The sequence below is a fragment of the Microcoleus sp. N9_A2 genome, assembly GCF_036701775.1.
GTDB lineage: Bacteria > Cyanobacteriota > Cyanobacteriia > Cyanobacteriales > Microcoleaceae > Microcoleus.
In genome coordinates this window covers 1-57,671 of the sequence record NZ_JAUBRH010000002.1, presented here as the reverse complement: position 1 = coordinate 57,671, position 57,671 = coordinate 1, and the positions used below count along the sequence as shown (strand labels likewise).

The following is a 57,671-nucleotide window of genomic DNA, read 5'->3' as shown; positions in this document are numbered from 1 at the left end:
GCTAATTTTACCTCTTAAGGGCAAACTGCGGTCTTCTTGTCGGTACCAAGAGCTAATTCTACAGTTGACTCCTGCTTTGGGCAAGTAGTCTGAGAGTTCTAATCCGTAGACAAAGAAGTCTGTTTCTACGTTGTGCAGTCGGGGGGCAATTCCTAAGCTGGATGTGTAGATGAAGGGGCGGATGTAAAAGGATTTTGTGGGCTGGTTTTTCTGGACAAAATCAATGATTATTTGTTGGATTTTGCTGGCTGGCAAATCGCAGTGGAGGAAGCTGGCACTTTGGCTTAATCTTTGACAGTGGCGGTCTAATCTAAATAGTAAGATGCGATCGGCATTTTGGGGGTCTGGAATTCCCCGCAACCCGCCTAAAACTCCGGTTCCGTAGTGCAGTGCGTGGGTGGCTATGGAAATTTTGGCGTCGGTAAATGGGAGAAATTGGTTTTGAAAGTAGGCAATTGGTAGAAAACTATCCATGATTCAAGCTGGCGATGAGTTTTGCAGTCCGCGAGGAAAGCTGAATTTGGTTATATTACCATAAGTTATACCATTTTAGATTTTATCTTTTATATTTTATATTTTAGATTTACAATGACTGATTTGATATCAGTTTGGAGGTTGTCAAAAGTTACCCTTTTTTTTATTAAATGAGATGATTATTGTGTTATTCGAGGGAGCGATAAAATAATATAAAATGCGGTCATTTGGGTTGATAATTGTTTTGGGAAAAAGTGCGATCCTCTTCTGCAAGCTTCGCTAACGACTACAAACAAAAATCAACCAAGGGGCAACTATGGCACGTAAATGTTTCATCATTGAAATGGGGATGGGTATAGACCAGCACGGGCAGGAACCGACTGTAGCCTGTGCAAGGGCTGTACGAAATGCGATCGCCCACAATGCTTTGCTGGGGGTCTGGGAAGTGGCGGGTTTGACTGACCCGAATCAGATGATTGTTGAGGTTAAGGTGGCGGTTCCTTACCCGGAACAAGTGCGGGAACAAGAGGTGTTAGCGGTGCTGCCTTTTGGTAGCAAAACTCTGATTGTGGAGCAAGGAGGCATGATTGTCCCAGGAAGGGCGATCGCCTCTCTGAATGATAAAAATGATGAAATGCTAATCGCTGTGGCGGCTGTGACTGTTTTTGTGGACACTGAGGACTAATTAATTGGGTGTTGTTTGAATAAATCTGCGGTGAAATTACGATCGCCCGATCGCACTTGCCTGTTTCCGCGATCGGGCGCCTGTCTGTTAAAAAATGATTAATTTAGGCTAAGTCTCAGATCGCCAAAGGTAGAGTGCGATCGTCTCAAACCCGATCGCACTCTACCTCATCTACCTAATATTACGGCTGGCTGGTATCTGCCAACATTTGGTTAACCATTTGCAAGTGTGCCTGAAGGTTCGGCAACTTCTGGGTAGCCCAAGCCTTCAACTCGGGATCTTGTCCCTGTTGAGATTGAGCCTGAAACAAAGCAATAGCCTGATTGTGGCTCTCGATCATAGCCTGCTTGTAAGCGCTGTCAAAACTTGTACCAGAGAGTCCCGAAAGTCGCTCCATCAAAGCTGTGTTCTGGCTGCTCATCTCGGTTGGCAGTTTTACCTCTTTTTGCATTGCTAACTGCATCAGTTCTTCATTAGCCCGAGTGTGTTCCTCAACCATTTCTTGCCCGTATTGTTTCACACTAGGGCTCGAACCCCGCTCCACGGCCAACTTACCTAGCTGCACTTCCAGCATACCAATTTGACCTGCTTGCATGACAAAGTTTTTGTCTTGGCTGCTGAGAGAATTAGGCGAAGTTTCGCCACCTGTTGGAGTGTTGGGAGAACGGCTGGGATTGTTGTTGATGGGGGTATTTGGAGAACTGCCGGGAGTGTTATTGGTGGGGGTATTTGGAGTGTTGGGAGTAGTAGCATCGTCGGTAGCGTTATCAGCAAGCTGAAAAACCCGATCGCCCGACTGGTTGAAGCCGTGAGTCTGGCGGTTTAATTCTGCGAATCCGGGCACAGCTATCAAGGAACTAACGCCCGCAATTCCGGCAACTGTTACCAATTTTTTGAACAAACTTTTGCGATTGAGTGAAGTCATGAATTTCTAAGCCTCTAAGTTGTTTTCAAAAGTATGTGAAGCGAAGCTATCCCGTAGGGAATCGCCAGAAACTACCGATGGGAGGGTGTGCTGCCTTTCCTAAACAAGTTGATCAAACCAAACGCGCCCAAGGCCCCCAGCCACCCCAAATTGTTGGGGCGATCGCGCCGAGCACTCAAAACTCCAGAATTAGTATCAGCCGGCGTCGATGTGGTACCGGTTGTATCGGTTGTACCCGTTGTGCCCGTCGTATCGGTTGTACCCGTTGTACCCGTTGTACCCGTGCCCGTCGTATCGGTTGTACCCGTTGTACCTGTCCCTGTTGTATCGGTTGTACCCGTTGTACCCGTGCCTGTTGTACCGGTTGTACCAGTTGTACCTGTCCCTGTTGTATCCGTGCCCGTCGTATCGGTTGTACCAGTTGTGCCGGTTGTACCCGTGCCCGTCGTATCGGTTGTACCAGTTGTACCAGTTGTGCCGGTTGTACCCGTGCCCGTCGTATCGGTTGTACCACTTGTGCCGGTGCCGGTTGTACCAGTGCTGGTTGTCCCCGTTGTACCCGTGCCGGTTGTACCAGTGCTGGTTGTATCGGTTGTACCAGTTGTACCAGTTGTACCGGTTGTACCTGTGCCCGTCGTATCGGTTGTACCAGTTGTACCGGTTGTACCCGTGCCCGTCGTATCGGTTGTACCGGTTGTGCCGGTTGTACCCGTGCCCGTCGTATCGGTTGTACCACTTGTGCCGGTGCCAGTCGTATCGGTTGTACCCGTGCCCGTCGTGCCGTCTGTCGTACCCGTTGTGCCAGTCGTGCCTGTACCGGTTGTGCCCGTGCCGCTTCCAGTACCGTCGCCTGACTGGGCAGAAGCAGGCACTGCGAAGGAAACCGTTGCTAAACCTAAAGTACAAGCGCTTGCTAAAACAACTTTCAACAATTTAGAAGATTTCATGGTAATGCTTGCTTTTGCGTAGAATCCTGAGATCGCTTGTGATGCCAAAACCCCAGGGCCAAATTGACAGCGTAACGTGCAACTTTTCTAACCTTTGCTGCGGAATAATAATGAAGGTAAAGGAGCATATTTAGTCCCGTTTCCTCGATTATTTCCCCCGGATAAATTAGACTGCCACGTTAACAGTTTATAAGCTATTAGGTATCGTTCAAGTTCGCCATTCATCTTTAGGAATATTTGGCAAAATGGCGTTTTATTTCAGGTGGTGGATGATATTTGATGGGGCGGCAGACTAGCTAAATCAAAATTTGTGTACGGGGGATAAAAAGCGGGTTGAACTGAAAAATTTTGGGTTGAGTAACGAAACATATACGCATCAACCGGGTTTCTGAAACAAGCGTGCGGTTCTTCCTGTAAATTTTCTCCGGCGCCTGGTGCTTTGAGACAGAAATTCTTGATTTTCTCACCGTCAATTTTGGGTTAGCCCTACGCCCTAGGAGTTAGTTTCAAATTTTTTGAGCGTGATTTTTCCTTAACTTGCTGCTGGCTATTTGGACACTGGCAGAATACCGCTCAAACTTTCCCAGAAACTAAATTATCTCAAAACGCCCGATCGACCGTTTTGAGTCGCCAGAGCGCCTGTAAGCCCGAAAAAGCAAGGCTTTTGACTGGATTTTGACTTGCCTAAAACAGAAAGGCGAACTGAGGGCTATCCGAGTCGGGCCCGCACGACATTAAATTAACCAGCGGCGGCGCAGTCGTCAGAATTGCTTGTGAGTGCGATCGGGCAAAACCTTGATATAGTAAAGCCAAAGGTATGCCAGAGAGCGGTTCTTCTCTCACAAATTTCCCCAGCGGATATCAACTATGCTGCATCGAATTCTTGCCAAAAGTCGCTATCTAATGATAATTGCTGTACTCGGTTCTTTTGTAGCCTCTGGGACGCTTTTGATCTACGGTGCCCTGGAAACGATCGCTACCATCGGCTACATTATCACTACAGGGCCAATTTCCAGCGAAAACTCTAAAACACTGATTCTGTCCTTTTGTCGAAGTTGTAGATTTGTTTCTGCTAGCCACAGTATTTTACATTACGGCACTCGGACTTTACGAACTGTTTATTGACGATCGCATCAAAGTACCAGACTGGCTAGAAATTCACACCATAGACGACCTCAAAAGCAAACTCACCAGCGTGATCGTCGTCGTATTGAGCGTATTATATCTCGGTCAGGTAGTTAAGTGGAACGGCGCGGATAACATCCTTCCCTTGGGAGCAAGTATCGCTTTAGTAATCGCTTCACTGACGTATTTTTTGAATTCGCAGGTAAAAAAGTCCAAGTCAGAGTAAGGCCTGTTTGAGCAGCGAAACGACCCAAATTTTGCTAATTGAGCAACGGTAACAAAATGGGACTCTCGGCTCACAATAAATTTTAGATAAAACCTGTTAATCACTATAGCAATCCTCGCAGGATTTGTAGGAATGCTCGTTACCAGTTCAAGGGAAAGCAGGGTTCACAGGCGAGGAAGAGCCGATCTAATTCTGTGCTGAGGCTCTTCCTCGCTGACACGGTTTTCTTTCGAGCGAACTGGGAACCACTTATTTAAATTTATCAACCGATTGCTATATAATTGTCATCTATCAATAGGATGAATATTATTAATTTTACGTTCGCTCGGAAGTGATAATTTGACAATCGCATCAAGTCAAACAGAAAGAGATTTTTCATTTTTAGATTTGAGATTGAAGGATTGAGGAATTGAGAACTAGAGCGCTCAATCCCTCATTTTTGGCTGAAAATGCTATAGATCTTCCATGTTTTGAGTAGAAATTTTAAATTGGGGAATCGAAGGAAACATGAGGGAGAGATATATTCCTCATATTTTCCTCTAATTGCTATAAAATTGATTAAATAGCTCTTGGGACAGATGGCTGCACTATTACTTATTCGATATTTTAAAAATAGTAAACTTTGTTACAGAATTTATGCTCACTTCATCCAATCCTCTGAAACAAGTATTCCACTGCCCGGAAGAATCTGATTTTTACTCGCACTGCTTGGAAAGTTTAGTGTTAAATGCCAGCGACAATTCTAGAATTATCGTAGAGTTTGGTTCGGGAGAGGGAAGTCCAGTTATTAAGTCTTTGCTGAGAACAGATTTTGACGGGGAAATACAGGGATTTGAGCTAAATAATGTAGCTTGGAAAATTGCTCAGTCTCAAATTAAGCAATATCAACTCAGCAAACAATACACGGTCAACAATTGTTCTTTTTTTGATTCGCCTTTATACCAGTCGGCGGATTGTGTGATCTCCAATCCGCCTTACTTGCCGGCGGTGGATAACAAGATTTATCAGCCGCTGTTGCACGGCGGGAGTGATGGTTCTACAATTGCTAAGAAACTTTTATCTTTGGGCTGCGACCAAGTTTTGCTGATGGTTTCTAGCTATTCTAATCCTGTGGGTTTGATCGATTATGCCTTGGATCGAGGTTACTCGGTTGCGAATTTTGAGATTGCACCTTTAAATTTTGGCTATTACAGTTCGGAACCCAAGGTGAAAAACGCGATCGCCAATCTCCGAAAACAGGGCATGGCTTTTTATTCGGAAAATATCTATCTGCTGGCTGGAGTTTTGTTTAAGAAGCAGCAAAAGTCGCAAAGAGATTTGTCGATCGAACTAATTCAATTAATGACAGCTTTTTAAAATACAGCGTGCATCTGAGATGTTGCACCATTGTCAGCAACAGGCAAGATGCCTGTTCCACAAGAAATACACTCTTTGTGGAACAGGCATCTTGCCTGTTCCTCAAAGGCTTATTGAGAACGGTGCAATATCTAGGGTGCGCCAGTCTCTGACGCACCCTGCGAGATAGCTGTTAATTCCGTTCTGCAGCTTGGATCGATCGCACCACAGCAGCACCAGCCCGATCGCCGATCGACTTCTCCTGATCGTACCCCAACACCAACTCCCACGCCTCCTGCGGGTATCTGTCGGCCAGTGGAATCGCCACTTCATCCAACATCCAGCGCCCGTGACGTTCGTCTTCTCTGATGTGCAGTTCCCAATAACCCATTGCAGCTTGCGAGAGGTTCAGGCGCTGGGCGGCGGCTAGATAATTGCGGTAAGCCACGGGCCCGGCTACTTCAAAATAGGTGAGTCCGCCGTTGTAGCGCAGAAAATGGCGCTTGCGTTCGGTGAGGAGAAAGTTGTGATTGATGCTGGCGAGCACTTGCCAAGGCACCAAATCGAAATACGCCTCCGGTTCCGTGCTCATCCCGAATTCTGCCAGCATTTGGGCAAAATAGGTCGAGTGTTTGCGGGCTAAGCGACCGCCGCCGTATTCTTCGATCAGCACTCGGGTAAGGGTGCACTGAATTTCGTTGCCGGCACCGCCGATGATGCGAGAAACGCGGCTGGCTTCCACTAAACCGTCGAAGGAGGCGATCGCCAGCAAGTGCTTGTATCCCGCTTCAGTCATCTGTTCTCGCAGGTAGCGATCGATCTCAGTGAGCTCTGGATCGACATCGGCGGCGGCGCGATCGCGCAGGGCTTGCTTGACATCCTCGATGTTTTGCAGCGCTGCAACGTCGATTTGGGCGATTTCCCATTGCTGCCAGGGTGCTTCGATGCGATCGCGTACTGACCGCAAATAGTGCGATCGCTCGTTGTTGTAGCGGCGCAAATCGTCGTACCAAAACAAGTTGAGGCGGTTGATGCGGTACAGTACCCGCTGCAAGAAGCGGTGAGCGGCCTCGTCGGCGGCATCTTCCTGATAAGCCGATCCCAGGGCAAAGGCGATCGCGCTTTCAAAATCGCTGACGAGTAAAGGTTTTGCCGCCACCGTCTTGTCTAAATCATCTACCTCTAATAAGTTGACAAATTGGCGATCGGCTGCTTCATAATTTGGAAGTGCGGGTTGCTTTTTAGGAAGACTCGGCGAGTCTATTTTTGGGAGTAAGTCTGCGGTATTTTGCATGGGATAGAATTCTTCTGGATCTGATTATTGTGCTGTCTGCCAAAACAGCCAACCGTTGCAGATTGCTGGGAATAATGGCTACTTTTCTTGAAGATAGCTAATCTCTCAGCACGATACACCTTTCTATTGATAGATATTTTTTAGTTTTCCTTGTTCTCTGCTCTTGCTTTAACTCACTAATTACTTCTGACTGCCTCTGGGAGCGATCGAGTAATTGGCGCTAATATTTCAGCGTCTTGTTTAGCAGGCACTGCTTCCCGCCACGCTGTGATACCGCCTGAGAGGAAAGCTAAATTAAAACCTATTTTTTGCAATTTTTGGTAGGCTTTAACCGATCGCCCTCCCCGCGCACAATAAAGTACAACAGTTGGTTGAGTTTGATTAGATTTGACAATCGATCGAGCCATAGCTTGCACTTGCTTGACACCGAATCCAGCTTCAATGTCAGTTATCGGAACCAGCGGACTTTCACCGATGCGATCTTCCGCGTATTCTTCGGGCGATCGCACGTCAATCAAAATCACCGGTTTCAACTTACCCTGCTGCAATTCGGCAACAGTTACTTTTTCTGAATTTAAACTGGCAATAAAAGTAGGGATATCCATGCGATTAATTAACGAAACTGCACTCAGAGAACTAACAGCAACTAATATCGCACCAAGCGTTACAGGGAAAGGGCGAAAATAGCGACTCATGCCTTGTTTGAATTTGTCATTGAGCATTTTAATATTTCCGAAAAACGGATAGAGTAATTGTCCGAGATAGCCAACAGGTATGCGATCGGAGACACCATATTTTCGGGGTCTTTTCCCTGCTGGCATATACAGAGTGCCAAACAGTAAATCTAACAGTGGTAACTGAACAGCAAAGTTTTTGTTATTTATTTTGGGAATTTTACTATGATGCCATTGATGAAATTGTGGGGTAGCCACAAACCATTTTAGCACGCCAAATTTGAGAGTAATATTAGCATGAATCAAAAACGCGACCGCCGCAGAATAAAGAGCATAAACTACGAAAGTTTCTTTGCTAAATCCCAACCAGACAAGAGGCATAATTTTGCAAATCTGAGTAAAAAGTTGCTCGCAGGGATGCACCCGCACTGCTGCCAACCAATCCATGTGTTCGATACTGTGATGGACTGCATGAAATTGCCAAAGCCAGGGTATTTCATGCAGCATTCGGTGAGCGATATAATATGCCAGATCGGAAATTACAATTGCTTCTAAAAACTGCAACCAGATAGGTTGAGAGGCTATTTTGCTTTGCAATTCCGGCTTGAGTAAATCAGTCATCAGCGACAAGGTTACAGCCACAACAATAGCGCCTGCCCTGCCAATAAAGTGGCCTGTAAAAAAATAGGTAGCATCGGTTGCCCATCCGAGACGGAATATCTTTTGCTTGTGCAAGGAAAAGATTCTTTCTAGGGGAATGAAAATGCAAGCTAAGATGATGAAACCTTTGAGAATTTCAAGTGACATGAGATTCTGATTAATGTCGATATTTACTTAGACACTTCACTACTACCAGCAGCGCAGACAGGAACATTATTTTGAAGGATCGGGTTGGCTGGTTTTATCTTGCCAGGGGAATCTGCTTCACACAGAATCGATATTGTGGTCATTGCATCACCTTGATGTACGAATAATATAGCCCCGACATAGCTGCGAAGATTATTGTTGCGGGCTACCCCATAACTAAACGCAGCATTTTTGGTAGCTATGGCTGAATAGTTATAGTTGGTTGTCTGAGTTTTAATGCCAAGTCCTAAAGCAGAAATAGAATTGCCAAAAGCACTATTTTCCGCAAAATAAGCTTGCTGACCTTTGTTCATTGAGGAAACATATTGCTTAGCTTCTGACTGCATGGCTTTATACGGCTTACAACGGGCAAATTCAGGGAGGGCGATCGCACTAAGTATCCCAATAATTATCACAACCACAAAAAAGTCAATAATCCGTGAAGTTCCTCCACGAGATTTATATTCATTTATGGAACGCAAATCTGGCTGATAAGTTTTTGCCACAGATTTAAGCTTTTTTATCGGCCACAAATTTTGCCGATCGACTCTTGCGACAGATTTAGGTTCTTTGATGGGTTGCAAGTTTGTGCGATCGACTCTTGCGACAGATTTAGGTTCTTTGATGGGCCGATCGGGTTGATAAGTTTTTGCCAAAAATTTCGATTGTTCGTTGATTTGATTGAGTTCAGGCTTTTCTTTGGGCTGTATATCGACTCTGGCGACAGATTTAGGTTCTTTGATGGGCCGATCGGGTTGATAAGTTTTTACCGAAGCTTCGGATTTTTGGTTGATTTGGTTTAGTTCAGGCTTTTCTTTAAGCTGCATACTTGTTCTCCAAATGTTTTACACGAGAGGTTTTTAGACGATTGTTCGTTTGAGGAGATGTGCGATATTCGGCTTTGAGGTAGCGCCTCTTTGACCTTCGATCGAGGATTTGCTAACCTGGGCGATCGCACTTTCTACCATATTTCTATTAAATCACGTCACTATTTGAGAACATGAGTGAGTTCTCATCGACTTCTCATCGACTTTAGACATTAGTGGTATTTAATAGCGCGACTGACTATAATTGAATAAATGATTAGAGGAACGGTAAGTTATGGCTGTGCAGTTGCTCAAAAGACTTTTCACCGTAGAAGAATACCATCATATGAGTAAAGCTGGGATTCTTTCCGAGGGCGATCGCGTAGAATTGATAGAAGGAGAACTTGTTGAAATGGCTGCTATTGGAACTCGTCATGCTTCATCTGTGAGGCGCTTAGCCAGACTGTGCAGCCAAATTCCCGAAAATTTGGCTACTTTTGACGTGCAGAACCCCGTCCAGTTGAGCGATCGCACGGAGCCACAACCTGATATAGTATTGCTGCAACCTCGCGCCGATTACTATTCAACCGCCCATCCCCTCCCATTGGAAGTTTTACTGTTAATAGAAGTAGCTGACAGTTCCATAGATTATGATAGAGATGTGAAACTTCCTATTTATGCCCGATCGCAAATTCAGGAAGTATGGATTGTCAATTTACAGGAAAACTGCTTGGAGGTTTACCGCCAGCCGACTGTTAACGGTTACAGTTTAATGCTCAGGTTTTGGCGGGGCGACGAAGTTTCGCCGCTGGCTTTTCCCGAATTTGTAGTTAGTGTGGATTTGGCGATCGGCTAAATTGGGATTATTTGCATTGTAGGCGATCGCAAAAATACTCCTCATACAAACTGCATCTCGCACTGCAATAATTGCCCTCCAGTTTCACCAACCCCATACTATTTAATTTAAACCCTAATTCTAACTTCAATCTAACCGGATTTGAGACACTCACAACCTCTCTCATCGCCTCGATTAATTCTGGATATTTTTCTAAATTCCACAAATGCCGGCGCAAATGATCGCTGTAAATTCCTGCCTCCGTTGTCGCCGATTTCACCAAATTATTTAAAGTCACATCTTGACAGACAATGCGATACATAGCCAGCCGCACTAAATAGGGATGTCCTCCTACTAACGCCATCAATTCTGCAACTTCTGTCGCACTCCAATTCAGTTTGTGTCGCGCTGCTAACTCTTGCACTTGCTGCGAGCTAAACTCCGACAATTCGATCGGCAATCCGACATTAAACGGCGACTTATTGACATCCAGCGGGATATAAACTTCCGTGGAATGTACTACAATTAAACGAAACTTTTTCCAAATATCTCGCCGTTTTGCTTCTTCGTGCAAAGCGCGCAACAACCCAAAAAAGTCATCGGCAATTTCCGGCGATTCAAAAAGGCGATCGCACTCATCCAAACCTAATGTCAGAGGTGGTGACGATTCCGACAGCAAATACTGTTCAAAAAAAGCTTTACAGCACTGATTGCTGCCAATTAAATCTGCTAATTCCCAGCATTTAGGTAACTGATCCAGCATTCCCAACTCTTGACCGACGCTAGCACAAAACCACTGCAAAAATGTATCTGAATTCGCGAAAACTCTCCTATTTGCTAGCTGGAAACTCAGCGCTACCGTGCGAGAACCTTGCTCTTCTGCATGATGCAAAATCCGCGCCATTAAAGAAGTTTTCCCCATCTGTCTGGGTGCTTTGATGCGGATCAGGGCTCCCGGTTGGGCGATCGCCTCGTAACAGCGGGATTCTATCGGAGGGCGATCGATATAAAAGCGAGAAGCTAAATCTACCTGTCCTCCCGGCAATTCTGGCGCGGCTGCTGGTATGGGTTGAATTATCGAATTTTTTGTGCTAGGAATTTCGCTCAAATTGACAGCTAATTCATGGTCTGCATTTAAGGATGTGCGACCTTCTTTAACTACGGTTAAAATTTCTGAAATTAACTTTGATGAGTCGGCCGCAGACCGCCAATGCCAAGACTGGACTCCTGCTAAATAATGCAATAAATCAAAAGAAAATGGTGCATTTAATTCAATGCAAATTGGTAATATCGCTGGTTTTTTATTAGTTAAACTGTGCAATTCTTGGGCTAGCTGTACTTGTTCTAAGATCATTTCGCTAGCGGCATATTCTGCGGAGATCGGTAATAGCAAATAATCGCAAAGCTTTAAATATGAGTTGTCTTGGCTGCTGTTGTTAACTAAAAAGACTTCGTGGCTAGCAAAAGTCAAAGCTTGGTGCAATTGTTGAATCAGGGTGTGGTTTGGGTTCGATCGCGCGTTAGCGTTAGCGAAGCGATCCGAAGGAAAGCCCGCCCCTACGGGAGACTCATCAACGAAGAGGATCGCAATTTTGGCTATTTTGGCTGCTATCGACTGTGTTTCTACCGATTCGCACTGGGTCTCAAAATCGGCTATATCGCGCCATTCCTGGCCCAAGCCGCGACAAATTTCGATGAAATTGGCATAATCCACAGGTTTGCCATTCAGGAAATGACTGACAGTAGATTGGGCTATCCCTAAATCCTCAGCCAAGATTTTCTGACTGGGAAAGCCATTTCTCAGCAGAGACGATTTAACTGCGGGAATGTACTGGAGATGCAGCCTGAGCGATCGAGGCATTGCTTATAACGATCGAAACACTAAAACCATGATAAATGCCTATTGTCCCTAAAGTCGATAAAAAGTCGATGAAAAGTCGATGAATTCTCAAATAACTCACTCGTCAACTCAAATAGCGGCCTGATTAGATGAGAAACAACAAGGTTGAATCCCATCAAAACGAGGTAAAAGCATTGTGTATTCTCTCCTAATTTTGTCGCTGGCGTCAGCTACCGATCAACCAGGTTTCGCCTTCACACCGCCGATATTGTTGCTGGGAGTTGTGCTAAGTGCGATCGATCTATTAATTCAAAAAACTCAGCCACAAAAATACAGGTTTTATTTGCCAATAATGGGAGCTTCTGCTTTTATTGAATCATGGATTTTGTGGGGAAATTATGATGAATGGAGGATAATAAATGAAGAAGATTTGAACGGGCATTTTAACTCGTGGAATTTTGACATATTATTATGGATGGGGATATTTCTCGCCCTGAGTATCTGCTTTCGACCAATTTTTATGAGAGTCAGAGGACGCAATTTCAATGATTGCTTAGTATTTTTGATAGTTTTTTGGATACTTGTCACGATCGCTCTTCCATCATTTCTTCTTAAGGTAAATAAGGCTAAGCAATCGGAAGCTAAACAGTATATTAGTTCAATGAACAAAGGTCAGCAAGCTTATTATGCAGGAAACAGTGCTTTAACCAATTCTTTTGATGCTTTAGAACTTGGGTTTAAAACAGAAACAAACAACTACAAATATTCAATTTGTGCAACTAAAACAGCATCAATTCATTACGCAGTAGCCAAAGAATCGATGCTTAAAAATTATGTCGGCGGTGTCTTTATAGTTCCTGTATATTCAAATTCTGCCAAAGATGAAATGATGACTGAGACCATACTCTGCGAAGCTGAAGATAACCGTTTAATTAAATTTAAACCAGCAGATGAACCAGCGGAACCAACTTATCAAAATGGCGAGGTTATTTGCGGTAAAGGCACAACAGAATTGACCAGATAATCTAACTAAGCAACTCTCACAATATTTCAGCTTGATAACTAATACCAGATCCGAGTTTTTTACCCCCTTTATTCTTTAATCGGCGCAGGCCGATTTTGTTTGTGTAGTAGCGGTTTAAACCGCCGAGTGTTATGGGCTTTAAATGCTGTACCGATATCGTTTGTAAGTTCGACAGTCCGACAGGGAATGAATTCCCTGTCTCATAGCGAAAGTCCTCTCAAAGAGGACTGAAAAGCCAATTAAATAAACCTCTTAATCCTCAATTTTAAATCTAAAAACTCCAATCTCAAATCAATAATTACCAATCTAAAATCTCAAATCTAAAATTGATAGTCGGTTAAAACCGACTTTCGCATTGAGGCAGGGGTTTAAACCCCTGCCGGACTGCGGGTTTGACCTTAAATTGACTGCTAACCGCCCCAAGTCGATGCAAAGTCGATGAAAAGTCGATGAATTCTCAAATAACTCACTCACCAACTCAAATAGCCACCTGATTAGATGAGAAATAACAAGGTTGAATCATATCAAAACGAGGTAAAAGCATTGTGCATTCTATCCTAATTTGGTCGCTGGCATCAGCCACTAATCAACCAGGTTTCGCCTTCACACCGCCGATGTTTTGGTTGCTACTGGGAGTTGCGCTGAGTGCGATCGATCTCTTTATCCAAAAAACTCAGCCCCAAAAATACAGATTTTACCTGCTGATGATGGGAACTGCTGCTCTAATTTCATCCTTTGTTTTGTGGAGAGGATCGATCGCATTTCAGTTTAATTGGGCAAATGTAATGTATGAAGATTTTGATTGGCAGATATTCTACTGGATGGGGATATCTCTCGCCCTGAGTATCTGGATTAGACCAATTTTCATTGTTCGTAAAAAGTTTGTGATTCCCGAAGCAACCGAAGCAACAACAATCTCCGAAATTTTCCCAGGAGAAACCGGAATGGTGATTTATGAAGGTGCTTCTTGGAAAGCCCGCAATGAAGATTCCCAAGGAATCGCACCCAGACAAAAAGTTTACGTTTTGCGCCGCGAAGGAAACACGCTGATTGTTGTACCTGACAAATTAATTCACATCAACAGCTAAACCTTTGCACTAACCTCAATTCATTCAGGAATTACGCACGGTGTGTTGAGAAACCGGGTTTTTTACCTAATCTGCAGGCTATAACGAAATATTTTCGTAAAAAACCCGGTTTCTAGGCCCCGATGTGCAAATCCTATCATCTTTAGTTCACAGCTTAAAATTACCAGGAATTTCACTATGTATCAGTATTTTTTGATGGTGTTGTTTGCAATCACCGGAGTATCTTTAGTCAGCAGCGTGAAAATCGTCCGTCAAGGAGATGAAGCCTTAGTTGAAATTTTCGGAAAATACGATCGCAAAAAACTCGAACCTGGCTTGACATTTCTGATTCCGTTTGTCGAAACAGTCGCTTATAAACAAACTCTGCGGGAGCAAATGTTAAAACTGCCACCGCAACAATGCACCACTGGCGATCGCGTTTCCGTCACCCTTGAATTTATTGTCTACTGGCGAATCATTGACTTAGAAAAAGCTTCCTACAAAGTGCAGAATCTCAAAGAAGCCATGTTTAATATGCTGATTCTTTCAATTCGGACTCACATTGCTAAATTAAATGTAGAGGAACTTTACACGGCTAGAAATCAACTCAATAATGCTTTAGTGGAGGAGTTGGATACAACCACCGATCCTTGGGGTGTAAAGTTTACGAGGGTGGAATTGCGCGATTTTGCGATCGGCAGTAAAGTGATTCAGCCCACATCCATTGACCGGAAAGAAGTACAAAAGCTGCGAGCTTAGAGATTAGTATTTCCTCGTTTTTCTCGTTACCAGGCTCTTCCTGGTAACGCAGATCCAAAGGCTCTGCCTCGCCGACTTTAATTCGCATTGTATATACCATTTAAGGAGACAACACCATGACGAACAATCAAGAATCAATAGTTCGCAATGCAGCTTCTCGCGGTTGCGGATGCTTATTGCTTTTAATGGGCATTGGAGTCATTAGCGCGATCGCTCTGCCATTATTTATGGGTGGTGGCCAGGGATGTAAGGATCAGACAATGGAAGCGAGACAGTATGTTAGCTCAATGAACAAAGCCCAGGAAGCCGTATTTATAGAAAAAAGTGCTTTTGCCACTTCTTTTGATGCTTTAGGAACTGGTCTTAAAACAGAGACAACAACTTTCAAGTATTCAGTTCGCGCCACTAAAAAAGCAGCATTTAATTATGCAGTAGCAAAGGGAAACAACTGCAAAAATTATGTCGGTGGTGTTTTTCTGGTTCCTGCTAAAAAGTTTGAGCCAAATGCTGCTAAAGAGGAAAGAACTACAACGTCCATCTTGTGCGAAACTGATTCTCCCGGTACAATTAAACCAGCGGAACCCACCTATGAAAATGGTAAAATTGCTTGTGGGAAAGGCACAAAAGAATGGCCAAACTAATCTAACTATACGCAATATAATGACCGTCGATTACAATATCAAATCGGCATTCACTTGAGGTTTACCGGACTAAAGTTCTTACAACAAACAGAGAGGATACAAAACTATGAGTCAACAAAGTTCTAAATCAGCTAGCCTTGCATCGAATGTTGGTGGATGTTTAGTGGTGATTGGAGTATTAGCTTCGGTAGCTGTGCCATCCTTTCAGGCTAAGCTTAGGAACAACAAGCAATGGGAAGCCAGAGATTATATTAGCTTAATCAACAAACGTCAGCAAGCCTATTTTGCCGAAAAAAGTGTTTTTAGCACTTCTGTTAAGGCTTTAAAAATTCGCATTATTAAAACCGAGACAGAAAATTACAAATATTCCCACCATACAACAAAAAAAGCAACATTTAATTATCGAGTCTCAAAGCATAAAAATCTTAAAAGCTGTGTCGGTGGAGTTTTTGTAATTCCTGCTCCCAAAGGTGAGTCAAATGCTTCTAAAAATAAAAAAACGACCACATCTATATTGTGCGGAGCTGATTCTGCTGGTACAATTAAACCACCAGAACCAACTTATCAAAATGGTAAAATTGCTTGTGCTACAGGCACCAGAGAACTGAGACAAAGTTATCAATAGAGGCAATATAATGACAGTCGATTACCAATATCAAATCGGCGGCAGTCTCCCGCAAAATGCACCTACCTATGTGGTGCGACAAGCTGACTCGGAACTTTATCAAGCCCTGAAAGCGGGAGAGTTTTGTTACGTGCTCAATTCCCGACAAATGGGCAAATCTAGTTTGCTGGTGCGAACTGTACAAAAGCTTTCGGCTGATGGCATTGCTTGTGCTACGATCGACCTTTCGGACATTGGCAACCAGCAAGTCTCTCTAGACAAGTGGTACGGCGGCGTTGCTTACAAACTTTTGTGCAATTTCAACCTGTTTAACGCAGTCGAGTTTATGACTTGGTGGCGGGAGAGAGAATTGATGTCCCCAGTCCAACGTTTAGGAGAGTTAATTGAAGAGTTATTGCTGGTAAAGATTTCTCAAAACATTGTCATTTTTATTGATGAAATTGATAGCATTCTCAGTTTCAAAGAATCCCTAGATGATTTTTTTGCCTTGATTAGATCCTGCTACAATAAACGCGCTCACAAATCAGAATATCAGCGGTTGACATTTGTTTTGCTGGGAGTAGCTACGCCGTCGGATTTAATTAGCGATGCCACTCGCACGCCGTTTAATATTGGTCGCGCGATCGAACTTCAGGGTTTTAAGTTACACGAATCTTTGCCTTTGGTTAAGGGGTTTGAGGGTAAAGTTGACAATTATCAAGAAGTTTTACAAGAGATTTTGGAGTGGACGGGCGGTCAACCGTTTCTGACTCAAAAGCTTTGTAAATTGATTGTTCAAGGGCAGGAATTAGGAAGAAGGACTGAAGTCCTTACTACGAACCGATTGTCGATTGGGGAGATAGTGCAATCTCAGATTATTGAGAATTGGGAAGCTGCTGATGAGCCAGTGCATTTGAAGACAATTCGCGATCGCCTTTTCAGAAGTCAGCACCGCGCCAGTAGGTTATTGGGATTGTATCAAAAAATCTTGAACCCCCCCCAACCCCCCCTTACTAAGGGGGGGCAATTTCAAACCTTATCTCTCCCCAACCAATCTCAAACCTCTTTCTCTCCCCCTTACCAAGGGGGGGCAGGGGGGGGTACAGCCGATGATACTCCCGAACAAACAGAATTGCGACTGAGCGGCTTAGTAGTAAAACGAGCCGGAAAATTAACCGTATCCAACCGCATTTATGCAGCTATATTCAATCAAAACTGGGTAGAAAAAGCACTCTGTGACTTGCGCCCCTATGCCGAATCGCTAACAGCATGGATAGCATCAGATTGTCAAGATGAATCTCGCTTGTTGCGCGGTCAAGCACTGGAAGAGGCTAGAGAGTGGTCGGCAAATAAGAGCTTGAGCGCGCAAGATTATCAATTTTTAGGTGCTAGTCAAGAAGCGGAATTTGCCCGATTTCGCGATCGCGAAAAACAAACTAAAGCTGAAATGGAGCAACTGCGCCGCGAAAAAAAGTTACTAGAGGAACTAGCAGAAGCACAAAAACAGAAAAGAATTACTCAATATAAGTTATGGCGCGAGTACAACCTCAGATTAGCAACTATTACAGGGGCCGCAGCAATATTAATATCAATCCTGATTGTAGCATTTTGGGTGAAACCGTCAATCGAAGAAAGAAATAACAAAATTCTGACTCTCAGCGTACTATCAGAAACGCTATTTGCTGCTGGCAAAAAACATGAAGCTTTGCTAGAAAGCATCAAGGCGGCTACTGAAATTAAGCGATCGCTCGGAGTGAGTTCAGAAATTCAGACGCGAGTGGCGATCGCCCTAGAACACGCAGTTTTCAGCTTCACCGCACGCCGCACTTTCCAGAGTCAAGCCAGCAATCTTGCTTTCACCAGCTTCAGTCCCGACAGCAAAATACTGGCTACGGCTACCGATGACAATGATATCAAACTTTGGCAAACTAATGGAACTTTACAAGCAACATTGACCGGGCATACAGATAAAATTATAAGTGCAATCTTCAATCCTAGCAGTCAGATAGTTGTTTCCGCCAGCGACGACCAAACTGTTAAGATTTGGCAAAACAACGGAAAATTGATGCACAATTTAAAAGGACACAGCGCTAAATTAACCAGCGTTTGTTTGAGTCCAGATGGTAAAATAATTGTTTCAGCCACTGCCGACGGAACTGTTAAACTCTGGCAAATTAACGGGCAAGAATTGTTAAGTTTTAAAGTAAATCAAGGTTGGATAACCCGCGCTACTTTTAGTCCAGACGGTCAGATAATTGCGGCGGCTGGTACTGATGGCATTGTTAAACTTTGGAGTTTGACAAAGGTTGTGGAAAAATTGCAAAAACAGCAGTCAATCGAGGCAAGTAGGGATATCAAATTGCTCAAAATTTTACACATGGAAAGTGATAAAATTATGAATGTAACTTTCAGTCCCGACGGTGCAATGCTAGCGGCGGCAAGTGCTGGAGGAACTGCAAGACTTTGGAGAAAAGACGGCACGCCGGTGAGTATTTTGCAACATACAAGTGGATTGAAAAATATTAGCTTTAGTCCAGACAGTCAAATGTTGCTATCTGCAAGCACAGACAAAATGGTGAGGTTGTGGAAAATTGATGGTACATTGATCGGAACTTTAAAAGGTAACAAGGATGCTGTTTGGAGTGCGAGTTTTAGTCCTGACGGTAAGGCGATCGCTAGTGCTAGTGCTGACGGTACGGTGATGCTGTGGAATTTTAATCTTGACGATTTGTTGGTGCAGGGTTGCAAGGTCGCCCGCAATTATTTTCAGACAAATCCGATCGCAAATCAAAACAATCTCCACCTCTGCGACGGGATTGGAACTCAGTCGGAACTCACGCAAAAAAAACCGGGTTAAGAGTCAAACTCTTGAGTTTTCCAGCAAAGTATCTAGGCAGAAACTGGCTTTTTGACCGCCCCTGCGTCTAGGGCTGATATGGTTAAAATTGGTAGCAGCTAATAAGTAATAGGTCAAGGCGATCGGTGTATTCAACTCTAGAGCAAAAGTATCAGCGCCTGCAAAAAGACTTAAGAAACGGAGTCATCGCGCTTGGCGGCATTTTATGCACGGGTACTCTCTGGTATTGGCAGGTGGAAAAATGGTCTTTGCTCGATGCCGCTTACATGACAGTATTTACCCTAGCAACTGTGGGCTACGGTGAACTTCAGCCCCTCGGCCAACGCGGGCGAATGTTTACTATCTGCCTGATTTTGATGGGCGTGATTGTGATTGGTTTCATCGTCAACCGCTTTACAGAAGCGCTGATTGAAGGATATTTTCAAGAAGGAGCAAGAATTAGGCAGCAGCGACGATTGATAGATTCTTTTATCGGGCATTACATTCTCTGCGGTTTTGGGCGCACGGGCCGCCAAATTGCTTTGGAATTTGAGGCCGAAAATATCCCTTTTGTGGTGGTAGATTCGGCGGTGCAGTCGGTTGAGGCAGCTTTGGCGCTGGGGTACACGGCTGTGCAAGGAGACGCGACACTCGATGAAACTTTGCTGAGTGTGGGGATCGATCGCGCAATTTGCATAGTAGCAGCTTTGCCATCGGATGCCGAGAACTTATACACTGTGCTGTCGGCGAAAACTCTGAATCCGAAGGTACGGGCGATCGCCCGCGCCACAACAGAAGAAGCTGTAAAGAAGTTGCAGCGGGGCGGCGCCGATGCCGTCGTATCCCCCTACATTACGGGCGGCAAACGCATGGCGGCGGCTGCTTTGCGCCCTCAAGTTATGGATTTTTTAGATGGGGTTCTGACGGGAACCGATAGTTCTTTTTACATGGAAGAATTTCTGGTAGATCCGAATAGTTGTGTTTACGTCGGAGAAACTTTGAGAAATGCCAAGTTGCGATCGCAATCCGGGGCCTTAGTTTTAGCAGTGCGGCGGGCTGACGGCCATTTGATTGTGGGGCCAACTGGAGAAACTGCGATCGAAGGAGGAGATATGCTGATTTGTTTGGGTACTGCCGAACAACTGCGCGCCCTGAATCAAATCCTCAGCCCGCTGAGTTCTCGCGTCCCCCGCCCTCCCAAGTAGTCGCCCGGTAATTATCTATGAGAAATGAGAACTTCTGCCGAATGCCTTCTTCTCTATAGCGGTTATTTCTTGAAGCGAGGTACGCACGCGAGCCGGCCCAGCAATTCCCTTGCATGAACAGGAACCACCAATGGCATAGCCCTATGCCATAGCCCTATGCCCCGGAGCATCTCCTGAAACCTGAGAAAGGCTATATCAATCGCAGTTTAAACCCGCCGCTGCGGCTGTCGGAAATTCGATCGGCACAAAAGTCACCCCAAACTGCTCCTTAGAACACTTGACAATATGCACTAATACGGGACTAAAATTTGTGCGATTGCCCATTGTGTCAAACTGAATTGTTCCGGTGGCTCCGGTGGCGCTAAAATTTGGATGAGCAATAGTTTGTTGTATCCCTTCGCGGCTGGGTTGCTGCTGCCCTTCTATGGCTTGAATCAGCGTCTTCGCCGCATCGTAAGTTAAGGCAGTTCGGTGACTGACATTTCCTTCCCAAAGCTTGCGAGTATCCTTAAGAAATGTGCGATTGGGAGAGTTTAAATGATGCCAAGAAACTGATACAGCCATTTTTTCAAAAGACGGTAACTGACTGGCAGCTTCTAAGGTTTTTTGACTGTATATTCCCCCGGTTCCGACAACCCAATTGCGATCGAGATTGGCTTGGAAAAGTGCCATCGCATTGTTGATTGCGATCGGGACGTGACTCGCACTTAAAACAATCGTTGTTTTTTCTGTTTCCCCGACTTCTTGGATGGCTTTTTTAACGTCAAAGTCGCTTTTGGACAGGTCGAATTCGGTGATATTTGCAATAGTTCCTCCCCGTTCTCTAAACTGTTTTCTGAATTCTTCCCAAAAAGTCGAAGTGGATTCGCTGCTGGAGTTGTAGAAACCAGCTACTTTGGTTTGACCTTGCTTTTCAATCAGATATTTCGTGAATACTTCCACGCTAACTTTAGTCCGAGGAACAGTTCTAAAGAAAAATCTCCGGGGTTTTTCTGTGACTTCTTCCGTTGTAGTGCCTGGGGAAATTAATACTAAATGATTTTGGTTGTAAATATCGACTGTATGGGCTGTCATTTGGTTAGTGTAGTGACCGATAACACCTAAAAGATCGGTGAGTTTGACTAGGGAATTAGCACGGGCGATCGCCTCTGCTTTCAGATTGGCATCAGCGGCAATTATGACTTGTAAACCTTTGCCTTTAATAATTTGATTTTGCTGAACATCTAAACCGTTTAGGTTGCGATCCATCTCAGCATTGAATAATTTTAAATTAACTTCTGTTTGCGCTTGAGCAACTCCCCGCAGGATTTCTTTTGCCAAATCGATTTCGGCTCTACCTTGTTCGTTTATGCGAACGGGAATGATAACAGCGAGCGTGTAATAATCGGCTTTTTTAGCCTTTAACAAGGCATTATTCATGTAGATCAAAGTTTCGGGATCTTTTCGTTCTTGTTCAATCCACGACCTTTTAAAATATTGAAATGCTTCCCGATAATTGGATTTGGCAAATTCATTGATTCCGCTTTGCTTTAATCGAGGAGATGAGGCTTCGAGAATAGATTCTTCGCCGCAGCTTAAAGCATCACCTTGCACGAAAAGGCAAGTTTTTGGGGTAAGAGTGTTGTGGAGAAAAAGGGCGATCGCAATTCCAGCCATAATTCCTGCAAATCCCAGCAGCAGTCGGCGAAAGTGCGATCGACAAAATCGACAAAATCGATCGAACCAATTGGGTTTTGGCGGCGAATTCAAATCGTGCAAAACAGCAGCAACACATTGATAGCGCTCAGGGAAGTTGTAGCGCACCATTCTGTTTAAAATTCTTTCCATACCGTCGCTAATTCTTACCATACGGCCCACAACGATATTGCTATGGCCATCTGTCTCAAAATCAGCAGGACGCAAGCCAGTTAGGCCTTCAATAGCAACAATACCCACAGCATAAATATCGCTACAAAATTGAGGATTGCCAACCAATTGTTCCGCCGGCGCATATCCTTGCGTATAAATAGTTCTGCTTCTAGTCTCTCCCGAATCTGTGATTTCCAAGGAACTGATTTCTTTCACCGCCCCAAAATCAATCAGAACTATTCTGCCATCGCCATCGCGCCGAATTAAGTTAGAAGGAGTGATATCGCGGTGAATGACATTGTGTTCGTGAACAAAAGCGATAACTGGCAAGATATCCTGCAAAAATTCAATTACTTGCGTTTCATTCCATTGGGTATTTGAATTTAATTCTTCCCTCAGCGGATGTCCTTCAATGTATTCTTGAATTAAATAAAAATGGTCATTTTCTGGAAAGCTATCGAATAACTGTGGAATCTGCGGGTGGCTGCCCAATCGGTGTAAAGCTCGAACTTCTATTTTAAATCGCTTTTTTGCTTCTGATAAGAGTTGCGAATTGCTGGGCTGGTTAATTTCCTTAACGACGCACAGGCGGTGATCGGGTATGTCTAAATCGATAGCTAGATATGTCCTTGCAAACCCTCCCCGACCTAATTCACGGACAATTTTGTAACGTTTCCGCAGGATATCTCCTGGTTGCAGACACATAAATTTTTTGTTATTCTTGAACAGGCTGCGATTGTCCAGTTTGATTATACCGTATTTTTACAGAGATTTTTGTTGAGTTTCTGTAAAGTTTTATCAAAACTATAGTGATTCCAAGTGCGATCGCTATAAATACTTGATTTAGTTATGCCCGATCGCATTCTACTGGGCGCAAACAGCGGTATTCTTTAATAACTTGGGCTGCTAAAATTGCTTTAGGTTAATCAATTGCCCGGGGAAACGATATTACTTTTTTAAGCAGTCGGACTTTGACGACGGATCGACAGTAAACTCTCTTAAATTACATCTGCGTTTATCTGTGTTTATCTGCCTGACATCTGCGGTTGACATATTAATCAAATATTTATCCAAAAAGTCTAAGGTGCGTCGCAGCTCGAAAAGTCGATTGAATGCAGGGATTAAAGAATGGCGACGCACCCTACAAATACTGTTACATTATTTTCATAATTGGTATAAAAATGCCCTCAGCAAGTCGCCGAGGGCATTTTTAGGTCGTTAAACTGCGTTTTGGGCGACAGATTGACGATCTATTAATTGCTTTGGTTTCGTAAAAATCGCTCAAACCCAAAGCCGATGGTGGGATTTGAACCCACGACCGTTCGATTACGAATCGAATACTCTACCCCTGAGCTACATCGGCACAGACAATTTTGAATTATAGCACAACTATAGCGAAAAAAGCAAGGAGTTGTAGAACTTAATTCACAACTCCACAACTCCTAGCTCACCAATAGTTAAACGGTCACTTCCGTGTCAGTTGAGCCGCCTCTGGCCCCGGAATAAACCAAACCCCGCTGCATATCCAGCGTCAGCATAGTTCCGTCCCGAATTACCCGTGTCGCCTTCTCTACACCCACCATCACCGGCACGCCCAAGCGCAAACCGATAATCGCGGCGTGAGAAGTCAAACTTTCCTCCTCCGTCACCACACCGGCTGCTTTGCGAATCATATCCACAAACTCGGCGCTGGTGCGTTCTACTACCAAAATGTCTCCAGGGTGGAAATTCGCTACATCCGCAGCAGTGCGAGCCACCCTCGCCATGCCGCTCACCGATCCCAAACCGACACCGGTGCCTTTGCCTAAAACCGCTGTCACTACTTCAACTTTGATCAAATCCGTCGATCCGGCAACCCCTTGCAGAGTACCGGCGGTCATCACCACTAAATCTCCGTCGCACACTAACTCTTTTTCCTGGGCGACTGTCATGGCAGAGTGAAATGTCTGGCCTGTGGAGGGCAAATCCAGCACCAGCAGGGGTTTTACTCCCCATACTAATTGCAGTTGTCTGGCTACGTCTACGTGAGGAGTAACTGCCAAAATCGGAGTTTTGGGTCGGAACTTCGAGACATTTCGGGCTGTGGCGCCGGTTTTGGTCAGCGTCATGATAGCCGCCGCGTTCAACTGTTCGGAGATTTGGCTGACTGCTTGGCTGATACCGTTGGGGATCGATCGACCAATATCTTCTACATTCCTAATATTGCGTTTAATTCCTTCCCTCTCCATCCGCACCGCAATTCTCGCCATCGTCGCCACCGCTTCGACGGGGAACTTGCCGACTGCAGTTTCATTCGAGAGCATCACCGCATCAGTTCCGTCAAGAATGGCGTTTGCCACGTCGGAAATTTCGGCGCGGGTGGGACGAGGATTACCTACCATGCTGTCGAGCATCTGGGTAGCGGTAATTACGGGAATCCCCATGCGGTTAGAAGTAGCAATCAAGCGCTTTTGCAAAATCGGCACATCTTCGGCGGGCAGTTCCACTCCCAAATCGCCGCGGGCGACCATCACGCCGTTGCACAGGGCCAGGATTGCTTCCATTTGTTCGATCGCCTCGTGCTTTTCGATCTTAGCAATCACCGGTACTTGCTTGCCCGCACTGGCTATCAGCTCTTTAATTTCGAGCATATCCTGGGGATTCCGCACAAAGCTCAGGGCCACCCAATCGACACCTTGGTCGAGCCCGAACATTAAATCTTTGCGGTCTTTGTCAGTCAGCGCCTTAATTGACAGGTAAACTCCCGGAAAATTCACGCCTTTGTTGTTGGAAAGCGGCCCGCCGACTACCACGCGGCAGTACAATTCCCGCGAACTGCGGTCTACTTTTTCGACCCGCATTTCCACTTTCCCGTCGTCGAGCAGAATCACTGCTCCCTCTGGAACTTCGTCTGCTAGTGGGTCGTAGGTGACGGAAGAAATGAGCTCGGTGCCGGGAACTTGGCGACTGGTGAGAATGAAAGGATCGCCGTTTTTGACAACTATAGAGCCTGTCTCAAAGCGCCCTAAACGAATTTTCGGGCCTTGGAGGTCTTGGAGGATGGCAACCGGCTGGTTGAGTTCAAAGGATGTTTGCCGGATTAAGCGAATGCTGCGCTGGTGGTCTTCTTCTGTTCCGTGGGAAAAGTTGAGTCGCAAAGTTGTGGCACCGGCTTCAATGAGCTGGCGCAGCACTTGTGGGTCCGAAGTTGCTGGGCCAATGGTGGCGACGATTTTAGTCCGGCGTAGGGCTTTTGGCAATTGCATCAGCGGTGTTCTGGGGAGGCAGGTGGATTTCTTGTTTAAATTTCGGCTAACGTTTCATTTTTGCACTACAAGCAATGACGCTAGTCTCAAGTCTTAAAAATTTTGATTGTCGTCAAAACAGCAGGTATTGAACAATATATAGAATATCTGACTTTTTACCCATCGGTAATCTTTTCTTGGGGAGCGCCCTTTTTTGCAAATTTTTCTGCTCTCAGGCTTGACATAAATACAGACATACCCATTGATTTTATTTGGTCTGCTGAGCTCTTTTGGCTAATCTAGCACTGGTATCCTTGCACAACAGCAACACTTTGCTGTTTGTGCAGAGGCTAGTTTCTGGCGATCGCACTCTGTTGTTTCATGGCTTTAGGCTGAGGTTCCTGACAAAACTTTACTATTGTCTGGCTTGTATCTTATACTACGCAAGTGTGAAATATTAAGGAGTCTTAACAAAGATGTCGGAGGCAGGACGGCCGCTGACAGTGCCGAAAGAGTTTCTGAGTCCTCCCGGTGACTTTAATCCGACGCTGCTGCTGTTTTTGAGTGCATTAGCGATTCTCGTGATTTCTAACTTGGGTTTCTGGTGTTGGGGATGGCCACAGTGGTGCTGTTTTTCGCTGAACGTGTTGGCTTTGCACATGGCCGGAACTGTGATTCACGATGCGTCTCATAATGCAGCCCATCGCGATCGCACAGTTAATGCTATTTTGGGACACGGTAGCGCGCTGATGTTGGGTTTTGCTTTCCCGGTGTTTACGCGGGTACATATGCAGCATCACGCCCACGTCAACGACCCAGAAAACGATCCAGACCATTATGTTTCTACTGGCGGGCCTTTGTGGTTAATTGCTGCGAGGTTTTTTTACCACGAGATTTTCTTCTTTAAGCGCAAACTGTGGCGGAAATACGAACTTTGGGAATGGTTTTTCAGCCGCTTGTTTGTAATTGGAGTGGTTTATATCTCAATTCAATACGACCATTTGGGTTACGTGCTGAATTTCTGGTTTTCTCCTGCTTTGGTGGTAGGATTAGCCTTGGGCTTATTTTTTGATTATTTGCCGCACCGTCCGTTTCACGAGCGCGATCGCTGGAAAAATGCCAGAGTATATCCAAGTCCCATTCTGAATATTTTAATTTTGGGGCAGAACTATCACCTGATTCATCATTTGTGGCCTTCAATTCCTTGGTACAATTACCAGCCAGCTTACGAAGCTGTGAAGCCGCTATTAGATGAAAAGGGTTCTCCTCAAAGTCTGGGAATATTGGAAGGTAAAAAGGATTTTTGGAGTTTTATATATGACATCTTTTTAGGGATTAGGCTGCATCACAAGAAGGCTAATGATTGACAAAAAATCCGGTTTCTTGGAGAAGCCGGTTTTTTTTGCGAAGGAACAGGGAAGAAGGAAGAGGGAAGAAGGAAGAGGGAAGAAGGAAATTTTTGTGACTTTCCTCACAATCTCACAACTGACGCACCTCTGGAATAGATGGTGCGGAGCGAATTAGATTAGGAGTAATGATTGAGAATTAATGTTTCTGACGCACCCTACCGCTTACTATGGCGCAATACGCTATGGATATAAGATCTATCTTATGAATTTTGGCGAGGATCGCGCTTAGGAGGATGCCACCCTGCACTAATCCATAAACGACGAGCTTTGATAATCGCTCTTTCATTATGATATCGATCGTTAAGGTCTAATCGATCGCAAGTCCCCCTACCTGTTGGAGTAATACCGATTATTTCTAAACCATCTACAGACTAGATAAAATGATCGAACCATTGCTGTTGACATGGATTAAATAAAGTTACTTCCTGTTCAGTTGCTGGATCAGTACCAGTAATAAAGTTATAGCGATTATTATTACAGCGATGACAAGCTAAAGCTAAGTTTTCGAGTTCATCACTACCACCAATTGATCGAGGTAAAATATGATCTATCGTAAATAAAGTAGAGCTACTTTATTCGGCAGAATGGCAATATTCACAAAAAAAACTAGCCCTACTTCTTACTAAATTTCGAGTAGCACGGTTTATGGACATGAGGCTGCTATAACTTTAGCGTTAATTAAGGTAAAAATCCGATCCAGTTCTAGTAAGCTTGCTAGTTCTACAACCTCTTCTGAATTTAAAACATTAGCCTTTTTTCCCTCGGCCAGTTCTTCCAATCTAGCTTGCAGATTTTCGGTAAATTTGAATAAGCAAAGATTTCTGACTTTCTGAATTGATATGTCACTATCAATCCAGTAGGAAGGTTGTACCATAAGTTCAGCTATCATGGTTATTTAATGACTTAATTACTAATTTTAAACACTAATTTTACCATAAAATTGAGTCGATTTTATTTTTTCTGGGTTAATTTTTATAAAGTTTATAGAGGATAGTTTGTAGAGAAACGGAAGAGCGTCTGTATCGTTTCCCATTTCTTAAAAGTGGGCTAACTCAGTTAAAAATAAACCCACCGTTGCTGGTGGGTTAACTCTTGAATCAATCAAAAAGTGATTTTCTTATTTTTCTGCGGCAAGCGCGACGGCTAAATTCCAATCGGGGCGCAAATTTTGAGCTCCGCGCAAATAAGGATGATAAATTTCGGTATGTGCCGGCCAATTGATGTGAATTAAAAAGCGGATGCAGCGTTCTAAAGAACCCTTAACGTGCATTTGTTGGACATCCAACAAAGGAACATTGCACCAGCGGGGACGTTCGCGGGCGATCGCAGCCGGAAAGATAGCATCCAAATCGCGGGTGACTGAAAACGTAGCACTAATCATTAATTCCGGCTCTAAATTATTTCTTGTTTCTAATTCATCTAACAATTCTCTCACCGATTCTCGAATTGCTTCTACCGAATTCTCGCTGGCAGTTGTTGCCCCGCGAATCGCCCGCACTTGCCATTCCACGCAAATATTCTCCATTTTTTTGTCAGTTGTCAGTTGCTAGTTGTCAGTTGTCAGTTGTTAGTTGTTAGTTGTTGGTTGTTAGTTGTTAGTTGTTAGTTGTTAGTTGCAATTACCAATTACCAATTACCACTGCCAACTGCCAACTGACTACTGCCAACTGCCAACTGACTACTGACTACTGCCAACCGCCAACTGCCAACTGACTATTTAATCACGGGCGATACAGCCACAGCGGTAAACCGCTAGTAGAAAGCTCGAATTCCAGCAAGTTTTTGTAAGCTGAAAGCCCGGATGTATCCAGACTACTCCCCAAGACGCGATTTAGGAAAGGTTTTTGTTTTTCTAGGGTGCAGCATTCGGTTTTTTCGGGGTCTAGGCCTGCGAGTTCGGCTGTCCAGCGGCGAGCGTCCTCTTCTGTTCCTAGTCGATCGACTACACCCAATTCTAACGCTTGCTGACCGCTAAAAATGCGACCGTCGGCAAAGGTTTTGACTTTTTCAACTGGGAGTTTCCGGGCTTCGGCGACGGTTTCGACGAATTGCTGGTAGGTGGTGTCGATTAAGTCTTGGAGAATTTGCTGTTCTGGCTCGGTCAATTGTCGATCGAATGCCAAGATATCTTTATACGGCCCCGATTTAATCACCTGAAAAGAAACGCCGACTTTTTCTAACAGCCCTTCTAGGTTGTTACCCCGGATAATCACGCCAATGCTGCCGGTAATTGTACCCGGATTGGAAACGATATGGTGAGCTCCCATGCCGATATAGACTCCGCCAGAAGCTGAAATATTGCCGAAACTGGCGACTATTTTGATTTTTTCTTGCAAACGCTTGAGCGCGCTGTAAATTTCCTGGGAATCCCCGACTGTGCCGCCGGGGCTGTCTATCCGCAGCAGCAAGGCGGGAAATTTGCGTTCTTCAACGGTTTTGAGAGCTTCGAGAACTCGTTTGCGGGTTTCTCCGGCGATGGCTCCGGTGACTTCGATGCGGGCGATTTGTTTGCGGTAGCGGGGCTTGAATGGCCAAATCATGGGCAGTTTACAGGCAATGTGGAATTTTGTAGCTAACTTCTAGTGTGACTCATCTGAAGGTATTCGTCGGGCCCGCACGGGGGCAGGGGTGCCAACAAGCGCGTTCAGCCCGCAGTCCGCCAGGGGTTCAAACCCCTGGCTAATAGCAAAAGTCCTCTAAAAGAGGACTGATGAGTGAGTTCTGCAGTCCTCTTTTAGAGGACTTTCGCTTTGAGGCAGGGAATTAATTCCCTGCCGGATCAAAGGTGTGGCGTTAAGTTCGATCGCACTTAACCCACCTTCGATCTATAATTGTAAAAATTGCTTAACAAATCTACATCATTCCCGTGAGAGCCACTCTCATAAATTATTTGGAGTCCCGCCATGCAGCTAAAAATTACCGATTCTAAACTGCCCTTTGCGCCGCTGTTGCTAATCGCGCCGTTTTTCCTGTGGGGAACCGCGATGGTAGCGATGAAAGGGGTGATGCCACACACGACACCGCTGTTTGTGGCTGTCGTGCGTTTATTACCTGCGGGCGTGTTGGTGTTGCTGGCGGCGGCATTGATGGGAAAACAGCAACCGCAGGGTTGGAAAGCTTGGCTGTGGATTTCGTTGTTTGCTTTGGTTGACGGTACTTTGTTTCAAGGCTTTTTAGCCGAAGGTTTGGCGAGAACCGATGCGGGTTTGGGTTCGGTGATGATTGATTCTCAACCGCTAGCTGTGGCGATTTTGTGTTTGTGGCTGTTTCAAGAAAAAATTGGATTTTGGGGCTGGTTGGGACTAGCAATCGGCGTAGTTGGGATTAGTTTAATTGGTTTGCCTGATGGCTGGATTTTGGGGCTGTTTCATCCTGAAAGCGCGCAGGTTTCTGGGGGTATGGAACAGTTCTTTGAGGGTGGGGAATGGTTGATGCTGTTGGCGGCTTTGTCGATGGCTGTGGGTACGGTTTTGGTGCGCTGGGTTTGTCGCTATGTTGACCCGGTGGTGGCGACGGGCTGGCACATGATTTTGGGCGGTTTGCCGCTGTTAGCACTTTCGGCTGCAACTGAGTCTGAACAGTTTGTGAATATCGATTTTTCGGGCTGGATGGCGTTAGGTTATTCTACCGTGTTCGGAAGTGCGATCGCCTACGGTTTATTCTTTTATTTTGCTTCGAGTGGCAGTCTAACCAGTTTAAGTTCTCTTACCTTTCTTACGCCTGTATTTGCTTTGCTGTTCGGCAATTTGTTCTTGGGCGAAGTGTTGAATCCGCTGCAATCGATGGGAGTTGGGCTGACGTTGGTGAGTATTTATCTGATCAACCAGCGGGATACTTTGGCGGAAAAATTGGGAAAAGTGCGGCATGGTGAAGCTAATTCTGAGGAGAAAGTGCAGTTATTAGAGTCGTCTGAGTTGAAGAAAGTTGAATTTCCCGTGAAATTACGAGCTACAGAGTTGGAGTCGGAAGTTTAGATTTAGATTGCATTCTCAAGGCAATTAAATGTGTCCCGCAAAACAGCTTAATTTACATTAAAAATCGTCCTCTGGTTCTACAGCAATATTTCTGTTTTCAAGTTCTTCTATAAAGACTTTGAAACTCGGATTGTCTGGGTAACTGGCTATTAAAACCTTCTGCTTGCAGTATTTGCGGGCTATTTGTCGATAGTAGTCAGGATTTTTAGCATTGCGATCGATTGTAAAACTATCTTTTCTACTAAGCTGCTGGTTTAATGTATCCAAACAATTTATCAACTTAGATTTTCTCTTATCTGTATAGTACAGCGGCAGCAACCAGCACTCAATAGAATGTACGGATATGGCAAATACGATCCGCTGTTCGTATTTTCTGTAAAAATCTTCCCCTATCAAACCTTTAAACTTATCGATGACTTTTTCAATCAACTGCTGAGGAGTTAACTCACCATTTTCATCTTGCTTGGGGATATTATAATCTTCTGAAACATCAGTATCTATTTGGATAATGATATATTCGATAAATTGAAATGCTTCCTTAAAATCTGTTGACTCGCAGTAAGCAATAACTTGACTCCAGCCTCCATAATTATGAGATTTATTATCATCATCTTTATCTCTTTCTGGTTGAAGCGGTCTAATATCTAGATCGGGGTTATTGAAATATCCTGCTAAAATACTTTCAATCACAATCTGGTCAGTCAATCCCTCAGTAATTAATCCGAAATTAGTCATATTAAAAATTCTTAGGAAGTCCTCCGATATAGCCCCTCAAAAAAGCCTCGGATAGTTTGACAGGTTCCTGTCCTTCGAGAGGTTCAGGTTTGAGAATGCGTCGGGCTTTGGTATGTCCTAATTGGTTTCGATAAATGACAAACAGCCGCTGTTCCTCATCATCTAAATCTAAACCGTCCAAAACAGCCGGGTTGTGGGTTGTGAATATAACTTGTTTGTCGTGTTTTTTTGCTAATTCGACTAATTCTTGCATTAATCTGCGACACAATCTGGGGTTGAGAGAAGCATCAATGTTATCTATTGCAAAAAATTTAGGAGTGAGAGCGCTAATAAATAAAGTGAAGTAAAAAAGCAAAAATAAAAAGCCTTCATTAGAGCTTCTTTGGTCAAAGTAAGTTAAATCAGGATATAAGTATCTATCTTTAATTTGGAGAGAGTTTTGAATACTTGATAAATTGGGAGGAGCTTCAAAATCTTGAAACCAATCTATCAATTGCAGTTTTTTATTGATTTCATTAAGCTGCTCCTGGTTATCTGAATTCAAAACTTTTAATAGTTTAAACAAGCCTTCTCCATTAATCCCTAATGGTTGAATTTGCCCTTCTTTTTCAAAAGTACGTAAGGCGATATTTTCAGGAGAGTAAATGATAAATTCCTGTATTTTAAGTGTTTTGATATTTGTTTTGCGGATAAATTGATATTGTCGATCTCGGCTGTCTAAAAAACTATTATATTCCCAAGCAGCAAGCGGCCTATAGGCTCTTTCTAAATTCCGTTCTTCTTCTGAAATCCCATAGTAAAAATGATTTATCCATCGAGCATAGGGTGTATTATCGTTATTTAAAATAAACCTTATTTTTATTGTGTCATTATTTCCTCTAATTTCAATGCTGATATCTTTATCTAAATTTTCCTTTTCAAAAGCCGATCGCATCAATTGAGGTTCTGTAACTCTGATGCCCCGAGAAGCTAAAAACTCGTTATCCAGCTTGTCATCAGCCGCAGCAGAAGCAAGGGCGATCGCCTCTAGGATATTGCTCTTGCCGCAGCCATTTTCACCGATCAATACAGTTACTCGTCCTAATTCTAGCTTCAGCTTTTGAATGGACTTATAATTTTCGATTCTGACTTCTCCAATCATAATTCAATCCCATATAATCTTAGTGTACTCATTGTATCTCCGATCGCATGAATCTCAAAGAACGCTTGCACAGCCATCTGATTCAAATTGTACGCGATCGCAACCCATACCTCGCATCCGAAGGGCATTTTTATGCTCAGCAATACATCCGCGAACAGTTGGCACAGTGGGGCACTGTAGAAATCGACGATTTTGCAGTGCGCGGGCGAATTCATCACAATTTTATCTTGGATTTACCCCCCCTCAGTCCCCCCCTTGGTAAGGGGGGGAAGCAAGAAGGATCGACCCTTGGTAAGGGGGGGAAGCAAGAAAATTTGCCGATCGTAATTGGTGCTCATTACGATTCTGTACCCGGTACGCCTGGGGCTGATGATAATGCTACTGGTGTTGCTGTTTTGCTGGAACTTGCAAGGGATATCGCATCTGGGCCGCTCAAATATCCAGTGCAATTAGTCGCCTTCGATATGGAAGAATACGGTTATTTGGGAAGCAGTCATCATGCAGCTAAATACAATCAACCGCAAAAGTCAATCCGGTTAATGATTTCTTTGGAAATGTTGGGTTATTGCAACCACAATCCTAATTCTCAAAGCTATCCCGCTGGCTTGAAATATTTTTATCCAAATAGTGGCAATTTTATTGCTTTAATTGGCACTTTGCGGACGGTTCCCGATTTGATTAATTTGAGTGGCAAAATTCGCAAATCTGGTCAGCCCTGCGAGTGGCTACCAGTGCCGAATCGAGGTTTAATTGTCCCCGATACTCGTCGCAGCGATCATGTTCCTTTTTGGGATAATGGTTATCCGGCTATTATGGTGACTGATACTGCTAATATGCGAAATCCGCATTATCATCGAGAAAGTGATAGGATTGAGACTTTGGATTTGGATTTTCTGGCTGGTGTTTGTCAGGGATTGGTTGAGGCTATTCGACATTTATAGGAATTTTATTTTAACTGACATTTTGTACCTCGATCGAGAACAGGCAAGATGCCTGTTCCACAAGAGATAAATTGTATTGTGGGGAGTAGGGGTTGGGCATCCTGCCCGCCCATAAAAGGCTGATTAACATTTATGATCGAGAACAGGCAAGATGCCTGTTCCACAAGAGATAAATTGTATTGTGGGGAGTAGGGGTTGGGCATCCTGCCCGCCCATAAAAGGCTGATTAACATTTATGATGGATAATGATATGAATGCTGTTTTTGACGATCGCACTCGCTGGCAATTCTGGATCGATCGCGGCGGTACTTTTACCGATATTGTCGCCAACAGCCCCGACGGTAAATTAGTCATTCACAAGCTGCTGTCGGAAAACCCAGAACGCTACACCGACGCGGCAGTCCAAGGAATTCGCGATATTTTGAGAATTCCCGCCGACGCAGCTATACCCGCCGCCGAAATTGAAGCGATTAAAATGGGGACGACGGTAGCGACAAATGCTTTGCTGGAACGAAAGGGCGATCGCACAATTCTGTTAATTACTAAAGGTTTCGGCGATGCGCTGAGAATTGGCTATCAAAACCGCCCGAATATTTTCGCGCGTCACATTGTTTTGCCCCAGATGCTGTACGATCGAGTTATTGAAGTTGCCGAACGCTACAGCGCTCAAGGTGAGGAGTTAAGTGGTGTGAATCCTGAATTCATCCCGTGTTTGCAGCAAGCCTACGATGAGGGAATTCGCAGTTGTGCGATCGTATTCATGCACGGCTACCGCTACTCGGAACACGAAAAACAAGTTGCTAAAATAGCGAAAGAAATTGGCTTTACTCAAATTTCAGTATCTCACGAAGTTAGCCCGCTGATGAAATTAGTTTCGCGGGGAGATACTGCGGTTGTCGATGCTTATTTATCTCCGATTTTACGGCGTTATGTCGAACAAGTAACCAGTCAATTATCTCCTGTAGGGGCGGTGCCCCCGTGCCCGCCCTCCCCGTGCCCGCCACCCAAATTAATGTTTATGCAATCGAATGGCGGCTTAGTGGACGCGGCACAATTTCAAGGAAAAAACAGTATTTTATCCGGGCCTGCTGGAGGAATTGTCGGTGCAGTTCAAACCAGCAAAAAAGCAGGTTTCGATAAAATTATTACCTTTGATATGGGCGGAACTTCGACAGATGTCGCCCATTTTAACGGGGAATATGAACGCGAATTTGAGACGGAAATTGCCGGGGTGAGATTGCGATCGCCCGTGATGGCAATTCATACTGTAGCAGCCGGTGGCGGTTCAATTGTATTTTTTGACGGGGCGCGCTACCGCGTCGGGCCTGAGTCTGCGGGGGCGAATCCTGGGCCTGCTTGCTATCGCAAAGGCGGCCCTTTGACGGTGACTGATTGTAATGTGATGTTGGGGAAAATTCAACCGGATTTTTTCCCGAAGGTGTTTGGATTGGATGGAGATTTGCCGATCGCCACTGAGGTAGTCAAGCAAAAATTCGTGCAGTTAGCGGGTCAAATTGGGGGCGAGAAGACACCGGAACAGGTGGCGGAGGGTTTTTTGGCGATCGCCGTGGAAAAGATGGCTAATGCGGTGAAAAAAATCTCGCTTCAGCGCGGTTATGATGTTTCTGAGTATACCTTGTGCTGTTTCGGCGGCGCGGGCGGCCAACACGCTTGTGCGATCGCCGATTGTTTGGGCATGAAACGGGTGTTTATTCACCCCTATGCGGGGGTGTTATCCGCCTACGGTATGGGTTTGGCTGATGTGCGGGCTATTCGCGAAAGGGCGATCGAGGAATTATTAACTGGTGAATTAATTGGTGATTTACAGGATATTTTAGCGCAATTGGAGGCGGAGGGAAAGAGGGAATTGAACCGCAGAGGCGCAGAGGGCGCAGAGGGAGAGAAAGAGGTTTTGGTTGTGAGGAAGCTTCATCTAAAATATCAGGGAAGTGATTCGGTTTTGATGGTGAATTTTGCGGGACATCTTGAGGAGATGCAGGCTGAGTTTGAAGCATTACACCGACAGCGATACAGTTTTATTATGCCGGAAAAATCGCTGATTGTCGAAGCGGTTTCGCTGGAAGTTGTAGAAACCATGAATGTGCCGGATGAATCGATAGTTGCTAATTCTCGTGATGCGGAATTGATCGCCCAGCAGCCAATCTCTACCGTGCAAATGTATGTTGCTGGCGAGTGGCGGGAAACGCCTGTTTATCGGAGGGAAGATTTGCGATCGGGCGACTGCATTACCGGCCCGGCGATGATTGTCGAAGCAACTGGAACTAATATCATAGAATCCGGTTGGAAAGGCAAAATTACCCAAAATAATGACTTAATTTTGAACCGCAGATCCACGGAGATAGACGCAGATCGCATCCGCGTTAACACCCATTCATCTGCGGTTAAATCAGATCCAGTTTTGCTGGAAATTTTTAATAACTTATTTCGGGCGATCGCCGAACAAATGGGCGTTACATTACAAAACACAAGTTCCTCAGTCAACATCAAAGAACGCCTCGACTTTTCCTGTGCAATCTTCGACAAAAACGGGCAATTAGTTGCCAACGCGCCGCACATTCCCGTGCATCTAGGGTCAATGAGCGAAAGCGTAGAAGCTTTAATTTTAGCACAAATTCATACAATTAAGCCTGGGGATGTTTATGTTTCTAATAATCCTTATAATGGCGGCACTCATTTACCAGATATCACCGTAATTACTCCAGTATTTGACAATTCTTACTCCCTTCCTTTGTTTTATGTGGCGTCGCGGGGACACCACGCAGACATCGGCGGCATCACTCCCGGTTCTATGCCTCCGAATAGTAAGATAGTAACTGAAGAAGGCGTATTGCTGGACAATTTACAGCTAGTAAGCGAGGGAAATTTTCGAGAGTCAGAATTACTAGAAATTCTCACAGCGGGAGATTTTCCTGTTCGCAATCCCGCCCAAAACATCGCCGATTTGCAAGCTCAAGTTGCTGCAAATAATCGCGGTGTAGCAGAACTTCTAAAGATGGTTGAACATTACGGCTTAGAAACGGTACAAGCTTATATGGGCTTCGTGCAAGATAATGCTGAAGAATCGGTGCGGCGCGTAATTGAGGTTTTGAAAGATGGCGAGTTTACTTATCCGATGGATAGTGGCGGAAAAATTCAAGTAGCTATTACAATTAACAAGTCGGCGCGCAGTGCGAAAATAGATTTTACTGGCACATCTTCTCAGCAATTTAATAATTTTAATGCTCCCGCTGCGGTGTGTAAAGCGGCTGTGTTGTATGTTTTTCGCACCTTGGTAGATGACGATATTCCTCTGAATGCGGGCTGTTTGAAACCTCTGGAAATCATTAATCCTGCAGGCTGTATGCTGAATCCGCGCTATCCGGCGGCGGTGGTGGCGGGAAATGTGGAAACGTCGCAGAATATCACGGATGCTTTGTATTGTGCACTGGGGGCGATCGCATCTTCCCAGGGCACTATGAATAATTTCACCTTTGGAAATAAGCGCTATCAATATTATGAAACAATTTGTGGCGGTTCGGGTGCTGGTGCAAGTTTTGACGGTACTGATGCGGTGCAAACTCACATGACTAATTCGCGTTTAACCGATCCAGAAGTATTAGAATGGCGGTTTCCGGTGTTGTTAGAAAGTTTTGCAATCCGGGCTAATAGCGGCGGGAATGGATGTCATCGCGGGGGTAATGGAGTGGTGCGGCGAGTGCGGTTTTTGGAGGCGATGACGGCGGGAATTTTATCGGGGCGGCGGGTGATTTCTCCCTGCGGTTTGCACGGGGGTGAGGCGGGGAAAGTTGGGCGGAATTATGTTGAGAGATTTGATGGAAATGTTGAGGAGTTGGGAAGTACGGCGAGTGTGGAAATGCGATCGGGGGATGTGTTTGTCATTGAGACTCCGGGTGGTGGAGGTTATGGTGGTTGCAGGGAAAATTAAAATAGGATTACATTTTTTAATGTAAACAGATTTCTTTTTTATGCTACGCTCTATTTAGAAAATAAATTACAAATACAATTTATAATAGCACTGGTGTAAAAAATGGAAGGCGATCAACTATCTCTACCTCTATTTCCACAAAATTCAAATGAGTCAGAAAATTACTTTACTCGAAAACGGTTATGGTCAGCATCTAAGCATCGGATAATGCTAAGGTATATTCAGTGTTTTTGTTACAATCTTGGTGGTCAAAAAGCTTATCAATCAGAGCATCTAAATTATGTCGATGGGTTCGCAGGAGTAGGAAAATATACAGAAGGAATAGGAATTGAAGACTTTGTAAATAATTCAAATTTTTGGTCGAAATATAAACATGAATTTGAAAATACTGATGGTTCACCATTAATAGCTCTCAAATGTGCGAAACTCTTCAGGCAAGAAAATCGTGTAAACTTAAGATGTTTATTTATAGAATCTAATCGTAATTTCAATAGAAAGCTTCATGAGCATTGTGAACGTTTAGCAGAAAAATTGTCATATAAAATCTATAATCCACAAACATTTGAAGTTGCTTTGCCTGAGCTAATGAAAGACTTGCAAAACTATCCTACATTATTTTTTCTTGATACCTTTGCTGTTAAAGGAATGAGTTTCGATAATATATGCGAAATAGGAAACTATGTCAGCCAGTATAAGGGCGAACTGTTTTTACTTTTTCACAATATACACGTAGCTCGTAATGCTGGGCAGTACAAAACTACCTATGCTAATTCTAAAGAACAACAAACTGCCGAGACTTATATAAAAAATTTGACAAAACTTCTAGGTGTTAATTCTGATATAGATTGGAAACCAAAGTGGCTGGAACTAAAAAGTGAGCCTCAAAAATTTGAAAGGTGGGCGCTGGAATACTTCAAAGAAAGAATGAGAAAAGAAGGCGGTTTTAGAGGTGTAACTAGCTTTGAAATTAAGGAGACTTATAATGATGTCAGACCTCAATACAGTATTGTAGTTGGCAGCAATCATCCAGAAAAAGCATTTGGTTCTTTTCTGAACGATTTTGTTTGTGACGAAGATAAACTCTTATTTTTTCAAGATAATTATCAAGGAATTGAAAAATTTCTTGATAAAGAATGGGAAGCAGAACAGAAAAGACGCATCGCTATAATTAAAACACAATCTATCCAAATTTTGCGTGAATTCAAATCAGAATGGAAATCTTTTGAAGATGTAATTACTCATATTATTTTAAAATTGAATGATTTGGGTTGTTTAAAAAGAACTCAGTATTACAACGATATTCTAGGTTCACTGTATCAAGAAGGGATGTTAGAGATACAAAAACCTGGTTCCAAAAAGCCTTACACACTAAATAGTTTGTTAAAGATAGTAGAATAATATGATTATTAAATTTTAGTTGTAATAATTGCTCCTCTGTTACTAGCATTTATTCATCTTCGATCATCTAAGCAATTTTTGTCTCTGTTTATTCTCAGCTTTTGGCATCTCATCCCAAATTTTATCATCGAGAAGTCTCCCAGCAGCTTTAGGTGTTCTACCTCCCCATTGCTTGAAGAAAAACGCGACTCCAGCCTCCTGACACTGATCCCTAATACTTTGCGCCCATTCTACCTGCATCGGACGGTGTTTTTGTCCAGATTCTCCGCCAACTATTACCCAATGAATGCCTTTTAAATCAAGCTCCAAAGCACCTAAAAGCGGTTCGCATGATAGGAATCTGACTTTTGCAGGTACTTGTCGCAAACAGTCAATCCTGTTAACGTAGTTTTGATTTTCAACAGAAACTCCCATCCAAATATTATCAGACCATTCAAGTTGAGGGGCTAACTCTACTAAACGTTTATCTCGCTTGGTAAGGATTTGATAAATGTGGTGAGGAGTTTCACGCATTACATCAAAGACTTGTTTCAAAAAATCAAGAGAAATATCTTCATGGAACAAATCGCTCATTGAATTAACAAAGATACGACTGGGCTTTCGCCAACCTCTAGGTTCGTTCAAACGCTTGGGGTGTTCTTGAAAAGTAAACCCATTAGGAAAATTAGTATGGAAACGCTTTGTTAATGCTTCTGCATAACAATGAGTGCAGCCGGGACTGACTTTATCGCAGCCAGTTGTGGGATTCCATGTGCGATCGCACCATTCGATACCAGTATTAATGCTAGACATACAAGAATCTTACCCTTGAAACAATAAATTATCTTTTGATGTGCGGTGGATACATAAAGTTTATATGTATCAATTTAGATTGATGCAGCATCGCCTACAACTCTATTATATAATTAATTTGACGTAAATATCAACAAGTTTTAAGCAGTTGCATGAACTGTAGATCGTAGTGTAGAATCATGCTGCACCAGCATTTATTCCCAAAACCTTTCCAGAACAATTGTGCAAACACCTGTTTTTTCAGAACTCAACCATCCTGTGGTTAAATCCCTGTTCCATCACAGCGATCAGGAATTATTGACCCTGTTCCAAAACCATCCCGATCAGGGTAGGTTCTTCACTGCAATTTTTTGCCGCTACGCTCAAATTGTACACTCCCTGATTCGCCATTCGGTGCGATCGCCCGTACAAGGCGATTACCTGTTCGCCCACACTTGGCTGCACATCTATCACGAACTGCGAGGCCTCGACTTGCGCCGCGAGATCCAAGAGTCTGATGGCGGAAATCTCAGTCTCCAAAACTGGCTGATTAATGTCACCGCTGTCTGCATAAATCAAGCTGAATTGCCCCCTGTTGAGTCGATTCACTACTCTTTGCAATCGGCTCCGCCTCCCCTGTGGTGTTACGTCAAACAAGCCTTGGAATTGTTAGCGCCGCTGCCGCGTTTAGTGGTGCTGATGGCTCAGACTTTCCGCTGGAGCGAAACTAGAATTGCAGCTTATTTGCAAGCAGAAGGCGAAGCTATTTCCCCCGCTCAGGTAAAGGCTTTGCTGCAAAAAGGATATCAAAGTTTAGAATCCAACTTGCCGGAGGATATTCGGGCTATTTATCTAGATGAAAATCTCGATTATCAAGAAGCACTTGTCTAGATATACACGATATAAATCCGCCCTTTCTAGTTGTAAGGGCGGGTTTTACCCGAAATATTTGCTAGGACTAAAAGCATCGTAAACCCGCCCTTTAGCGAGGAATAAGAAAAAAATGGCTGTTTATCAAGTTCGGTTGGTGAATGAGGATCTCGCGCTCGATCGCACGATCGCAGTACCAGACGACCAGTATATCTTAGATATGGCAGAAGATGCCGGCATCCGCTTGCCGAATGGATGCAAGCAAGGAGAGTGTTCTGCTTGCGTTGTCAAACTGCTGAGCGGTGAAATCGATCAAAGCGAACAAAAGTTTTTGAAGCCGTCAGAATTGCAAGCTGGCTATGCTGTTACTTGTGTGGCTTACCCGCTTTCTGACTGCACTTTGTTAACTCATCAAGAACAAGTTTTATATCAAACCGCTCTTTATTTTAAGTAATAGGAAATCAGTTTTTTACCATTTTTTCTTCTAGCCTCGCTGGGCGCGTAATTTGTTTGTAGAAAAGCGAATTATATTCGCCGATCAAATCGTTATCAAAGTAGATTGGGTATGGTGTAAGGTGCGTGACTCTCCAGCATCTCGCTGACACTTGAGTGGCTAGAAAGTCACGCACCCTAACGAGTATAGATAAACCCGCCCTTATTAATTTAGCAACTGTAGAATCCGCTTCAGTGGAATTTCCGCCCAATCCAAGCGGTAATTGAGTTCGTATGCCAGTTCGGCAACCGCTTTTTCCAAAATGTAAGCATCCAGCAAAACTTGTAGTTCCGGTATAGATTTGGGCAAGAAACTTGCATCGGCTGCTGTTACCAAATAGCTGTTAAGAAAAGTGAGGCTGACCCAGCGGTGCCAAACGTTCGCCCACTGCTGCATCTCCGGGAGATTTTCAGGGCGAATCATGCCACTTTCTACTTCATTGCGGAGTGCCAAAGTAACAGCGTAACTCAAAGATTGCAGCATTCCCGCAACATCTCGCAGCGGCGACCTCTTCATCCGCCGCTCGCTTAAGGGTCGATCGCGTTCTCCTCCGAAATCAATAATTACGAAGTCTTTACCTGTATAAAGAACTTGCCCGAAATGAAAGTCCCCGTGACAGCGAATTCTATCGGCCGTGATTCTCAAGTTCAAAATAGACTTGAAACGTTCCATGAGCAAATCTTCGCGGTTGAGGAGCTTTTGCGCCGATTTTTGTATTTCTGGCGGCAGTTTGGACAGTCGTTTTTTTAGATCCAGCAAAGTTCTTCCGGCCAGGTTTCTCATGTGTTGATAGATGGAACGCTGGTAAAAGGAGGTGAAGTTTTCTGGGGCAAAAGCGGGATTTTCTGTGTCAGAAGCTAAAGCGAGATGAAGTTCGGCTGTCCGCTTACCTAAAAGTTCGGCTGATGCTAAGTAAGAGCCGATCAGTTCGCGAGCTAATGGCGGAATTTCTAGGGATAAATCCGCTACTAGCGAGTTTGGCTGCCGCTGGGTTTGTCCGGTCAAAGCGTTCGGCAAATAATTTTCCGGGGCAGTAGATAAATTCTCGCTAGAATGCTTTGCTTCTACTGTCATTACTTGCTCGAAATAGTCGCGCAGTGTGTCTAATGTATAAGACCAAGCATCTACGCTGTCGGGGATTAATTTTTGTAGGATTCCGACTGTAAGGACTTGTTTGGCTGGTGTGTGATATTCCAATGCTCCGGCAATTGGAGCGTAGTGTTGGATCGAGTTGCGCTCTGTTAAAAAGCGTCCGATTTCTAATTCGGGGTTGATTCCTTCCTCGACTTTTCGCAATATTTTCAGGACGAAGCGGTCGCCGTAACCTGCGGATGTATTGCTTTGTTCTTTTTTGAACAGGTGAGGGTCGAGCTGCGATAAATCTTGTTCTGAGTTGAATGAACTGTCGGCAATTCCTACCAGTTGACCTCCAGCACCTCTGTAACTGCGAGAATTGGCGATCGCCCCCAGCAGCGCGCTCAGAAAACCTTTGTCCCCTGCAGCATCAAATAGTACCCCGACTTCCTTTTTGGTTTCTGGGAAGTGCAGGCGCGCGATCGCCCGATCGTCCACATCGCTTTTTATCTCTTCCCAACCTAAAGGCAAAACGTAAGTTTCCGGCATACCTTCAGTATAATTCAACAGCAAAAACAGAATGTAAACTTGAGTTTCCTCCCCCGCACTATCTTTACATTCAACAGGCACAACCTCACTTATTTCTAATGATTGAATTGTCCTGTCTGTACCGCTAAACCAGCGATTGCGCCGCAGGTATCCCGGCAAAAGATTAAGCAGCATATCGCTTAACTGAGTTGTAGCAAAAGCAGTTTTCCAATTGCCTATCACCGCCAAAGTAGGCAAGTCTGTGGGAACACCGTGCAGCGAAAACTCTTCGTGTTTAGCACTAAGAGTAAACCAGTAAAACGTGTGAGGGCTCAAGCTCAAAAAGTAAGGATGCTCGCCAACCGCCGGAAACTCAGTGCGGCCGAAAATCTCCTCTGGAACAGCACCTTTAAAGGGCGAAAGGTCTAATTCTGCCGTCTGCACGAAGCGCGACAAATTAGCCACTACGAGGATGTGTTCGTCTTGATAAGTGCGTACAAAAGCTAAAACTTTGCGGTTTTCCGGGTACAGAAACTCGCAAGTTCCGCGGCCGAATGCTTGGAACCGCTGCCGAATTGCAATCAGGCGTTTCATCCACCACCAAAGAGAACTCGGATTCGCCCGCTGCGCGTCCACGTTAATAGATTCGTAGTGATATTCTGGGTCAACAATTGGCGGTGCGTAAAGCCGCTGGGGGTTAGCACGGCTGAAACCGGCATTGCGATCGCCACTCCACTGCATCGGAGTTCTCACCCCGTTGCGATCGCCCAAATAGATATTGTCTCCCATGCCAATTTCATCGCCGTAGTAAAGCACCGGCGTACCCGGAAGAGACAGCAGCAAAGCATTCATCAACTCGATGCGGCGGCGGTTATTTCCCATCAGCGGAGCCAAGCGGCGGCGGATACCCAAATTAATTCTTGCCTGAGTGTCTTGAGCGTAAACCCGATACATATAATCTCGGTCTTCATCACTCACCATTTCCAGCGTCAATTCATCGTGATTCCGCAAAAATAAAGCCCACTGACAATTATTGGGAATATGTGGAGTTTGCTGGAGAATGTCGCTAATTGGGAAGCTATCTTCCATGTGCAAAGCCATAAATAAACGCGGCATCAGCGGAAAATGAAAGTTCATGTGACATTCATCGCCAGCAGCGTAATATTCAACCGCATCCTCCGGCCACTGATTCGCCTCAGCAAGCAGCATCCGGTTCGGGAATTTCTCATCTACGTGCTGCCGCAATTGCTTCAGGAATACGTGAGTTTCTGGCAGGTTTTCGCAGTTAGTACCTTCGCGCTCGTACAGGTAAGGCACCGCATCCATGCGAAGTCCGTCTACTCCCAGTGCCAACCAGAAATCTACCACATCTAAGATGGCTTGGCGGACGGCCGGATTGTCGTAATTCAAATCAGGTTGGTGGGAATAAAAACGGTGCCAGTAATAAGCTTTTGCTACCGCATCCCAAGCCCAATTAGATGTTTCAAAATCTTGGAAAATAATTCGAGCATCTTGATATTTTTCCGGCGTGTCGCTCCAGACATAAAAATCTCTTTCGTTACTGCCTTTTGGGGCGCGGCGCGATCGCTGAAACCAAGCGTGCTGGTCGGAAGTGTGGTTGACAATTAACTCAATAATGACTCGAATTCCCCGCTGGTGCGCGGCTTCTAAAAGGTCTTTAAAATCCTCTAATGTGCCGTAAATCGGGTTGACGGTAGTATAGTGAGATGTATCGTAGCCGTCGTCTCGGAGCGGCGAGGGAAAAAATGGCAGTACCCAAATTGCTGTTACTCCCAAGTTTTGCAGGTAATCCAGTTTTTCTGTCAGTCCTCTAAAGTCGCCTATCCCGTCTGCATTGCTGTCGGCAAAAGCCCGAACTGGTACTTCGTAAATAATCGCGTCTTTGAACCACAACGGGTCGTCATTTAACATTGAGTTGGGCATGATTTGTAGCGATAATTGGTCATTGGTAATTTGTACTTAAAATTTGGTGATTGGGATTTGTTAGTTCCCATCCAAACTGATAAATCATAACTCATAATTTTGCCGCAATTCCTCATACGAGCGGCAGAGTTTTAATCGTAATTTATTAACGCAAAACTTATAATTTCTTAACGATTAAAAATCCACAATCTGTTTTGCTATTTCGGATACAGTTCACAATCCGGGTACTGTGCTATCTACCGATGCGCGGTAGTGCCCACCCTACATACTCTCGCTCTGTCTCCTTCTTCCCCTCTCCCGGTTCCGTCAATGCGGTATTTACTACCTGCCGGACGGTTGCCACGACATTACAGTACCTTGACGTTGATTACTAATTTTCGTTACATTAGTTTACATAAAGCAACAAAAGTTAAGGAAAAAGCAAATATGGCTATTGTAATCGCTCTTTTAATCGTCGGTTGGGTCGCGGCCTCAGTAATTGGCACTCAAGCATATTTCCTCGGGGAACAGTCAAAGCCCATCCACGAGCGGAATTGGAACGATGAATCTTTTGAAAAATTGGCTGTAGCAATCACAGCAACAGAGATGGATTACAGCGTTCGCGTTCCTGCCTACAGCATGGATGCCTATGGTAGCCGCACCATGTCTAATTCTTGACATATTTCACCATTTTTAATAACAGGCAGGATGCCTGATCCACAAGAAAATTGATTGTTTGTGGAACAGGCATCTTGCCTGTTCCTAACTATTCGGCAACTACAAACTGTTACCTATCAGCGCGGGGAGAGAGTCTTTTTTGCGAAATTGCAAAGTGTTATTTTCACAGTCGATCGCAATTGTATCGCCCTCCACAAACGCATTTTCCAGAATCTTGTTAGCCAGCGGGTTTTCCAGCTCCCGCTGGATGGCGCGTTTCAAGGGACGAGCGCCGTAAACCGGGTCGTAACCGACATCTGTGATATGGTTTTTCGCCGCATCCGACAGTTCCAAAGTAATTTTTTGCTCGGCCAACAAACGCTCGATCCGCTTCACTTGAATGGTGACGATTTGTCGCAATTCGATCTTGCTCAAAGTGTGGAACAAAATGATCTCGTCCACCCGATTGAGAAATTCGGGGCGAAAGTGCGATCGCAAAGCAGTCATCACCCGTTTTAACATTTGGTCGTACTCTTCGTCTGTCTCCCGTTCTTGAGTCAAGGATTTTTCATTGTCAGACTTGTTTTCAGACTTACTTTCAATCTTACTTTCCGTCTTACCTTCACTGTCAACATCGACTCGCTGGGCTGACACCTCGACAGTACCATCATCAGCAACTTTATAATCTGTCTTGGGAATTGATACCTCCTTCGGTTCCTGCTTCCGGCTAGCAGGTTTTTTGACGGTTTTTTCCTTCTTAGTAAACACGTCTAAAATGTGGTCGCTGCCGATATTGCTAGTCATCACAATTACGGTATTTCTAAAGTCAACCACTCGACCTTGAGAATCGGTAATTCTGCCGTCATCCAACACTTGCAGCAAAATGTTAAATACGTCCGGGTGCGCTTTTTCCACTTCGTCAAACAGCACTACCGAATAAGGATGTCTCCGCACTGCTTCCGAAAGTTGTCCCCCTTCATCGTAACCGACATATCCGGGGGGTGCTCCTACCAACCGAGAAACGCTGTGTTTCTCCATGTATTCCGACATATCGATGCGGACGATCGCATCATCGCTGTCAAACAAAAACTCCGCCAACGCCCGCGCTAACTCTGTTTTTCCGACGCCTGTCGGGCCCATAAACAAGAAAGAGCCGATCGGTCTCCCCGGATCTTTCATCCCCGCCCTAGCGCGCCGGATTGCCGCCGCCACGGCTGTTACAGCTTCCTCTTGACCGATGACTTTTTGGTGCAAGTGTTTTTCCAATTGCAGCAATTTTTGGCGTTCGGACTCTAACAACCGGTTAACCGGAATGCCCGTCCATTTAGCGACAATTTCCGCAATATCGCCCTCAGTAACTTTTTCGCGCAGCAGGGAAGAACCTTGAGCTTGCTGTTTCAAAAGTTCCGCTTCTTTGGCTTCGCGATCGCGCACCGCAGTTTCCAACTTGCCGTACTTTAACTGTGCGGCTTTATTCAAATCGTAAGCCCTTTCTGCTTGTTCAATTTGCACTCGCAATTGGTCTTCTTCTGCTTTCAATTTATTGATTGCATCCAACAACTGCTTTTCGCCCAACCACTGAGAGGACAATTTTTCCTGCTTGACTTTTAAAATGTCAATCTCAGAGGTGATGCGTTCGACGCGGAAGCCGAGCCCAGGGGCGAGAGCACCTTTTCCTTCCCCTTCGATCGACAATTTTTCCATTTCCAACTGCATCACCCGGCGGTCGATGCCTTCTAATTCCACAGGTTTAGAGGTAATCTCCATTTTCAAGTGGGCGGCCGCTTCATCTACGAGGTCGATCGCCTTGTCCGGCAAAAATCGATCGGAAATATAGCGAAAAGACAAAGTTGCAGCAGCTACCAGGGCCGAATCAGTAATTTTTACCCCGTGGTGGCGTTCGTAACGGTCTTTCAATCCGCGCAAAATCGAAACAGTATCTTCAACGCTGGGCTCGCCGACAAATACTTGTTGAAATCGGCGTTCCAGTGCAGGATCTTTTTCAATATTCTTGCGGAATTCATCAAGAGTTGTAGCGCCGATGCAGCGCAATTCGCCTCTGGCCAACATTGGTTTTAACAAATTTCCCGCATCCATTCCCGAACCGGAACTGCCACCGCCGCCGGTGCCGACAACGGTGTGCAATTCGTCAATAAATAGGACAATTTGCCCGTCGGAATCGATGACTTCCCGCAGAACAGACCGCAATCGTTCTTCAAATTCGCCCCGGAATTTTGCCCCAGCAATTAAACTGCCCATGTCGAGGCTAAATAGCTGGCGATTTTTCAAAGATTCCGGTACGTCGCCGTTGACAATTCGCTGGGCTAAACCTTCGGCGATCGCAGTTTTTCCGACTCCGGGATCGCCAATTAACACCGGATTGTTTTTTTGCCGACGGGAAAGAACTTGTACCACGCGGCGGATTTCCTCGTCGCGGCCGATTACTGGGTCGAGTTTGCCGGCTTTGGCGGCTTCTGTCAAATCGCGGCCGTATTTGCTGAGGGCGTCGGAGTTAGCTTCGCCATCTTGATCTTGGGCTTTAGCGTTGCGGAGGCTGCTTTTCGCGGTTTCGGAATTTTTTTCTTGGGTTTTAGCAGTGGCGCGGAAAGATTTGATGGCTTCTTCGAGTTTTGGTCGATCGAGCGTACCGGCTGGAGGTTTGCGATCGTAACCGGGCCGGCCAGGCGGGCCGTCGCCTTTTGTCAGCAACCTGCGGCCGACTCGTTCGTCTTCTACTAAGCCAATTAATAAATGTTCAACCGCGATAAAATTATCTTGCCAAGTCGCTCTGGTGGCCTCGGCAACATCTAACATCACTTCTAAGCCGCGACCGAGGTATAGTTGGTCAGCGTTGGCAACTCTGGGCTGTCGTTTGGCAAAAGCATCTAACAGTTGGGCCAAGCGGGTGACATCTACCCCAGCCAAGCTGAGAATGGTGTTTGCTGTCGCAAGCTGTTCGAGAATGGCGATCGCTAAATGTTCAACCTCTAGCTGCTGATTGGCAAAGCGGCGGGCTACATCCTGGGATTTGACAATGGCTTCCCAGGCTTGATCTGTAAATTTGCTAGGGTCTGTTGGCTGCACGTTGGTTCCTCGCAATCAAGGGGATGCCTGTTGTTATCAGTTAATACATCGTCTCATAACCATCATAATCTTTAAACAGGATTATGAATTTATGAGTGCGGTTAACTAAGGCGGAAGTTATAACCTAATTGACCTCTTGCAAAAGCTTACAGTCCGCAATCCGCCCCGAAATTTGGTGCGTTCAGACCGACTCTGGCCATTCCCTTCGGGATAGGTTGGCTGGCCGTACTTATAAAAATATTGCCCGAAACAAGATTTTTTATCGGCTGAGATTTATGCTATTTCCCACTTACCAATTTCTAGTTTTTTTCCTAATTGTTTTTAGCGCGATCGTCTCTGTGAAACCCCAAGTCGGTTTGTATAAAATTGTCTTGTTAGTTTCCAGTTTATTATTTTATTCCTTTTGGAGTTTTGACTTTCTCTTGCTGCTCGTTTTAGCTACGGCTTTCAATTATATCATTCTCCGGGCTGTCTGCAACAGCACATATAAAAAACTTGCTTTAATCTGGGGCATAATTTTCAACATTGCCAATCTCGGCATCTTTAAATATTGCAACTTCTTTGTAACTTCTTTATTTGAGGTATTGAACCAGCTACAAATTCCAGCCAACTTTCCAGTTTTGCAAATAATCGCCCCCGTCGGCGTGTCTTTCTACACTTTTAGAATGATTTCTCATTTAATCGACTGCTACCAGCAAAAAATCCCCTGTCCAAAATTTATAGACTATGCCGCCTACATTACCTACTTTCCGCAAATTGCCTCCGGGCCAATCTCGCGAGCTCGCGAATTTTACTTGCAGCTAAATTCACCGAGAAAATACGACTATCAAATTGAAGAAGTTATAGTTTTGATTTTGTCTGGACTATTCAAAAAATATACTTTAGCCAGCTTTTTGTTTAACTTCACTGACTTGCCATTCAAAGTCCCCCAGCAGTACAGCAGCATCGATTTAATCCTCGCGGCAATTTCATATTCCTGTTTAATTTACGTAGATTTCAGCGGCTATTCAGATTTAGCCAACGGCATCTCCTGTTTGCTGGGTTTTAAACCCATTGCCAACTTTAATATGCCATACCGATCGCTCAGCTTGCAAGAATTTTGGAAAAGGTGGCACATCAGTCTTTCCGAGTGGTTGAGGGATTACGTTTATTTTCCCTTTGGCGGCAACAAATACGGCAAGTTGAGGAAGTACGTAAATTTACTGATGACAATGGCGATCGGCGGATTTTGGCACGGCGCAGGTTTAAACTTTATTTTCTGGGGAGCCATTCACGGTTTAGGATTAATTGTCAACCATTTATGTAAAGATATCCCCCAAGCTATCCACTTTAAATTAAACTACGCCTTTCCCAGATTTGCTAAATTTTTCAGTTGGTTGTTAACATTTAGTTTTGTTACTTGTAGCTGGGTATTTTTCGGCACTCCCAACTGGGAAACAGCGATGAGTTTTTTTCAAGGAATTTTCCATCCTGCCGTCGCAACTTTTCAATTTAACTTTTGGCAATTGTATTTAGTAATTGCAGTCATCGGCGCGATGAACTTGTGGGGCGATCGCATCTCCCAACTATTGCAAACCGTATTGTCATTAAAAAACATTTTCTTTCGGGTTGTCTTAGTTTCGCTGCTCATGTATACTATTTTGATGTTGGGGCCGAGTACCGTTCCGCCTTTTATTTACTTTAATTTCTAAGAAATATGAAAGACCGGGAAATTTTGCTAATTGTTACTTCTGTAATTCTCACTTTAATATTTTCCAACTTATCATTATTTCTAAAAAGCTTTGCTTCAACTCCTTTCGCCAGTCCCGAAATCAAACAAGCCGCAGGCAATATAGAAATAAACGGTTTGCGAAAATACGAACAAGATTTTTGGAGCAAAATTAAAGATATTAACTTCGATAGCCTCCCCAAAGAACCAGAAATTCCTCCTGTCAAAACCGAAATAAAAGTGGCTGTTGAACCCCCAAAGCCTGCTAATTCTAAAAAACCAACCCCAGCTAAAAAACCAACCCCAGCTAAACCCAAACTTACCATACCTTATCGCAAATTTTTATTTATTGGAGATTCCGTAATGTTCGACTTAGGAATTCAACTCCAGTACACTCTTAAGAAAAAATACAATATCGCCGATACGAAAATAGACTACAAGGTTTCGACCGGATTAAATCGGATAGATTATTATGACTGGTATGCCAGAACTCGCCAAATTCTTAATAATTACCAGCCGGATGTAGTGATAGTTTTGTTCGGAGCCAATGACCCTCAAAATATCACAGATTTTCAAGGAAAAGCCTGGGCTGTTCTGAGCAAAGAATGGCAAAAAGCTTATCAAGAAAGAGTTGAAAAATATGCCAAGTTACTGGATTCGTCATCCGTGAGAAAAGTGTATTGGATCGGTCAATCCATACCTAAGAAATCTTTGTATGTCAAAGCTTTTCCCATTATGAACGATATTTATAAAAATGCCAGCAATTCTTCAGCCAAACTCGAATTTATTTCTACTTGGGACACTTTTGCAAATGCCGGAAAATTTGTTCCTATAGTTGCTGACAAATCCGGGAAGCGAGGATATGTCAAAGCTAATGATGGCGTGCACTTTACTTCCCACGGTGCTAGAATTATCGGCGATTTAATTGCTGACAAAATGGTCGCGGACAAAATCTTAAAATCTCCCCCATCTCCCAAATCTCCCAAAAAGAAACCCTAAACTTTAATAATTGGTTCCCATTGGGAGTCAGAAACCGGGTTTCTTCACCAAGTCTCGATGAGGATGCCAAAATTATCGCAGAAACCCGGTTTCTTTCTAGTCGCGTGAGTCAGAAACCGGGTTTCTTCACCAAGTTTCGATGGATGCCAAAATTATCGCAGAAACCCGGTTTTTTTCTAGTCGCGTGGATTTTCCAATTGAACTAATTCCACTTTATATCCATCTGGATCTTGCACAAAAGCGATGACAGTTGAACCGTGCTTCATTGGGCCGGGTTCCCGAATAACTTTACCGCTGCGGGCTTTAATTTCTTCGCAAGTACCGTAAATGTCGTCAACGCCGATCGCAATATGACCGTAAGCATCCCCCAAATTGTACTCTGCGACGCCCCAGTTATATGTTAATTCCAAAACAGTAGTGTCTGATTCGTCGCCGTAGCCAACAAAAGCCAGAGTAAATTTACCGTCTGGATACTCTTTTTGTCGCAGCAATTTCATGCCCAGAACCTCGGTGTAAAATTTGAGGGATTCTTCCAGGTTGCCGACTCGGAGCATCGTGTGTAATAGTTGCATTTAGCTCACTCCAAATTTTTTAAGCTTCCTCAATTTTAGCGATATCTTGCTGGAAAAAACCGCATCGGCAAAGTTTACCTGGTTTTAGCTTGCTTTTTACTGAACAAAAACCACCACAGTTCTAAACCAATTAATGTCAATCCCCCTGCTGTTACGCCAATTTTTAAACTTAACGGCTGTTCAATGCTGCGGAATTGATTCGTTGAAGTAGGATGCTGGACGGACTGTTCGGAAGCTTGAACTCCCGATGCCATTCCCATCACAAGTCCTAAACTCGCGAGAATTCCCAAAATTTGACGATGGTGTAGCATTTTTCTAATTCCTCCAAATTTAGGCAATAGATTTTGGGTTAAAATTCCGCAATCGCAAAGCATTAGTAACTACAGATACTGAACTGAAAGCCATTGCTGCACCAGCGATAATTGGATTTAGCAGCCAGCCAAACATGGGGAACAAAATGCCCGCCGCGATCGGTATTCCAGCGATGTTGTAAATAAACGCAAAAAACAGATTTTCGCGGATGTTCCGCATGGTGGCCCGCGAAAGTTGAATTGCTGTAACTATGCCTTGCAAATCTCCTGAAATTAAGGTAATGTCGCTGGCTGCGATCGCCACATCTGTACCGGTACCGATCGCAATTCCCACATCTGCTAAGGCCAAAGCCGGCGCGTCGTTAATCCCGTCTCCCACCATCGCGACAATCTTGCCTTCCCCTTGCAGCGCTTGGATTTTAGCTGCTTTTTGGTCTGGTCTAACTTCGGCAAAAACGCGAGTAATGCCCACGGATTGGGCGATCGACTCCGCAGTCGCGCGATTATCCCCAGTCAGCATCGCCACCTCCAAACCGAGTTTTTGCAGCGCTTTCACCGCCTGCGCTGACGACGGTTTGAGGGCATCAGCAATGCCCATAATTGCCTCAATTTTGCCCTCTACAGCCATCCAAACCACCGTTTTGCTCGAAACTTCCAAAGCTCTCGCCCGCAGTTCCAGATATTCAGTATCGCAGCCCATTTCCTGCATCCATCGGAGGGTTCCCAGGGCGATCGACTTTCCGCCTACAACCCCTCGAACACCACTCCCGGCGATCGCCTCAAAATCCTTAACATCCGTCAAATTAACCTCTTGAGATTGAGCGTACCTCACAACAGCTTCCCCCAAAGGATGCTCGGAATTTCGCTCGACAGACGCCGCCAATTGCAGCAACTTTAACTCATTGCTGTTCGCCGTTCCTTTAATTGTCACAAAATCAGTTACCGTCGGCTTGCCTTCTGTGAGAGTTCCAGTTTTATCTAACACGATAATTTGGATTTTATGAGCCAATTCTAAACTCTCGGCTCCTTTAATTAAAATCCCATTTTCTGCACCTTTCCCAGTTCCCACCATCACAGCAGTCGGAGTCGCCAAACCCAAAGCACAGGGACAGGCAATAATCAGCACTTCCACCATTGTCACTGTGGCTAGAGTGAAGTTTCCCGTCGCGTTAAACCAGATAATAAAAGTAGCTAAAGCGACGGCAATTACTACAGGAACAAACCAACCAGTCACTTGGTCGGCTAACTTTTGGATCGGTGCTTTTGACCCCTGTGCGTCCTGCACCATCTTGACAATTTGAGCTAAAAATGTCTCATGGCCAACTCTTGTCGCCCGAAACTTGAAACTGCCAGTTTTGTTAATTGTGGCTCCGATAACTTCGTTGCCAAGCTGCTTTTTAACGGGCAAACTTTCTCCCGTAACCATTGCTTCGTCTACTGTGGAAGAGCCTTCAATAACATCTCCATCTACGGGGATTTGCTCTCCCGGCCGCACCTGCACGACATCGCCAATTTCCACTTGGGCGATCGGCACTTCCAACTCTTCCCCGTTGCGAATTATCCGAGCAGTTTTTGCTTGCAAACCCATGAGTTTGCGAATGGCTTCGGAAGTCTCTCCCTTCGCGCGATTTTCTAGGGTTTTCCCCAACAAAATTAAGGCGACAACGCTAGCGGCAACTTCGTAGTAAACGCCAGAATTTAAACCTTTGGCGGTGAATAAACCGGGGGAAAATGTCACAAATACAGAATAAAAGTAAGCAGCACTCGTACCCAAGGCAATCAGGGTATCCATTGTCGCCACCCGCCGTTTTAGGGATTTCCAAGCTCCCACATAAAACGATTTCCCGCACCAAAATTGTACGGGTGAGGTCAGGACTAATTGCAGCCAATAATTGTGCAGCCACGCGGGAATAAATGGCAGGTGCAAGCCGGTCATCGCTGGAATAGCGCCCACAACTAGCAGGATGCTGATGATACCTGCTGTCCAGAGTTTCCGCTGCAAGGTTTGAGATTCAGATTTGCGATCGGCTTTTTCTGCATCATCCTCTGCCGCCGCCATTTCTTGCAGCGGCAAAGCTTCGTATCCCGCCGCATCAACAGCCGATTGAATTGTTGCTAAGTTGGTTTGCTTAGAGTCGTATTGGATAGCTGCTTGTTCCATTCCAAAATTGACACTGCACTCAATTACGCCGGGAACAGATTGGATTGCTTCTTCAATAGAAGAAGCACAAGAAGCACAACTCATGCCCCGCAATTTAAGTGTGAGATTGTCCATAAATGCCCTCCTAAGTTCGACAATTTCCTTGCAACTATCAACTGTCAACTGTCAACTGTCAACTGTCAACTGACTGGATAGCCAGCAGATGCGATCGCATCCCTAACATCACTTTCCGATTTAGCGGTTTGAACAGTGACCAATTTTGTCTTGACATCCGCCTCAACAGTGGCGGCTGAGTCAATGGCTTGGACTGCTTTGGTTATTGTATTCACACAAGCCGAACAAGCCATTTTGGGAACTTTTAGCTGTAGAGTCATAATTTGAACCTCAGCAGAAACTACTCTGCTCAATCAATGAATTAACTTTATTATATAGTCTCCAGTTAGCAGGAGAGTCAAGTCGATTTGAGATTTGAGATTCTAGATTTTAGATTTTTGTAAATTTCATCCTAATTTCATCTCTATGTGACAATGTGAATATAAATGGCAATTTTAAGGATAAAAAATCTATGAAATCAATTTCATTAAAAACAGGCTTTGCAGCGCTGACATTGACCGCCACAGCCGTTTTAACCAGTGGACTGCTTGCAGCTTGTTCAAAAGCTCCTACAAGCCAAACTCAAGCACCAAATGTTGCCTCAGCAACTGAAGCAAACAACAAGCAAGACGTGGCACAAGGCGGCATGGGTGGCATGAATCACGGCATGAATCATAATATGTCAATGGATTTAGGCCCGGCCGATGCCAACTACGATTTGCGATTTATTGATGGCATGACAGTACACCATCAAGGCGCTGTAAACATGGCGAAAGAGGTACTTAATAAATCCAAACGCCCGGAAATGAAAAAAATAGCAAATGAGATGATTGCCGCTCAGAACCGCGAAATCAATCAAATGAAAGAGTGGCGAAAAGCTTGGTATGCCAAAGCCGACAATACACCAATGGCTTATCACGCTCAAATGGGTCACATGATGGCAATGACTCCCGAACAAATGCAAAGCATGATGATGAGCATGGATTTAGGCGCTGCTGACGACCAATTTGACTTGCGTTTTCTCAATGCGATGATTCCCCACCACGAAGGAGCTTTGGTGATGGCTGAAGATGCTTTGAAAAAGTCAAAAAGGCCGGAAATGAAGAAATTATCTGAAGAGATTCTGACTTCACAAAAGCAAGAAATTCAGCCAATGAAAGAGTGGCGCAAAGCTTGGTACAAACAGTAGTAAATGGTTGGATTCATTAATCCCAAAATCTGTAGGGGCGGGTTCACAAACAATATGTAATTCCCACAAATGATCTTGATAAACCCGCCCTCACTCACACCACAGATAACCTAAATCAACCTTGATTTGTATCAAATGCAAAAAATGTACATGGTGATCGATCGTTTGGTGGGGGCGGGTTTTTGAGATTGTCGATTATTGGCCAATACAGTTCACTTAAGACAGATGCCCCCTAACCCCCCTTAAAAAAGGGGGAACAAGAAAGCTCTTAAAGTCCCCCTTCTTAAGGGGGATTTAGGGGGATATCCGGGGCATAAATAGTGTTAAGTGAACTGTATTGGATTATTGGCAGGTATTGTTGGTGAACCCGCCCCTACAGAAACAATGTTTATTTAACCGATTTCATCCTGATTTCATATTTATCTGCAAAAGTGATATATGAGTTCAGATTCGCCCCTACTCAATCATGCCCCCAATAAAGCTCTGCCGAATTTCTGGGTTAATTATCACCCTTGCATTCTTCACATCTCCCGCCGCAGTTTTTGCCCACGCTGGCCACGGAAATGAATTTCACCAAAGCGGCGAAACAACTCAAACTCCTGCTGCTATTTCTGTCGATGCCGAAACAGCAAAACGGTTAGGAATTAAAGTCTCCCCAGCGGCTCGCCAGCGACTAGATATCGGCATCAAAACTACGGGACAAATTGAAACTTTGCCCAACCAAAAGGTAGAAGTAACTGCTCCGGTTGCTGGTAAAGTGGTAGAGTTGCTAGTTAAGCCTGGGGACAAAGTATCAAAAAATCAACCGGTTGCTGTTTTGTCTAGTTCAGAATTAGGACAGTTGCGGGTTGAATCTCTCTCGAAACGAGCAGAAGCTGAGGCGGATTTGCAGCAAGCGCAAGGCGATTTGAAACTAGCTACAGAAAATTACGATCGCCAAATTCAAATATCCGCAGCGGAAATCGCCCAAGCCAAAACTCAACTAACAGCAGTAACTAAGCAGTACCAGCGAGAGCAAGAATTAGTAAATAAGCGTTCAGTTGTCAAAGTTGCTAAAGAAAATTATCAGCGTCAAGTTGAAATAGCGCAAGCAGAAATAGCGCGAGCAGAAACTGAATTAACGGTGGCTAAAGAACAGTTCGATCGCGATCGAGAGTTAGTTGCATCAGGTGCGATCGCGCGGCGTACAATGCTAGAGTCGCAAGCACACTTCGCCGAAGCAAAAGCCACTGTTGCGAAGGCAAAAAGCCGCCCCGAAGTTATCAAAGCGGAAACCGAAATCAAACAAGCCGAAGTAGACCTGCCAATGCGGGAATTGCGCGATTCTCAAGGCAGAGCAGCAGAAGCAAAAGCTCAACTTACCAAGGCTTTGAGCCGCCGGGAAGCGTTGGAAGCCGAGAACCAAGTCAAACGCGCCAAAACTGCCGTGGAAGTCGCTCAGTCGCGGATTCGCTTGGCTGATGCAGCCTATCAAGCGCGGCTCCAACAATTAGGAACTATTGCCAATGACAAAGGATTTGTTACTATTATCGCTCCGATTTCTGGCACGGTAGCCGATCGCGAAATCACCCCAGGAGAGTCCGTAAGCGCTGAAAAACCGTTGATGACTCTCTTAAATGACAGCAGCGTTTTTGCCACAGCTAATATTTACGAAAAAGACCTGAATCAGGTAAAACAGGGCCAGGAAGTCAGGGTGAAAGTTGCTAATTTGGGCGATCGGACTTTCAAGGGAAAAATTACCATAATTGGCTCATCCGTGCAAGGAGAAACGCGGGTAGTGCCAGTCAAAGCAGAACTAGATAATAGTCAGGGCGAATTAAAGCCGGGACAGTTTGCGGAATTGGAGATTTTAACCGACAAAAATGTTACCAATGTTTTAGCAATTCCGATCGCAGCGGTAGTGGATGTTAGCGGTAAAAAAACAGTTTACGTTAAAAATGGCGATGCTTATCAAGCGGTTGAAGTTGAACTCGGTCAAACAGCCGGAGATTTAGTTGAAATTAAGAGCGGTTTATTCGAGGGAGATTTGATTGTAACACAGCGCGCACCTCAACTTTACGCACAATCGTTGCGAGGCGGTAGCAATCCGTCAACAAGCGAGGAAAAGAAAGAGGCAACTCCCAAAGCAACAGAGGTTAATTTTAATAATTTACCCGTGCCTTTGTGGGCGGGAATCGGGGGAGGATTGGCGATCGCATCTCTGACTTTTGCAGCCGGCGTGTTGTGGGGAAATCGGCGCAAATTGCCAGCAATAGCAGCGGATTCTGGAAACAATAATTTTTCGGTTTCTGCACCGACATTAAACGCGAGTACAGTAGATGAATTGTCACTGCGGGATGACAACCATCGCGTTAAAAGTCAGGAGACAGAAGCCAAGAGCTTAAACTAAAAATTTTGGTATCGGCTCAATAAGTAGGGGAAGGAGTTATTCTAATTGCCAAGACAAACCCAAGGGATGAAGAGAAGATTTTTCG

47 protein-coding genes and 1 tRNA gene (1 of these 48 running past the window's edge) are annotated in these 57,671 nt (G+C 44.6%); 24 read left to right on the top strand and 24 right to left on the bottom strand.

Features of this window, described 5'->3' with window-relative positions; translation table 11 throughout:
* On the bottom strand, nt 1–474 hold the 5' portion of the coding sequence (locus tag QUA44_RS01485; RefSeq protein WP_333247852.1) for a branched-chain amino acid transaminase. The gene continues 441 nt to the left of window position 1, outside the view; only the first 474 of its 915 coding nucleotides appear in the window; its start codon is at nt 472–474; its stop codon lies off the left edge, out of view.
* 316 nt (nt 475–790) lie between these two features.
* On the opposite strand from QUA44_RS01485, the gene QUA44_RS01480 reads away from it, so the two are divergent.
* Complete coding sequence (locus QUA44_RS01480; RefSeq protein ID WP_190736353.1) at nt 791–1,159, top strand: Lin0512 family protein; 369 nt, start codon at nt 791–793, stop codon at nt 1,157–1,159.
* A 181-nt stretch (nt 1,160–1,340) separates the two neighbouring features.
* Here the strand turns inward: QUA44_RS01480 and QUA44_RS01475 are convergent, their stop codons facing one another.
* The 3 genes from QUA44_RS01475 to QUA44_RS01465 all read right to left on the bottom strand — a co-directional run bounded on the left by QUA44_RS01475 (nt 1,341) and on the right by QUA44_RS01465 (nt 3,874).
* The gene (locus tag QUA44_RS01475) at nt 1,341–2,084 is read right to left on the bottom strand and encodes a DUF4142 domain-containing protein (RefSeq protein WP_333247854.1); all 744 of its coding nucleotides are present in this window, start codon (nt 2,082–2,084) and stop codon (nt 1,341–1,343) included.
* 71 nt (nt 2,085–2,155) lie between these two features.
* Nucleotides 2,156–3,031 (bottom strand): hypothetical protein, encoded by an 876-nt coding sequence (locus QUA44_RS01470; protein ID WP_333247855.1) that lies wholly within the window; start codon nt 3,029–3,031, stop codon nt 2,156–2,158.
* A 684-nt stretch (nt 3,032–3,715) separates the two neighbouring features.
* Nucleotides 3,716–3,874: a hypothetical protein gene (locus QUA44_RS01465; protein ID WP_333247857.1), complete on the bottom strand. Its 159-nt coding sequence runs from the start codon at nt 3,872–3,874 to the stop codon at nt 3,716–3,718.
* 24 nt (nt 3,875–3,898) lie between these two features.
* Here QUA44_RS01465 and QUA44_RS30605 point away from each other — a divergent pair, with 24 nt between their 5' ends.
* The 3 genes from QUA44_RS30605 (at nt 3,899) to QUA44_RS01455 (ending at nt 5,738) form a co-directional block, all read left to right on the top strand.
* Nucleotides 3,899–4,156 (top strand): YqhA family protein, encoded by a 258-nt coding sequence (locus QUA44_RS30605; protein ID WP_445243723.1) that lies wholly within the window; start codon nt 3,899–3,901, stop codon nt 4,154–4,156.
* Nucleotides 4,095–4,382, top strand: a complete 288-nt coding sequence (locus QUA44_RS01460; RefSeq protein WP_333247859.1) for a YqhA family protein — start codon at nt 4,095–4,097, stop codon at nt 4,380–4,382. Before QUA44_RS30605 ends, QUA44_RS01460 begins: the two co-directional genes overlap by 62 nt.
* Before the next feature lie 636 nt (nt 4,383–5,018).
* Entirely contained in the window at nt 5,019–5,738 is a 720-nt protein-coding gene (locus tag QUA44_RS01455; protein ID WP_333247861.1) for a methyltransferase, read from the top strand.
* Between the two features lie 172 nt (nt 5,739–5,910).
* Here the strand turns inward: QUA44_RS01455 and QUA44_RS01450 are convergent, their stop codons facing one another.
* From QUA44_RS01450 to QUA44_RS01440, 3 genes are all read right to left on the bottom strand, one after another.
* Nucleotides 5,911–7,011: an iron-containing redox enzyme family protein gene (locus QUA44_RS01450; protein ID WP_333247863.1), complete on the bottom strand. Its 1,101-nt coding sequence runs from the start codon at nt 7,009–7,011 to the stop codon at nt 5,911–5,913.
* Nucleotides 7,012–7,187: 176 nt separating this feature from the next.
* On the bottom strand, nt 7,188–8,492 hold the full coding sequence (locus QUA44_RS01445; RefSeq protein WP_333247865.1) for a sterol desaturase family protein: 1,305 nt from the start codon (nt 8,490–8,492) through the stop codon (nt 7,188–7,190).
* Between the two features lie 23 nt (nt 8,493–8,515).
* On the bottom strand, nt 8,516–9,358 hold the full coding sequence (locus tag QUA44_RS01440) for a type IV pilin-like G/H family protein (RefSeq protein ID WP_333247867.1): 843 nt from the start codon (nt 9,356–9,358) through the stop codon (nt 8,516–8,518).
* Between the two features lie 274 nt (nt 9,359–9,632).
* Between QUA44_RS01440 and QUA44_RS01435 the strand changes: the two genes are divergently transcribed.
* Nucleotides 9,633–10,193: a Uma2 family endonuclease gene (locus QUA44_RS01435; RefSeq protein WP_333247869.1), complete on the top strand. Its 561-nt coding sequence runs from the start codon at nt 9,633–9,635 to the stop codon at nt 10,191–10,193.
* 7 nt (nt 10,194–10,200) lie between these two features.
* On the opposite strand, the gene QUA44_RS01430 is transcribed toward QUA44_RS01435, so the two are convergent.
* Complete coding sequence (locus QUA44_RS01430) at nt 10,201–12,033, bottom strand: AAA-like domain-containing protein (RefSeq protein ID WP_333247871.1); 1,833 nt, start codon at nt 12,031–12,033, stop codon at nt 10,201–10,203.
* A 175-nt stretch (nt 12,034–12,208) separates the two neighbouring features.
* Here QUA44_RS01430 and QUA44_RS01425 point away from each other — a divergent pair, with 175 nt between their 5' ends.
* The 7 genes from QUA44_RS01425 (at nt 12,209) to QUA44_RS01395 (ending at nt 20,148) form a co-directional block, all read left to right on the top strand.
* Nucleotides 12,209–13,036, top strand: coding sequence for a type IV pilin-like G/H family protein (locus QUA44_RS01425; RefSeq protein WP_333309455.1), 828 nt, complete (start codon nt 12,209–12,211; stop codon nt 13,034–13,036).
* Nucleotides 13,037–13,581: 545 nt separating this feature from the next.
* A complete protein-coding gene (locus QUA44_RS01420; protein ID WP_333247875.1) occupies nt 13,582–14,124 on the top strand; it encodes an NfeD family protein in 543 nt (180 codons plus the stop codon).
* Nucleotides 14,125–14,301: 177 nt separating this feature from the next.
* Nucleotides 14,302–14,862 carry a paraslipin gene (locus tag QUA44_RS01415; protein ID WP_333247877.1) on the top strand — a complete coding sequence of 187 codons (561 nt, stop codon included), beginning with the start codon at nt 14,302–14,304 and terminating at the stop codon, nt 14,860–14,862.
* Between the two features lie 116 nt (nt 14,863–14,978).
* The gene (locus QUA44_RS01410; protein ID WP_333247879.1) at nt 14,979–15,503 is read left to right on the top strand and encodes a type IV pilin-like G/H family protein; all 525 of its coding nucleotides are present in this window, start codon (nt 14,979–14,981) and stop codon (nt 15,501–15,503) included.
* Between the two features lie 106 nt (nt 15,504–15,609).
* Nucleotides 15,610–16,128, top strand: a complete 519-nt coding sequence (locus QUA44_RS01405) for a type IV pilin-like G/H family protein (RefSeq protein WP_333247881.1) — start codon at nt 15,610–15,612, stop codon at nt 16,126–16,128.
* A 10-nt stretch (nt 16,129–16,138) separates the two neighbouring features.
* Complete coding sequence (locus QUA44_RS01400) at nt 16,139–18,964, top strand: AAA-like domain-containing protein (protein ID WP_333247883.1); 2,826 nt, start codon at nt 16,139–16,141, stop codon at nt 18,962–18,964.
* Between the two features lie 125 nt (nt 18,965–19,089).
* A complete protein-coding gene (locus QUA44_RS01395; protein ID WP_333247885.1) occupies nt 19,090–20,148 on the top strand; it encodes a potassium channel protein in 1,059 nt (352 codons plus the stop codon).
* Nucleotides 20,149–20,343: 195 nt separating this feature from the next.
* On the opposite strand, the gene QUA44_RS01390 is transcribed toward QUA44_RS01395, so the two are convergent.
* The 3 genes from QUA44_RS01390 to pyk all read right to left on the bottom strand — a co-directional run bounded on the left by QUA44_RS01390 (nt 20,344) and on the right by pyk (nt 25,241).
* A complete protein-coding gene (locus QUA44_RS01390) occupies nt 20,344–22,701 on the bottom strand; it encodes a bifunctional serine/threonine-protein kinase/ABC transporter substrate-binding protein (RefSeq protein ID WP_333247886.1) in 2,358 nt (785 codons plus the stop codon).
* Nucleotides 22,702–23,287: 586 nt separating this feature from the next.
* Nucleotides 23,288–23,359 (bottom strand) — tRNA-Thr (locus QUA44_RS01385).
* 94 nt (nt 23,360–23,453) lie between these two features.
* The gene (pyk, locus tag QUA44_RS01380; protein ID WP_333247888.1) at nt 23,454–25,241 is read right to left on the bottom strand and encodes a pyruvate kinase; all 1,788 of its coding nucleotides are present in this window, start codon (nt 25,239–25,241) and stop codon (nt 23,454–23,456) included.
* 455 nt (nt 25,242–25,696) lie between these two features.
* Here pyk and crtR point away from each other — a divergent pair, with 455 nt between their 5' ends.
* A complete protein-coding gene (gene crtR / locus QUA44_RS01375; RefSeq protein WP_333247890.1) occupies nt 25,697–26,587 on the top strand; it encodes a beta-carotene hydroxylase in 891 nt (296 codons plus the stop codon).
* A 413-nt stretch (nt 26,588–27,000) separates the two neighbouring features.
* On the opposite strand, the gene QUA44_RS30600 is transcribed toward crtR, so the two are convergent.
* The 4 genes from QUA44_RS30600 to sppA form a co-directional block, all read right to left on the bottom strand.
* A complete protein-coding gene (locus QUA44_RS30600; RefSeq protein ID WP_445243622.1) occupies nt 27,001–27,180 on the bottom strand; it encodes an HNH endonuclease in 180 nt (59 codons plus the stop codon).
* Between the two features lie 92 nt (nt 27,181–27,272).
* Nucleotides 27,273–27,518: a hypothetical protein gene (locus QUA44_RS01370; protein WP_265237140.1), complete on the bottom strand. Its 246-nt coding sequence runs from the start codon at nt 27,516–27,518 to the stop codon at nt 27,273–27,275.
* Between the two features lie 228 nt (nt 27,519–27,746).
* Nucleotides 27,747–28,154 carry a chorismate mutase gene (gene aroH, locus QUA44_RS01365; protein WP_333247892.1) on the bottom strand — a complete coding sequence of 136 codons (408 nt, stop codon included), beginning with the start codon at nt 28,152–28,154 and terminating at the stop codon, nt 27,747–27,749.
* A 196-nt stretch (nt 28,155–28,350) separates the two neighbouring features.
* Nucleotides 28,351–29,169 carry a signal peptide peptidase SppA gene (gene sppA / locus QUA44_RS01360; RefSeq protein ID WP_333247894.1) on the bottom strand — a complete coding sequence of 273 codons (819 nt, stop codon included), beginning with the start codon at nt 29,167–29,169 and terminating at the stop codon, nt 28,351–28,353.
* Between the two features lie 363 nt (nt 29,170–29,532).
* Between sppA and QUA44_RS01355 the strand changes: the two genes are divergently transcribed.
* Nucleotides 29,533–30,603 (top strand): DMT family transporter, encoded by a 1,071-nt coding sequence (locus QUA44_RS01355; protein ID WP_333247895.1) that lies wholly within the window; start codon nt 29,533–29,535, stop codon nt 30,601–30,603.
* Nucleotides 30,604–30,660: 57 nt separating this feature from the next.
* Here the strand turns inward: QUA44_RS01355 and QUA44_RS01350 are convergent, their stop codons facing one another.
* Complete coding sequence (locus QUA44_RS01350) at nt 30,661–31,338, bottom strand: phage tail protein (RefSeq protein ID WP_333247896.1); 678 nt, start codon at nt 31,336–31,338, stop codon at nt 30,661–30,663.
* Nucleotide 31,339: 1 nt separating this feature from the next.
* Entirely contained in the window at nt 31,340–32,479 is a 1,140-nt protein-coding gene (locus QUA44_RS01345; protein ID WP_333247898.1) for an AAA family ATPase, read from the bottom strand.
* A gap of 47 nt (nt 32,480–32,526) precedes the next feature.
* On the opposite strand from QUA44_RS01345, the gene QUA44_RS01340 reads away from it, so the two are divergent.
* From QUA44_RS01340 to tcmP, 3 genes are all read left to right on the top strand, one after another.
* A complete protein-coding gene (locus tag QUA44_RS01340; protein WP_333247900.1) occupies nt 32,527–33,420 on the top strand; it encodes a M28 family peptidase in 894 nt (297 codons plus the stop codon).
* 250 nt (nt 33,421–33,670) lie between these two features.
* Nucleotides 33,671–37,366 (top strand): hydantoinase B/oxoprolinase family protein, encoded by a 3,696-nt coding sequence (locus QUA44_RS01335; RefSeq protein WP_333247941.1) that lies wholly within the window; start codon nt 33,671–33,673, stop codon nt 37,364–37,366.
* 102 nt (nt 37,367–37,468) lie between these two features.
* Nucleotides 37,469–38,764 (top strand): three-Cys-motif partner protein TcmP, encoded by a 1,296-nt coding sequence (gene tcmP / locus QUA44_RS01330; RefSeq protein WP_333114860.1) that lies wholly within the window; start codon nt 37,469–37,471, stop codon nt 38,762–38,764.
* Nucleotides 38,765–38,827: 63 nt separating this feature from the next.
* Here tcmP and QUA44_RS01325 read toward each other — a convergent pair whose 3' ends face one another.
* Nucleotides 38,828–39,556, bottom strand: coding sequence for a phage Gp37/Gp68 family protein (locus tag QUA44_RS01325; RefSeq protein ID WP_333247903.1), 729 nt, complete (start codon nt 39,554–39,556; stop codon nt 38,828–38,830).
* A 222-nt stretch (nt 39,557–39,778) separates the two neighbouring features.
* Between QUA44_RS01325 and QUA44_RS01320 the strand changes: the two genes are divergently transcribed.
* Together QUA44_RS01320 and QUA44_RS01315 are read left to right on the top strand one after the other, a co-directional pair.
* Nucleotides 39,779–40,426 carry a sigma-70 family RNA polymerase sigma factor gene (locus QUA44_RS01320; RefSeq protein WP_333247905.1) on the top strand — a complete coding sequence of 216 codons (648 nt, stop codon included), beginning with the start codon at nt 39,779–39,781 and terminating at the stop codon, nt 40,424–40,426.
* A 112-nt stretch (nt 40,427–40,538) separates the two neighbouring features.
* Nucleotides 40,539–40,859: a 2Fe-2S iron-sulfur cluster-binding protein gene (locus QUA44_RS01315; RefSeq protein WP_333247907.1), complete on the top strand. Its 321-nt coding sequence runs from the start codon at nt 40,539–40,541 to the stop codon at nt 40,857–40,859.
* 204 nt (nt 40,860–41,063) lie between these two features.
* Here the strand turns inward: QUA44_RS01315 and treS are convergent, their stop codons facing one another.
* Nucleotides 41,064–44,444, bottom strand: coding sequence for a maltose alpha-D-glucosyltransferase (treS, locus tag QUA44_RS01310; RefSeq protein ID WP_333247909.1), 3,381 nt, complete (start codon nt 44,442–44,444; stop codon nt 41,064–41,066).
* A gap of 426 nt (nt 44,445–44,870) precedes the next feature.
* Between treS and QUA44_RS01305 the strand changes: the two genes are divergently transcribed.
* Nucleotides 44,871–45,101, top strand: coding sequence for a photosystem II protein, Psb35-related (locus tag QUA44_RS01305; protein WP_333214038.1), 231 nt, complete (start codon nt 44,871–44,873; stop codon nt 45,099–45,101).
* Between the two features lie 99 nt (nt 45,102–45,200).
* Here the strand turns inward: QUA44_RS01305 and QUA44_RS01300 are convergent, their stop codons facing one another.
* The gene (locus tag QUA44_RS01300) at nt 45,201–48,164 is read right to left on the bottom strand and encodes an AAA family ATPase (protein ID WP_333247911.1); all 2,964 of its coding nucleotides are present in this window, start codon (nt 48,162–48,164) and stop codon (nt 45,201–45,203) included.
* A gap of 275 nt (nt 48,165–48,439) precedes the next feature.
* Here QUA44_RS01300 and QUA44_RS01295 point away from each other — a divergent pair, with 275 nt between their 5' ends.
* Nucleotides 48,440–49,855: an MBOAT family O-acyltransferase gene (locus tag QUA44_RS01295; RefSeq protein ID WP_333247913.1), complete on the top strand. Its 1,416-nt coding sequence runs from the start codon at nt 48,440–48,442 to the stop codon at nt 49,853–49,855.
* A gap of 5 nt (nt 49,856–49,860) precedes the next feature.
* Complete coding sequence (locus QUA44_RS01290; RefSeq protein ID WP_333247915.1) at nt 49,861–50,871, top strand: DUF459 domain-containing protein; 1,011 nt, start codon at nt 49,861–49,863, stop codon at nt 50,869–50,871.
* Between the two features lie 176 nt (nt 50,872–51,047).
* Here the strand turns inward: QUA44_RS01290 and gloA are convergent, their stop codons facing one another.
* The 4 genes from gloA to QUA44_RS01270 all read right to left on the bottom strand — a co-directional run bounded on the left by gloA (nt 51,048) and on the right by QUA44_RS01270 (nt 54,289).
* Complete coding sequence (gloA, locus tag QUA44_RS01285) at nt 51,048–51,443, bottom strand: lactoylglutathione lyase (protein WP_333247917.1); 396 nt, start codon at nt 51,441–51,443, stop codon at nt 51,048–51,050.
* Between the two features lie 74 nt (nt 51,444–51,517).
* A complete protein-coding gene (locus tag QUA44_RS01280; protein ID WP_333247919.1) occupies nt 51,518–51,754 on the bottom strand; it encodes a hypothetical protein in 237 nt (78 codons plus the stop codon).
* 19 nt (nt 51,755–51,773) lie between these two features.
* Entirely contained in the window at nt 51,774–54,029 is a 2,256-nt protein-coding gene (locus QUA44_RS01275; protein ID WP_333247921.1) for a heavy metal translocating P-type ATPase, read from the bottom strand.
* Nucleotides 54,030–54,094: 65 nt separating this feature from the next.
* Nucleotides 54,095–54,289 (bottom strand): heavy-metal-associated domain-containing protein, encoded by a 195-nt coding sequence (locus QUA44_RS01270; RefSeq protein WP_106150165.1) that lies wholly within the window; start codon nt 54,287–54,289, stop codon nt 54,095–54,097.
* Between the two features lie 191 nt (nt 54,290–54,480).
* Between QUA44_RS01270 and QUA44_RS01265 the strand changes: the two genes are divergently transcribed.
* A complete protein-coding gene (locus tag QUA44_RS01265; protein WP_333247923.1) occupies nt 54,481–55,197 on the top strand; it encodes a DUF305 domain-containing protein in 717 nt (238 codons plus the stop codon).
* Nucleotides 55,198–55,663: 466 nt separating this feature from the next.
* The gene (locus QUA44_RS01260; protein ID WP_333247925.1) at nt 55,664–57,586 is read left to right on the top strand and encodes an efflux RND transporter periplasmic adaptor subunit; all 1,923 of its coding nucleotides are present in this window, start codon (nt 55,664–55,666) and stop codon (nt 57,584–57,586) included.
* The last annotated feature ends 85 nt before the right edge of the window (nt 57,587–57,671 follow it).

Bases quoted from the DNA above. Each gene is read 5' to 3' on its own strand.
- QUA44_RS01480 (WP_190736353.1), top strand. From the start codon at position 791: ATGGCACGTAAATGTTTCATCATTGAAATGGGGATGGGTATAGACCAG.
- QUA44_RS01475 (WP_333247854.1), bottom strand. From the start codon at position 2,084: ATGACTTCACTCAATCGCAAAAGTTTGTTCAAAAAATTGGTAACAGTT.
- QUA44_RS01470 (WP_333247855.1), bottom strand. From the start codon at position 3,031: ATGAAATCTTCTAAATTGTTGAAAGTTGTTTTAGCAAGCGCTTGTACT.
- QUA44_RS30605 (WP_445243723.1), top strand. From the start codon at position 3,899: ATGCTGCATCGAATTCTTGCCAAAAGTCGCTATCTAATGATAATTGCT.
- QUA44_RS01455 (WP_333247861.1), top strand. From the start codon at position 5,019: ATGCTCACTTCATCCAATCCTCTGAAACAAGTATTCCACTGCCCGGAA.
- QUA44_RS01450 (WP_333247863.1), bottom strand. From the start codon at position 7,011: ATGCAAAATACCGCAGACTTACTCCCAAAAATAGACTCGCCGAGTCTT.
- QUA44_RS01445 (WP_333247865.1), bottom strand. From the start codon at position 8,492: ATGTCACTTGAAATTCTCAAAGGTTTCATCATCTTAGCTTGCATTTTC.
- QUA44_RS01440 (WP_333247867.1), bottom strand. From the start codon at position 9,358: ATGCAGCTTAAAGAAAAGCCTGAACTAAACCAAATCAACCAAAAATCC.
- QUA44_RS01435 (WP_333247869.1), top strand. From the start codon at position 9,633: ATGGCTGTGCAGTTGCTCAAAAGACTTTTCACCGTAGAAGAATACCAT.
- QUA44_RS01430 (WP_333247871.1), bottom strand. From the start codon at position 12,033: ATGCCTCGATCGCTCAGGCTGCATCTCCAGTACATTCCCGCAGTTAAA.
- QUA44_RS01415 (WP_333247877.1), top strand. From the start codon at position 14,302: ATGTATCAGTATTTTTTGATGGTGTTGTTTGCAATCACCGGAGTATCT.
- QUA44_RS01410 (WP_333247879.1), top strand. From the start codon at position 14,979: ATGACGAACAATCAAGAATCAATAGTTCGCAATGCAGCTTCTCGCGGT.
- QUA44_RS01405 (WP_333247881.1), top strand. From the start codon at position 15,610: ATGAGTCAACAAAGTTCTAAATCAGCTAGCCTTGCATCGAATGTTGGT.
- QUA44_RS01400 (WP_333247883.1), top strand. From the start codon at position 16,139: ATGACAGTCGATTACCAATATCAAATCGGCGGCAGTCTCCCGCAAAAT.
- QUA44_RS01390 (WP_333247886.1), bottom strand. From the start codon at position 22,701: ATGTGTCTGCAACCAGGAGATATCCTGCGGAAACGTTACAAAATTGTC.
- pyk (WP_333247888.1), bottom strand. From the start codon at position 25,241: ATGCAATTGCCAAAAGCCCTACGCCGGACTAAAATCGTCGCCACCATT.
- crtR (WP_333247890.1), top strand. From the start codon at position 25,697: ATGTCGGAGGCAGGACGGCCGCTGACAGTGCCGAAAGAGTTTCTGAGT.
- QUA44_RS01370 (WP_265237140.1), bottom strand. From the start codon at position 27,518: ATGATAGCTGAACTTATGGTACAACCTTCCTACTGGATTGATAGTGAC.
- aroH (WP_333247892.1), bottom strand. From the start codon at position 28,154: ATGGAGAATATTTGCGTGGAATGGCAAGTGCGGGCGATTCGCGGGGCA.
- sppA (WP_333247894.1), bottom strand. From the start codon at position 29,169: ATGATTTGGCCATTCAAGCCCCGCTACCGCAAACAAATCGCCCGCATC.
- QUA44_RS01355 (WP_333247895.1), top strand. From the start codon at position 29,533: ATGCAGCTAAAAATTACCGATTCTAAACTGCCCTTTGCGCCGCTGTTG.
- QUA44_RS01350 (WP_333247896.1), bottom strand. From the start codon at position 31,338: ATGACTAATTTCGGATTAATTACTGAGGGATTGACTGACCAGATTGTG.
- QUA44_RS01345 (WP_333247898.1), bottom strand. From the start codon at position 32,479: ATGATTGGAGAAGTCAGAATCGAAAATTATAAGTCCATTCAAAAGCTG.
- QUA44_RS01340 (WP_333247900.1), top strand. From the start codon at position 32,527: ATGAATCTCAAAGAACGCTTGCACAGCCATCTGATTCAAATTGTACGC.
- QUA44_RS01335 (WP_333247941.1), top strand. From the start codon at position 33,671: ATGAATGCTGTTTTTGACGATCGCACTCGCTGGCAATTCTGGATCGAT.
- tcmP (WP_333114860.1), top strand. From the start codon at position 37,469: ATGGAAGGCGATCAACTATCTCTACCTCTATTTCCACAAAATTCAAAT.
- QUA44_RS01325 (WP_333247903.1), bottom strand. From the start codon at position 39,556: ATGTCTAGCATTAATACTGGTATCGAATGGTGCGATCGCACATGGAAT.
- QUA44_RS01315 (WP_333247907.1), top strand. From the start codon at position 40,539: ATGGCTGTTTATCAAGTTCGGTTGGTGAATGAGGATCTCGCGCTCGAT.
- treS (WP_333247909.1), bottom strand. From the start codon at position 44,444: ATGCCCAACTCAATGTTAAATGACGACCCGTTGTGGTTCAAAGACGCG.
- QUA44_RS01305 (WP_333214038.1), top strand. From the start codon at position 44,871: ATGGCTATTGTAATCGCTCTTTTAATCGTCGGTTGGGTCGCGGCCTCA.
- QUA44_RS01295 (WP_333247913.1), top strand. From the start codon at position 48,440: ATGCTATTTCCCACTTACCAATTTCTAGTTTTTTTCCTAATTGTTTTT.
- QUA44_RS01290 (WP_333247915.1), top strand. From the start codon at position 49,861: ATGAAAGACCGGGAAATTTTGCTAATTGTTACTTCTGTAATTCTCACT.
- gloA (WP_333247917.1), bottom strand. From the start codon at position 51,443: ATGCAACTATTACACACGATGCTCCGAGTCGGCAACCTGGAAGAATCC.
- QUA44_RS01280 (WP_333247919.1), bottom strand. From the start codon at position 51,754: ATGCTACACCATCGTCAAATTTTGGGAATTCTCGCGAGTTTAGGACTT.
- QUA44_RS01275 (WP_333247921.1), bottom strand. From the start codon at position 54,029: ATGGACAATCTCACACTTAAATTGCGGGGCATGAGTTGTGCTTCTTGT.
- QUA44_RS01270 (WP_106150165.1), bottom strand. From the start codon at position 54,289: ATGACTCTACAGCTAAAAGTTCCCAAAATGGCTTGTTCGGCTTGTGTG.
- QUA44_RS01265 (WP_333247923.1), top strand. From the start codon at position 54,481: ATGAAATCAATTTCATTAAAAACAGGCTTTGCAGCGCTGACATTGACC.
- QUA44_RS01260 (WP_333247925.1), top strand. From the start codon at position 55,664: ATGCCCCCAATAAAGCTCTGCCGAATTTCTGGGTTAATTATCACCCTT.